This window comes from Entomohabitans teleogrylli (genome assembly GCF_001484765.1).
In the GTDB taxonomy this organism is placed as follows: domain Bacteria; phylum Pseudomonadota; class Gammaproteobacteria; order Enterobacterales; family Enterobacteriaceae; genus Entomohabitans; species Entomohabitans teleogrylli.
Genome location: NZ_LLXO01000014.1, coordinates 109,880 through 167,550 on the forward strand (window position 1 = coordinate 109,880; position 57,671 = coordinate 167,550).

General features: G+C 56.2%; 52 protein-coding genes and 2 pseudogenes (2 of these 54 running past the window's edge). 11 read left to right on the forward strand and 43 right to left on the reverse strand.

The window, feature by feature from the left end; genetic code table 11:
• Positions 1 to 292 carry the final stretch of a hexose-6-phosphate:phosphate antiporter gene (gene uhpT, locus AQ981_RS17070; RefSeq protein WP_058912946.1) on the forward strand. 1,115 nt of this gene lie to the left of the window's left edge, so the window shows 292 of its 1,407 coding nt (coding positions 1,116–1,407); the start codon falls outside the window, past its left edge; the stop codon is at positions 290 to 292.
• Between the two features lie 5 nt (positions 293 to 297).
• Here uhpT and AQ981_RS17075 read toward each other — a convergent pair whose 3' ends face one another.
• The 33 genes from AQ981_RS17075 to AQ981_RS17235 form a co-directional block, all read right to left on the reverse strand.
• Positions 298 to 1,683 carry an aminotransferase-like domain-containing protein gene (locus AQ981_RS17075; protein ID WP_058912947.1) on the reverse strand — a complete coding sequence of 462 codons (1,386 nt, stop codon included), beginning with the start codon at positions 1,681 to 1,683 and terminating at the stop codon, positions 298 to 300.
• 183 nt (positions 1,684 to 1,866) lie between these two features.
• Positions 1,867 to 2,637: an aminoglycoside adenylyltransferase family protein gene (locus AQ981_RS17080; RefSeq protein ID WP_058912948.1), complete on the reverse strand. Its 771-nt coding sequence runs from the start codon at positions 2,635 to 2,637 to the stop codon at positions 1,867 to 1,869.
• Positions 2,638 to 2,829: 192 nt separating this feature from the next.
• Complete coding sequence (locus AQ981_RS17085) at positions 2,830 to 3,894, reverse strand: tyrosine-protein phosphatase (RefSeq protein WP_058912949.1); 1,065 nt, start codon at positions 3,892 to 3,894, stop codon at positions 2,830 to 2,832.
• A 10-nt stretch (positions 3,895 to 3,904) separates the two neighbouring features.
• A complete protein-coding gene (locus AQ981_RS17090) occupies positions 3,905 to 4,756 on the reverse strand; it encodes a PTS system mannose/fructose/sorbose family transporter subunit IID (protein WP_058912950.1) in 852 nt (283 codons plus the stop codon).
• A complete protein-coding gene (locus AQ981_RS17095) occupies positions 4,753 to 5,547 on the reverse strand; it encodes a PTS mannose/fructose/sorbose/N-acetylgalactosamine transporter subunit IIC (protein WP_058912951.1) in 795 nt (264 codons plus the stop codon). The genes AQ981_RS17090 and AQ981_RS17095 overlap by 4 nt, the downstream gene beginning before the upstream one ends.
• Positions 5,548 to 5,576: 29 nt before the next feature.
• On the reverse strand, positions 5,577 to 6,047 hold the full coding sequence (locus AQ981_RS17100; protein WP_058912952.1) for a PTS sugar transporter subunit IIB: 471 nt from the start codon (positions 6,045 to 6,047) through the stop codon (positions 5,577 to 5,579).
• 12 nt (positions 6,048 to 6,059) lie between these two features.
• Positions 6,060 to 6,491 carry a PTS sugar transporter subunit IIA gene (locus AQ981_RS17105; RefSeq protein WP_058912953.1) on the reverse strand — a complete coding sequence of 144 codons (432 nt, stop codon included), beginning with the start codon at positions 6,489 to 6,491 and terminating at the stop codon, positions 6,060 to 6,062.
• A 253-nt stretch (positions 6,492 to 6,744) separates the two neighbouring features.
• On the reverse strand, positions 6,745 to 7,596 hold the full coding sequence (locus AQ981_RS17110) for a MurR/RpiR family transcriptional regulator (RefSeq protein ID WP_058912954.1): 852 nt from the start codon (positions 7,594 to 7,596) through the stop codon (positions 6,745 to 6,747).
• 50 nt (positions 7,597 to 7,646) lie between these two features.
• Positions 7,647 to 9,104, reverse strand: a complete 1,458-nt coding sequence (locus AQ981_RS17115) for a serine/threonine protein kinase (protein WP_058912955.1) — start codon at positions 9,102 to 9,104, stop codon at positions 7,647 to 7,649.
• Between the two features lie 109 nt (positions 9,105 to 9,213).
• Positions 9,214 to 11,832 carry a type VI secretion system ATPase TssH gene (gene tssH / locus AQ981_RS17120; RefSeq protein WP_058912956.1) on the reverse strand — a complete coding sequence of 873 codons (2,619 nt, stop codon included), beginning with the start codon at positions 11,830 to 11,832 and terminating at the stop codon, positions 9,214 to 9,216.
• 32 nt (positions 11,833 to 11,864) lie between these two features.
• The gene (gene tssG, locus AQ981_RS17125; protein ID WP_058912957.1) at positions 11,865 to 12,929 is read right to left on the reverse strand and encodes a type VI secretion system baseplate subunit TssG; all 1,065 of its coding nucleotides are present in this window, start codon (positions 12,927 to 12,929) and stop codon (positions 11,865 to 11,867) included.
• Complete coding sequence (gene tssF, locus AQ981_RS17130; RefSeq protein ID WP_058912958.1) at positions 12,926 to 14,812, reverse strand: type VI secretion system baseplate subunit TssF; 1,887 nt, start codon at positions 14,810 to 14,812, stop codon at positions 12,926 to 12,928. Before tssF ends, tssG begins: the two co-directional genes overlap by 4 nt.
• Positions 14,809 to 15,339: a type VI secretion system baseplate subunit TssE gene (gene tssE / locus AQ981_RS17135; RefSeq protein WP_058912959.1), complete on the reverse strand. Its 531-nt coding sequence runs from the start codon at positions 15,337 to 15,339 to the stop codon at positions 14,809 to 14,811. Before tssE ends, tssF begins: the two co-directional genes overlap by 4 nt.
• Entirely contained in the window at positions 15,336 to 16,163 is an 828-nt protein-coding gene (locus AQ981_RS17140; protein ID WP_071608929.1) for a type VI secretion system accessory protein TagJ, read from the reverse strand. Before AQ981_RS17140 ends, tssE begins: the two co-directional genes overlap by 4 nt.
• Positions 16,164 to 16,173: 10 nt before the next feature.
• Positions 16,174 to 17,127 (reverse strand): hypothetical protein, encoded by a 954-nt coding sequence (locus tag AQ981_RS17145; protein WP_058912960.1) that lies wholly within the window; start codon positions 17,125 to 17,127, stop codon positions 16,174 to 16,176.
• Complete coding sequence (locus AQ981_RS17150; protein ID WP_058912961.1) at positions 17,124 to 17,915, reverse strand: PP2C family protein-serine/threonine phosphatase; 792 nt, start codon at positions 17,913 to 17,915, stop codon at positions 17,124 to 17,126. Before AQ981_RS17150 ends, AQ981_RS17145 begins: the two co-directional genes overlap by 4 nt.
• Positions 17,912 to 19,504 (reverse strand): type VI secretion system-associated FHA domain protein TagH, encoded by a 1,593-nt coding sequence (tagH, locus tag AQ981_RS17155; protein ID WP_058912962.1) that lies wholly within the window; start codon positions 19,502 to 19,504, stop codon positions 17,912 to 17,914. The genes AQ981_RS17150 and tagH overlap by 4 nt, the downstream gene beginning before the upstream one ends.
• Before the next feature lie 122 nt (positions 19,505 to 19,626).
• A complete protein-coding gene (locus AQ981_RS17160) occupies positions 19,627 to 20,109 on the reverse strand; it encodes an Hcp family type VI secretion system effector (protein WP_058912963.1) in 483 nt (160 codons plus the stop codon).
• Positions 20,110 to 20,231: 122 nt separating this feature from the next.
• A complete protein-coding gene (gene tssC, locus AQ981_RS17165; RefSeq protein ID WP_058912964.1) occupies positions 20,232 to 21,731 on the reverse strand; it encodes a type VI secretion system contractile sheath large subunit in 1,500 nt (499 codons plus the stop codon).
• 3 nt (positions 21,732 to 21,734) lie between these two features.
• Complete coding sequence (tssB, locus tag AQ981_RS17170) at positions 21,735 to 22,271, reverse strand: type VI secretion system contractile sheath small subunit (protein ID WP_058912965.1); 537 nt, start codon at positions 22,269 to 22,271, stop codon at positions 21,735 to 21,737.
• A gap of 53 nt (positions 22,272 to 22,324) precedes the next feature.
• On the reverse strand, positions 22,325 to 23,341 hold the full coding sequence (gene tssA, locus AQ981_RS17175; protein WP_058912966.1) for a type VI secretion system protein TssA: 1,017 nt from the start codon (positions 23,339 to 23,341) through the stop codon (positions 22,325 to 22,327).
• Between the two features lie 9 nt (positions 23,342 to 23,350).
• Positions 23,351 to 24,061, reverse strand: a complete 711-nt coding sequence (gene tagF / locus AQ981_RS17180) for a type VI secretion system-associated protein TagF (RefSeq protein ID WP_058912967.1) — start codon at positions 24,059 to 24,061, stop codon at positions 23,351 to 23,353.
• Between the two features lie 12 nt (positions 24,062 to 24,073).
• Positions 24,074 to 27,688, reverse strand: coding sequence for a type VI secretion system membrane subunit TssM (tssM, locus tag AQ981_RS17185; RefSeq protein ID WP_058912968.1), 3,615 nt, complete (start codon positions 27,686 to 27,688; stop codon positions 24,074 to 24,076).
• Complete coding sequence (locus AQ981_RS17190; protein ID WP_058912969.1) at positions 27,685 to 28,893, reverse strand: DotU family type VI secretion system protein; 1,209 nt, start codon at positions 28,891 to 28,893, stop codon at positions 27,685 to 27,687. The genes tssM and AQ981_RS17190 overlap by 4 nt, the downstream gene beginning before the upstream one ends.
• Positions 28,890 to 30,233: a type VI secretion system baseplate subunit TssK gene (tssK, locus tag AQ981_RS17195; protein WP_058912970.1), complete on the reverse strand. Its 1,344-nt coding sequence runs from the start codon at positions 30,231 to 30,233 to the stop codon at positions 28,890 to 28,892. The genes AQ981_RS17190 and tssK overlap by 4 nt, the downstream gene beginning before the upstream one ends.
• A 38-nt stretch (positions 30,234 to 30,271) precedes the next feature.
• Positions 30,272 to 30,781 (reverse strand): type VI secretion system lipoprotein TssJ, encoded by a 510-nt coding sequence (gene tssJ / locus AQ981_RS17200; protein ID WP_058912971.1) that lies wholly within the window; start codon positions 30,779 to 30,781, stop codon positions 30,272 to 30,274.
• Between the two features lie 20 nt (positions 30,782 to 30,801).
• The gene (locus AQ981_RS17205) at positions 30,802 to 31,317 is read right to left on the reverse strand and encodes a hypothetical protein (protein WP_058912972.1); all 516 of its coding nucleotides are present in this window, start codon (positions 31,315 to 31,317) and stop codon (positions 30,802 to 30,804) included.
• A 29-nt stretch (positions 31,318 to 31,346) separates the two neighbouring features.
• Positions 31,347 to 31,739 (reverse strand): DUF4150 domain-containing protein, encoded by a 393-nt coding sequence (locus tag AQ981_RS17210; RefSeq protein WP_058912973.1) that lies wholly within the window; start codon positions 31,737 to 31,739, stop codon positions 31,347 to 31,349.
• 4 nt (positions 31,740 to 31,743) lie between these two features.
• Entirely contained in the window at positions 31,744 to 32,352 is a 609-nt protein-coding gene (locus AQ981_RS17215) for a DUF3540 domain-containing protein (RefSeq protein ID WP_058912974.1), read from the reverse strand.
• Positions 32,353 to 32,379: 27 nt separating this feature from the next.
• Positions 32,380 to 33,447 carry a pentapeptide repeat-containing protein gene (locus AQ981_RS17220; RefSeq protein ID WP_058912975.1) on the reverse strand — a complete coding sequence of 356 codons (1,068 nt, stop codon included), beginning with the start codon at positions 33,445 to 33,447 and terminating at the stop codon, positions 32,380 to 32,382.
• A complete protein-coding gene (locus AQ981_RS17225; protein ID WP_058912976.1) occupies positions 33,444 to 35,984 on the reverse strand; it encodes a DUF2169 family type VI secretion system accessory protein in 2,541 nt (846 codons plus the stop codon). The genes AQ981_RS17220 and AQ981_RS17225 overlap by 4 nt, the downstream gene beginning before the upstream one ends.
• Positions 35,985 to 36,037: 53 nt before the next feature.
• Positions 36,038 to 36,412, reverse strand: coding sequence for a DUF3592 domain-containing protein (locus tag AQ981_RS17230; RefSeq protein WP_058912977.1), 375 nt, complete (start codon positions 36,410 to 36,412; stop codon positions 36,038 to 36,040).
• A gap of 15 nt (positions 36,413 to 36,427) precedes the next feature.
• Positions 36,428 to 38,788: a type VI secretion system Vgr family protein gene (locus AQ981_RS17235; RefSeq protein WP_058912978.1), complete on the reverse strand. Its 2,361-nt coding sequence runs from the start codon at positions 38,786 to 38,788 to the stop codon at positions 36,428 to 36,430.
• Between the two features lie 601 nt (positions 38,789 to 39,389).
• Here AQ981_RS17235 and AQ981_RS17240 point away from each other — a divergent pair.
• Both AQ981_RS17240 and AQ981_RS17245 read left to right on the forward strand, forming a co-directional pair.
• Positions 39,390 to 39,509, forward strand: a pseudogene (locus AQ981_RS17240) (transcriptional regulator); the annotation flags it as partial.
• Positions 39,510 to 39,588: 79 nt separating this feature from the next.
• Entirely contained in the window at positions 39,589 to 39,912 is a 324-nt protein-coding gene (locus AQ981_RS17245; protein ID WP_420809769.1) for an arsenic metallochaperone ArsD family protein, read from the forward strand.
• Positions 39,913 to 40,078: 166 nt separating this feature from the next.
• Here AQ981_RS17245 and AQ981_RS17250 read toward each other — a convergent pair whose 3' ends face one another.
• Positions 40,079 to 40,549, reverse strand: coding sequence for a hypothetical protein (locus AQ981_RS17250; protein ID WP_058912979.1), 471 nt, complete (start codon positions 40,547 to 40,549; stop codon positions 40,079 to 40,081).
• Between the two features lie 6 nt (positions 40,550 to 40,555).
• On the reverse strand, positions 40,556 to 41,323 hold the full coding sequence (locus AQ981_RS17255; RefSeq protein WP_058912980.1) for a winged helix-turn-helix domain-containing protein: 768 nt from the start codon (positions 41,321 to 41,323) through the stop codon (positions 40,556 to 40,558).
• Between the two features lie 407 nt (positions 41,324 to 41,730).
• Between AQ981_RS17255 and AQ981_RS17260 the strand changes: the two genes are divergently transcribed.
• The 5 genes from AQ981_RS17260 to AQ981_RS17280 all read left to right on the forward strand — a co-directional run bounded on the left by AQ981_RS17260 (position 41,731) and on the right by AQ981_RS17280 (position 47,400).
• The gene (locus tag AQ981_RS17260) at positions 41,731 to 42,288 is read left to right on the forward strand and encodes a fimbrial protein (protein WP_058912981.1); all 558 of its coding nucleotides are present in this window, start codon (positions 41,731 to 41,733) and stop codon (positions 42,286 to 42,288) included.
• A 47-nt stretch (positions 42,289 to 42,335) separates the two neighbouring features.
• Positions 42,336 to 43,049 carry a fimbrial biogenesis chaperone gene (locus AQ981_RS17265; protein ID WP_058912982.1) on the forward strand — a complete coding sequence of 238 codons (714 nt, stop codon included), beginning with the start codon at positions 42,336 to 42,338 and terminating at the stop codon, positions 43,047 to 43,049.
• A gap of 62 nt (positions 43,050 to 43,111) precedes the next feature.
• Positions 43,112 to 45,646 carry a fimbria/pilus outer membrane usher protein gene (locus AQ981_RS17270; protein ID WP_058912983.1) on the forward strand — a complete coding sequence of 845 codons (2,535 nt, stop codon included), beginning with the start codon at positions 43,112 to 43,114 and terminating at the stop codon, positions 45,644 to 45,646.
• A gap of 3 nt (positions 45,647 to 45,649) precedes the next feature.
• Positions 45,650 to 46,681, forward strand: coding sequence for a fimbrial protein (locus tag AQ981_RS17275; RefSeq protein WP_058912984.1), 1,032 nt, complete (start codon positions 45,650 to 45,652; stop codon positions 46,679 to 46,681).
• A 365-nt stretch (positions 46,682 to 47,046) separates the two neighbouring features.
• Entirely contained in the window at positions 47,047 to 47,400 is a 354-nt protein-coding gene (locus tag AQ981_RS17280; RefSeq protein WP_058912985.1) for a nuclear transport factor 2 family protein, read from the forward strand.
• A 137-nt stretch (positions 47,401 to 47,537) separates the two neighbouring features.
• On the opposite strand, the gene AQ981_RS27705 is transcribed toward AQ981_RS17280, so the two are convergent.
• From AQ981_RS27705 to pth, 4 genes and pseudogenes are all read right to left on the reverse strand, one after another.
• Positions 47,538 to 47,798 carry a hypothetical protein gene (locus tag AQ981_RS27705; RefSeq protein ID WP_154675950.1) on the reverse strand — a complete coding sequence of 87 codons (261 nt, stop codon included), beginning with the start codon at positions 47,796 to 47,798 and terminating at the stop codon, positions 47,538 to 47,540.
• Between the two features lie 191 nt (positions 47,799 to 47,989).
• Positions 47,990 to 48,385, reverse strand: a pseudogene (locus AQ981_RS26235) (tyrosine-type recombinase/integrase); the annotation flags it as partial.
• A gap of 215 nt (positions 48,386 to 48,600) precedes the next feature.
• The gene (ychF, locus tag AQ981_RS17290) at positions 48,601 to 49,692 is read right to left on the reverse strand and encodes a redox-regulated ATPase YchF (RefSeq protein ID WP_058912987.1); all 1,092 of its coding nucleotides are present in this window, start codon (positions 49,690 to 49,692) and stop codon (positions 48,601 to 48,603) included.
• A gap of 122 nt (positions 49,693 to 49,814) precedes the next feature.
• Complete coding sequence (gene pth / locus AQ981_RS17295; protein WP_058912988.1) at positions 49,815 to 50,399, reverse strand: aminoacyl-tRNA hydrolase; 585 nt, start codon at positions 50,397 to 50,399, stop codon at positions 49,815 to 49,817.
• Between the two features lie 285 nt (positions 50,400 to 50,684).
• Between pth and ychH the strand changes: the two genes are divergently transcribed.
• Positions 50,685 to 50,963, forward strand: coding sequence for a stress-induced protein YchH (ychH, locus tag AQ981_RS17300; RefSeq protein ID WP_058912989.1), 279 nt, complete (start codon positions 50,685 to 50,687; stop codon positions 50,961 to 50,963).
• A gap of 70 nt (positions 50,964 to 51,033) precedes the next feature.
• Here the strand turns inward: ychH and dauA are convergent, their stop codons facing one another.
• The 4 genes from dauA to lolB form a co-directional block, all read right to left on the reverse strand.
• Complete coding sequence (gene dauA, locus AQ981_RS17305) at positions 51,034 to 52,713, reverse strand: C4-dicarboxylic acid transporter DauA (protein ID WP_275935311.1); 1,680 nt, start codon at positions 52,711 to 52,713, stop codon at positions 51,034 to 51,036.
• A 126-nt stretch (positions 52,714 to 52,839) separates the two neighbouring features.
• Positions 52,840 to 53,787 (reverse strand): ribose-phosphate diphosphokinase, encoded by a 948-nt coding sequence (gene prs, locus AQ981_RS17310; protein ID WP_058912991.1) that lies wholly within the window; start codon positions 53,785 to 53,787, stop codon positions 52,840 to 52,842.
• A 126-nt stretch (positions 53,788 to 53,913) separates the two neighbouring features.
• Positions 53,914 to 54,783: a 4-(cytidine 5'-diphospho)-2-C-methyl-D-erythritol kinase gene (gene ispE, locus AQ981_RS17315; protein WP_058912992.1), complete on the reverse strand. Its 870-nt coding sequence runs from the start codon at positions 54,781 to 54,783 to the stop codon at positions 53,914 to 53,916.
• Positions 54,783 to 55,406, reverse strand: a complete 624-nt coding sequence (lolB, locus tag AQ981_RS17320; protein WP_058913034.1) for a lipoprotein insertase outer membrane protein LolB — start codon at positions 55,404 to 55,406, stop codon at positions 54,783 to 54,785. Before lolB ends, ispE begins: the two co-directional genes overlap by 1 nt.
• A 200-nt stretch (positions 55,407 to 55,606) precedes the next feature.
• Here lolB and hemA point away from each other — a divergent pair, with 200 nt between their 5' ends.
• Positions 55,607 to 56,863: a glutamyl-tRNA reductase gene (hemA, locus tag AQ981_RS17325; protein ID WP_058912993.1), complete on the forward strand. Its 1,257-nt coding sequence runs from the start codon at positions 55,607 to 55,609 to the stop codon at positions 56,861 to 56,863.
• Between the two features lie 37 nt (positions 56,864 to 56,900).
• Positions 56,901 to 57,671 carry the 5' portion of a peptide chain release factor 1 gene (prfA, locus tag AQ981_RS17330; RefSeq protein ID WP_058912994.1) on the forward strand. It continues 312 nt past the right edge of the window, so the window shows 771 of its 1,083 coding nt (coding positions 1–771); it begins with the start codon at positions 56,901 to 56,903; its stop codon lies beyond the right edge, outside the window.

Sequence of the window (57,671 nt, forward strand, 5' to 3'; positions counted from 1 at the left end):
GGACTTCGTGCCGAAAAACGCCGTCAGTATGACCACCGGGCTGTCGGGCTTCTTCGCATACATGCTGGGGGATTCTATCGCCAAGGTGTATCTGGCGATGATTGCCGATCCCGCCAAACAGGGGGTGAGTTTTTTCAATACCACATTGCACGGTTGGCACGATGTCTTCGTTATCTTTTACTGGTGCGTGTTCTTCGGCATTGTGCTGCTGTCGATAGTGGCTTTTGCTGAGGAAAAACGTATCCGGGCGGCGAAACGCGCCCGGCAGAGCGAGGTCGCTATCGGGTCGTAACCGTTTTACCGCGTACAGAGTTGGCTCAGGCGGCGGATTAACGCTTCAGTATTGGGCAGGGAATCCGCCGCGCAGTACATATACAGCGAATTCGCATAGGTGCTGTCCAGCGCGCCGAGGGGCAGCAGACTGATCTGCCGCCCCTGCATCCGTATTACTGCACTGGCGTCGGGCGGGCAGTCCAGGGTAATCATCCGGCTGACGCCCGGCTGCCCTTGCCAGATGGCTTTGGCTCCCAGATGGCGGCGCAGCATCTCTTCAATCCCCTGATTGCGCGCCAGCACCCGATGTTGCAGGGTGTCCAGATAGCGATGGTAGGCGCCGGAGCGCAGGATCTCTTCGGCGTAAATCTGGATCAGATTACTGATGCGCGGCTCGACCTGGGATTTGACCTCCAGTAACCGTTTAACGGTGTTGCGCGGCGCGACAATCCACGCCAGGCGCATACTGTGGCCGATGGTGTTGGTAAAGGTGCCGATGTAGATAACACTGGATTCCGCCCCAGGGTAAGAACGCATCGGTAGCGGTGCGTCAAACAGGCCGCGCATAGCGTCGATTTCGATCACCGGAATATCATGGCGGCGGCACATGGCGTACTGGGCCTGTTTATTGGCCTCGCTGGTCATGTGGCAGGTAGGCCAGTGGTCCAGCGGCGTGGTGAGGAAAAACGCATGGCGATGGCGGGCGATATGGTTTTGCAGCACCTGCGGCGAGATACCGTCGGCGCCCATCGGAATGGGGATCGCCGGCGCCCCCTGGCTGGTGAGAATCGAAGTGTAATAACCAGGCGCTTCATACATCACCGGGGCGAAACGGCCAAAAAAGGCGCAGGCAATAATGTACAGCGCGTTAGAGATGCCGCTGGTAATCACGATGTCTTCCGGCGAACAGCTTATCGCCAGGCGGCTTTTCAGGTGTTGCGCCAGCAGTTCGCGTAATTGCAGGAAGCCGATATCGTCATAATTCATAAAATCCGCGCTGGCGATGCGCCGCGATACCGCCTCTGAGACCTCCATTAGCGGAGTCTGGGGAGAAAAATCCATACCCGGCCACATCAACAGACTTTTGCTGTAAGCGCTGCCGTGGGGCTCCGCCGCATCGTCCCGGGCCCGCGACTGACGCGCCTTATGGATAATCAGCGGCCAGTCGATGCCCGGAGCTTTCAGGCTTGAGACCGCGCGCGACTTTTCCCGGGTAGTGATGACGCCGTCATCCGCCAGCACGTTAAACGCTTCGACCACCGTCGTTTTGCTGACCTGCAGCAGGGTGGCGATATGGCGTTGAGAAGGGAGTTTATGGCCGGTAGGATGGCTTTCCAGGTATTTTTTAATACTGCAGGCCACCTGAAGATATAAAGGCATTTCCGCATCCGGATTGACGGGGATCAGCACGTTGCACTCCTTGCCGTAGACCGGCGGTATTTGCCGTTTCTGAATACCCCATACTAGCCGTTTCTCTGCGCCGTCGCGGTATTTGTTACCCGGAGTGTGAAGCGGCGCGGATCTGCATGACCATGCGGTATGTGAATGATTTTTATTACCTTAATCTGCCCGGGCGCGGACCCGTCGCACGGCTCAGAGCAGCGGCGTAATACGCGCCAGTAAATCGTCTGCCAGCCGCGGCGCCTCGCGATACTGTTCCGGCTGGCGGTCAGTGATTTCACCGCGGTAAGCGCGGCGGGCGATGTCCAGCAACGCACGCCGTTCGGCGGGGAGCCGGGCAAGGGCCCACGTTGCGGCGCTATCTTTGGCCAGCCACTCTCCGCTGCTGGCGGTATACCAGATTCTCGCCAGCGTCAGCAGCACATTACGTTCGTCACCGCGCAGATTTGCCATCAGTTCCGGCAGAAGATCGCGCAGCGCCCGGCGAATCTGCGCCGGCGCGATCTCCGGCAGCAGATGCTGTACGGGAGGGCCGAACAGGGGATGAGCCTGCTGGCGAGCCTGGGCCAGCACCAGGGTATATTCGGCGTCGCTGCAGGGCGCAGCGGCGGCGCCGGCTTCGAAAGCCTCGCGCAGCCATTCGCCATAAATAAAGTCGACGCGCGCCGGGAAAGGGGCTGGCTGTAAATCCGCCCTGAGAAACAGCATCACTTCCAGACAGCGCGGACCGCCCGGTTCAGCGGGGTAACGGGCGGAAATCTGTAAAAGTTCGGCGAGCAGGCGAGCGCGCTGGCTGGCTGTCAGCGAACGATCAATCACCGCCAGCAGGTCGATATCGCTGTGCGGCTTTAACCCGCCGGCGACCGCGGAGCCGTGCAGATAGACCGCCAGCAGCGCCTCTCCGGCAATCTTTTTTAGCGCCAGCAATAGCCAGTCCGTTTGCGGTGCAATATTGGCGGTCATAATGATTATCCGCGGCCGTGAAGTGTGGCGCTTATATTACCGGGATGACAGGCGATGACCAGAGACTTTTGGGTAGCGTTCCGTCGGTTTCGCTGCGGGGCAGGCTGGCGGAATGCAATAGCCGTCTTCGGACCGTGCAAAAAGCATTCCGCCAGGAAATTACCTGATATAACAAACGTTGACGGCGAGAAATTATGACGGCGTTGTAATTAAAAAATTCTCCTGCATTTTTCTGAAGTCGTTATCGGTAAAGCCCAGCTCATTCTTTATATAGTCGGCAACACTACCGGATATCTGTTTCATGGCATCGATGGCGGCGATAATAAAGGATTCGCGGGTATCAATCAGCGTATGCAAATAATCGAGGACATCCTGATTATCGGTAATTTGCTGGTAGGCGGCCATTTTCACCTGATTACGCGTCAGGCGGTTTGCCCCGGTGAGCATATAGTCATCAATGATGTCCTGTTCGGCAACCCCCAGCATAGCGAGAATCAATAATGCGCCATAGCCGGTGCGGTCCTTGCCGCCGCGGCAGTGCTGAATATTCGGCACATTACCGGCGTCGAGCAGTACCTGAATCATCGCTTTAAAGGCGCTTTTCGATTTCGCGCTGGTGACAAAATGACGATATTGCTCAATCACCTGGGCGCCCTGACCATTAATAAGCTCGGGCGCAATATCGCGCATCACGCTCTCTATCAGGGCGCGGTCTTCGTTACTCGGCTCGGCGGCGAACTGGGCGGCTAATTCCGCGGTCTGCGCCGTGGCGTCGAGGTGAAAGGTCTGGCGTTCACCAACCGGGCAATTAGGGCTTTTGGCGATTTCATTGGCGCTGCGGTAGTCGATAATCGTCTGAATATGCAGCCCTTCAATATAGACCCGGGCTTCGGGAGTCAGGTTATAGAGATGATTTGAGCGATACAGTATCCCCCATTGCACCGTTTTTCCCTCCGCGCCGCGATAGCCGCCAAGATCGCGAAAATTATTTATTCCGGGCACCGGCAGGGTACGTTCGGCAAACAGCCACGCTTTACCGTGCCGCTCAATAATAAAATAGATTCGCTGCCGGCCCTCCAGGGGATCGGTAAATTGCAGCGGACTGGTGGCGTGTTCGCTGATTAATTGCCGGTCAGCGCTGTTAATATCATTATCCCGGGTCCAGTAAAGGGCGGCATTATTCAGCGCCGGGGAAAAGATAATTTCAAGCTGCGTCCGGCTGCTGCGGGTTACTGAAAACTGCACTGTTTCATTCATACCTCATCCCTTAATTTAAAATACCGAGCATCGAAAAAATCACTCCCAGACACATCATGCCGACGATCAGCGCCACGGTATGCTTGCCTTTGAACTTCCTGACCAGGAAGAAGATGCCGAGTGAGAACAGCAGGGTGAGCAGGTTGGGAATCACCTTGTCGAACATCTCCTGCACTTTGATCGACTGCTCGCCAACCGCGATAACCAGCGGCGTGGATATTTTCACCGTGGTGGCGATAAGCGACCCCAGCACCATCACCCCGACCACGTTGGCAATATTGGAAATACGCTGAATGATGTTGGAATTCTTCGACTGCTCGATTAAATCCACGCCTTTGTTATAGCCATAGTGGATAAAGAAATATTTGGAACCGACGTTGACGATGTTAAATAACAGGAACATCAGGATTGGGCCGATAAGGTTGCCCTGCAGGGCGAAGGCGGCGCCAATACTGCCGCAAATCGGCAGCCAGGTGAATTTCAGCAGGCTGTCGCCGAGACCGGCGAACGGCCCCATCAGACCGGCTTTCACCGACACCACGGCCTCTTTTTCCTCTTCGCTGGTTTTTTCCTCCAGCGCTGCGGTAACCCCGAGGATCAGCGCGCCGGTATTGACCTGTGAATTATAGAATTCGAGGTGGCGCTTCATGGCTTTAATCCGGGTGGCTTGATCGGCGTTTTCATACAACCGCTCCAGCACCGGAATCATGCAGTGGGCAAAGCCAATGGTCTGCAACTTTTCATAGTTATAGGAAAAGGACATTGACTGGATATTCCAGAAAATGCGGTTGAGGTCTTTCTTCGTCAGCTTTTTATCCTGGGCTGAATGATCGGCCACGTTATAGGAGGCGATGTCGCTCATAAATCATATCCTTCTTCAGTCTCAGCGTCGGACTGTTGCTCTTTTGCTGGCGCGTTACTGGCGTTATTGTTGGCATTGCTGTAGGCCATGTCATAAAGCACAGCGAAGGCCAGGGCGATAAAGGTGATGGGAATAATCGGTAGCTTTAAATAGGTGGTGAGCATGAAACCGAGCAGGAAGAAAAACCACATCCGGCCTTTCAGCAGCATCAGCAGCAGAATACATACCCCGATCGCCGGGATCATTTTCGAGGCCACGCCCATACCGGTCAGGATACTCTCCGGTATCGACTCCAGAATGCGGCTCACCAGATCGCCGCCAAAATAGACCGCCAGGAAGCAGGGAACGGCGCGAATCAGGAACCACAGCGGGGTGGAGAAATAGTGGACCTTGAGCAGCCCGCGGTAATCGCCTTCCTGAATAGACTTCTCGGCCCAGACGTTGAGGAAGCTGGCGAAAGAGCGCCAGATAATCAGTAATTGCTGGCAGAGTATCGAGACCGGCACAGCGAGGGCGATCCCGGCGGCGATCCCGCCTTTGGAGGCGATACCCAGCGCGACGCCAATAATCGACCCGGCAATAATATCCGGGGCGGAATAGGCGCCAACGTTACCGATACCCATCCACATCAATTCCAGGGTGGCGCTGATCGCCAACCCCTGAACCATATCGCCCATAATAATCCCCGCCACGGTGCCGGTAAGCAGCGGCCGGCGCAGCATCTGCGGCCCAACGTCATCCATTGAGCAAATACCGGCCCAGATGGCGACTAAAATAGCTTCAATTAACATAGCTCTATCCCTGTTGATTAAGCGCAGCGCTAAATTAATGTCTGAAGATCGACAATGGGATCTTTCGGGACCATCTGTATTTCGACGGGAATATTTCTGGCGATCAGCGCTTTAAAGGCCTGCTCTTCCTGCGGCGTAACGGCTACAGCGCGCGATAAACTTTTTCTCCCTTCCTGCATTCTCATGCCGCCGACATTGAGCTTATCGATTTTTACGCCGCCCTCCACCAGGGTATTCACGTCAACGCTATTGGTAAACAGCAGCATGGTGCGGCGTTTAATTTCGGTCTTCTTGAGGATTTCAATAAAGTGCTGGACGCCGAAAACCTGTACTTTTAATTCCGGCGGCGCCGACATGGTCAATACCGACTGCTGAACTTTATCGCCGGCCACTTTATCGTTAATAATCAGCACCTGCTCAATGTCATGATTTTTTACCCAGGTAGTGATGACCTGCCCGTGGATCAGGCGGTCGTCGATTCTGGCAAGATTAATTGGCATAGTTATTTCCCCCTACAGATCCATTGAATGTGTTTGTTCAGCCTGTAACCGATCCCCGACGTTAAAGCAACTGCCCGGAAATACCTCTTCGATCACCTTGCCTATCTCCTGTAACGGCAGGTCACGATTACTGAGCACTTCAAGCAGTGTGGGAATGTTGAACCCGCAGAACAGCAGGATGTCGTCATGGGTCAGCAACAGTTCGCTGGCTAAATTGCACGGTGAACCGCCCATCATATCGACCAGAATCACCACCCCATCGCCCTGGTTGATGGCCTGGCAGGTGTCTGCCAGCAGGATGCGGGCATCATTGATATTGGTTTCCGGCTGTAGCGCGACCACCGCCACGTTGTGCTGTTTCCCGAGCAGCATTTCTGCGCAGGAGAGCGCACCCTGGGCAAAGGGGCCATGGCTGGCCAGAATGACTGGAATTTCAGTTGGCATATTGACTCCCGCTCCGCGGTTAGTGTGACAATGTTACTTAATGTTTTATTATTTTTAGTAATACTATTACTTTCAGGCGGGGGAATACAGCGTCAAAAAGCCCATTTATTGATTATGCGAGGGATGTCACTCTTCATGTATTGATAGTGTTAATGATGTTCGGCTGGCGCGCGGTATCACGCAGGTCACAGAGGAAAAGGCTTCGGGCCAGAGGGACAGGACAGAGAGAGGATAAGGGAAGTAAGGCAAGCCGCTATGACTTGTGATTCTGGTTGTAGAAGCGTTCGGCGCGATTCTGAATCTGTTTTAGCAGTCGCTCATCGTACTGCTGGATAAACAGGTTAGTCACCAGCATGTTGATCACTGAAAGCTGGGACATTTTCGAGCGGATGGGGATCAGGCGCGAGATGCTCTCGCTGGTGATGGTGTGCAAAAGCACGCTGGCCAGGGCGGAGATACGGCTTTGCCCCATTTTGGTGATGGCTATCGACGGCACGCCAAGCTGCTGCGCGACAGTCAGCAACTTCACGCCTTCGAGGTTTTCACCGGAGTGGGAGATAATGATCACCAGATCATTTTTATCGAGAGTATTGGCGATACTGTACTGAATGCTGTAGTCCGGGTGACAGCTGACATCTTTTTTAATTTTGATCAGCTGGTATTCAAGTTCTTTTCCCACCAGGCCGCTGCTGCCGGCGCCATAAATAATGATCTTATTGCTGTTTCTGATAAGCCGGGTGGCCTGCTCTAATTGTTCGACGTTAACGATGGCGTGCGTTTCATCAATCGACGACTTTTCGATTAAATGAATTTTACGGTTCACTGCCTCGATAGAGTCGTCAAGATTGATATCTTCCTGCAGGATATTATCGTGTTTGCGATTGCCCGCCGAGGTAATCAGGTCAATCTTAAGATCGCTGAATCCCTGATAACCCAGCTTATGGCAGAGACGCAAAATAGTGGTGGTGCTGACATTATTGGCTTTAGCAAGGGACTGAATACTCATACTCTTTAACGATGACTTATTCGCCAGAATATAGTCAGCGACAAAGCGCTCTTTGGCAGACAGGCTGTTATTCACTTCCCTTAACTTTAAGTCAAGCATTTGACACCTTGTATGACCTGAATCGGTTATTAGCCGATCATCATACAAGCTCATCTGGTGCCGAGCAAATAAGTACCGGGGGTGGTTATCGATAATGTATGGCGATAAGAACCCCCGTTATCGGTGACTTCCAGCAGATGATCGCCAGCGGCGAGGCGCAGTTTTGCCGTGCCGCTGTGGTCGCTGCTCACGTCGTGGCGCAGACCGTTAAGGGTGACCTGCTGGCCGGGGGAATAAGCGAAATAGACCACGGCGATCGGCGCGTTATCTGGCTGCGCCTGAGCCTGAGCCTGAGCCTGAGGCGTGGGAGGAGACTCAACGATGGGCGCCGTCGGCGGCGCAGCGGGGGCGACCTGCGCGGCGTTAACGGGGGCATCGCCAGGCGGTATTGTCGGTGAGGCGCCCGCGATCTGCGGGTCGGGAAGAGACGGCACCGGGTCGCCGGGGCGCATCAGCCACAGCGCAACGGCGGCAATAAGCGCCAGCGCCGCGCCAGCGCCGGCTATCAACGGCCAGCGGCGGCTAACCTCGCGCGGTGCTGCCGGGGATGGGCTGGTCGCTGGCGCCGGCGCGGTCGGCGCAGCAGCCGATGGCGCGGTGTCTGGGGTACCGGCGATCGGCAGACGCAACAGATCGGCCAGTTCACGGAGGCTCTGCGGCCGGTGCTGCGGTTTTAAGGCCAGCGACTGGTCAATGGCATACAGCAGTTCCGCGGAATAACCCGGCGGACGTAGCGTCATTAACGGCTGGTAGTTATCTTCGATGCTGCGCACCACGCTAACCGGCGGCGGCGCGCCGGCCACCAGGGTATGCAGCACCGCGCCCAGCGAATAGATATCAGTCCATGCGCCGCGATCGCCCTCGTCGCTGTCGGTATACAGTTCGAAGGGCGCGAAGCCCGGTTTGAGCATCATTTCGGTGGTATCCGACACATTCCCGATAGCTTTACGTGCCGACCCGAAATCCAGTAGCACCGGCATCTGGTTGTCCTGGATCTGAATGTTATCCAGCGAGATATCGCAGTGCAGATAGCCCTGATGGTGTAACGTCTCAATGGCGCTGAATAGCGGCGGCAGAATGCGGCGGATCCAGGTTTCGTTGATTTTACCGGGCTGTTGCTGGTGGCGTTTTTTCAGCGTAGTTCCGCTGTAATACTGCGTTCCCATATAAGCGGTACCGTTCTGTTCCCAGAAACGTAGCACCTGCACCAGCCCGGGATGGGAGAATCGCGCCAGCAGGCGCGCCTCCTGGATAAAGCTGCTCAGACCGGCATCGAATGCCCCTTTGAGGCGTTCACCGCGCAGGGCCAGGCTATGGTCTGCGCGGCGCAGCGCTAACTGGTCGGGCATATACTCTTTAATCGCGATGGTGCGCTCCAGTTGGTGATCGGTGGCGCGGTAGACGATACCGAATCCGCCTTCGCCGATCACATCGCGAATTTCGAACTCGCTGAACCGGTAGCCTGGCGGGAGATGACGGGCGTGTGGCCCGGTGGTCTGTTGCGACATATCAGGGACTCTCAAATGGCGAACAATAGCGAAAAAGGCATTTCAGGACTGCCAGGCACGGACGGCTTCGTCCTGCCTCCGGCCTGGCGTTACGGGTCTTTATATGCCGCTATTCCAGGAACTGGTGGATAAATTCATTGTCCTGCACAGAAAGATGCAGGGTTCGGTAGCGGCGTTCACCGGCCGCGGCGCTCAACAGTTCGTGGCTCAGGCGCGGCAGTAGGGTGCTGGTCAGGATGGCGTTCACCATGCGCCCACCGGATTCCACTTCACAGCAGCGGCTGATAATGCGCTCAACCAGCGCATCGTCCCAGTCGGTGGCGATGGCGTAATTATCTGCCAGGCGCTGGCGGATGCGTTCCAGTTGCAGGCGGATAATATTCCCGAGACTGGCGTCGCTGAGCGGATAGTAAGGGATCACCTGCAACCGCCCGAGCAGCGCCGCCGGGAAGACTGCGCGCAGCGGCTGGCGCAGGGCGGCGGTCAGCGCCTCCGGCTCCGGCAGGAGCTGGGGATCGCGGCACAGATCGGTGAGCAAATCGGCGCCGACGTTGGAGGTCAGGATGATAACGGTATTGCGGAAGTCGATATGGCGTCCTTCGCCATCCTCCATCCAGCCTTTATCGAACACCTGGAAAAAGATTTCATGCACGTCGGGATGGGCTTTCTCAATTTCATCCAGCAGCACCACACTGTACGGGCGGCGGCGTACCGCTTCGGTCAGCACGCCCCCTTCGCCATAGCCGACATAGCCCGGCGGCGCGCCTTTCAGGGTTGAGATCGAGTGCGGCTCCTGAAATTCGCTCATGTTGATGGTGATCAGATTTTGCTCGCCGCTGTACAGCGTATCCGCCAGCGCCAGCGCAGTTTCGGTTTTCCCCACGCCGGAGGGGCCGGCGAGCAGGAACACGCCGACCGGCTTATGGGGATCGTCAAGCCGCGCCCGGGAGGTTCTGACCTGGCGGGCGATCGCATCCAGCGCGTGGCGCTGCCCGGTCACCCGCTGGCTCAGGGTATCGGCCAGATTCAGCACCGCATCAATGTCGTTTTTCACCATTCTGCCCAGTGGAATACCGGTCCAGTCCGAGACCACCGCGCCGACCACCGCGCTATCGACGGCGGCGAATACCAGCGGCGTTTCGCCCTGAAGCGCTTTCAGCCGCGCCTGGTGCGTCGCCAGTTGCGCGCACAAATCCTCTTCCGGCGCCGGTGGCGGGGAAACCGCGGTCTGATGGAGAGCGGCGCGCAGTTCGATAATCTTTTCCGTCAGCGCTTTTTCCTGCTGCCAGCGTTCAGTGAGCTGCGCCAGGCTGTGGCGCAGGGTTGCGAGGTCGTCATCGATCTGCGCGCCGCGCAGCGGGTCGCCGGCGCCGATGCGCGCTTCGCGCAGGACAATTTCCCGTTCGGTTTCCAGGGCGTGGATCCGCTGGAGACAATCCTGGAGGCAGTCCGGCCGGGCGTGCTGGCTGACGGCGACGCGGGCGCAGGCGGTGTCCAGCAGGGCGATGGCTTTATCCGGCAACTGGCGCGCCGGGATATAACGGTGGGAGAGCCGGACCGCGGCCTCAATGGCTTCATCAAGCACCAGCACGCGGTGGTGGCGTTCCAGCGGCGTAACAATACTGCGCAGCATTTGCAGCGCTTTTTCCTGCTGTGGCTCCTGAACCTGAATCACCTGAAAACGGCGGGTCAGCGCCGGATCTTTCTCGATATATTTTTTGTATTCCGACCAGGTGGTGGCGCCGATCGTACGCAATTGTCCGCGCGCCAGCGCTGGTTTGAGCAGGTTGGCGGCATCCCCCGTACCCTGAGGGCCGCCGGCGCCAATCAGGGTGTGAATTTCATCAATAAACAGAATGATTGACGTCGGGCTGGATTGCACCTCGTGGATGATGGCGTTAAGCCGCTTTTCAAATTCCCCCTTTACGCCGGCGCCGGCCTGCAACAGACCGGTATCCAACAACCACAGTTCGACATCGCGCAGCGGCGGCGGCACTTCGCCGCTGACAATACGCTGGGCCAGCCCCTCGACTACCGCGGTTTTGCCGACGCCGGCCTCCCCGGTGAGCAGCGGGTTGTTCTGGCGCCGGCGCATCAAAATATCGATCATCTGGCGGATCTCTTCATCGCGGCCGGTGACCGGGTCTATCTCCTGGCGGCGGGCGCGGGCGGTCATGTCCTGAGCGTACTGCGCCAGCGCTCGCTCTCCGTCTCCGCTGGCGGGAGCCGCGGTCTGAGGTTCAGAAGGCTGCTCGCAGGAGTGAGCGGTAATCTGCGCCAACTGTTCGCTGAGTTGGTCGGCGCTGATACGCGCCAACTCGCCGCAGATACTGTGCAGTATGCGGCGCAGAGCGCGGGTTTCGAGGATCGCGGCCAGCAGGTGTCCGCTGCGAATCCGGCTGGCGGCGAACTGTAGCGAAGCGTAAATCCACGCCTGTTCCACAGCGCTGTCGATATGCTCGGAAAAGTCCGTCACGGCGCTGGCGCCGCGCGGCAGGCGGTCGAGGGCGCTGATAATATCCTGCGCCACGCGCTGATCGGCTATCTCATAGTGGCGCAGGATCAGCTGCAAATCGTTGTCCGGGGTCTGGATTATCTGATGTAGCCAGTGCGCCAGTTCAACGTAGGCGTTGCCGCGTAGTTTGCAGAATGCCGTGGCGCTTTCCAGCGCCGAAAAGAGTAGCGGATTGAGCTTTGCAAATAGTACCGAACGGTTTATTTCAGCCATGATGGTCCTCAGAAATGCGTTGCCGGCAACGGTTATCCGGCGGCAGAAAAGGCGTCGGGGCACGCCTCAGGGGTGAAAATCAGCGCGCCGGTGCTGTCCGGCGGCACCGGCGCGCCGAGCCAGGTGCTGAGCCCCAGAGGGTCGCCGTCGCCGAGGCGCGCCCCCTGACAGTGCTCTGGCTGGAGTATCAGCCGGACATCCCACTGGTATTCGATACCAAGATAGCGGCGCACCCAGTCGCGTAACTGGCGGCACAGCGCGCCGCCGGGCAGAAAACGGCGATAAGTGTCCCGGGACATCGGCCCCAGCTCAATGCGAAATTTGTGCTGCACATCGCGGGCGGCGATACCGAGAAAGGCGTTGGCCCCCAGGCGCGGCGCATCTTTACCAGCCTTCAGGCACGCCTGTTCGTCGGTCTCTATCGGTAGCCAGCAGGGCAGGTTTTCGATGATGCGCACCGGCAGCGCGAAGGCGTGGCGCAGAATGTTTTCCAGGCCTTGCGGGTCGCGACCATGACGAATCAGGTGACCGGTGAAAAACAGCGGCGCGTGGCGGTTGATACTGTCGGTTTGCCCGCTATGCTGCGCCGCGCCCTGCAGGCTGGCCAGATAGTGGTTAAATCGCTGGTTATCCGCCCGGTCGGGACTGACCGCCGGCTGCGCGTCGGCCCACGCCCGGTAGAACAGGGTTAACAGACGGTGGTGGAACAGATCGACGAACGCCAGTAGCGCCCGGTCCTGGTGATGAAAAACCCGCTCGCGCACATACTCTGTCAGGTGCAGCGGCAGCGGCCCGTTGGGGCCGAACAGGCCAAACCCGTACTGGGCGATGTCATAGAGCGGCGAACCGTCGCGGGGGGTGATGCCGGCGATATTCGACGGCGCAAAAGAGAGCGACGGCTGCTGGCCGAGGCGCACGCTTTCATGGCGCGGCAGACCTCCCCGGCCAAGGGGCCACGGGGAGCCGCCGCGTGCGTCGATATGGCGCAGTAGCTGAAACAGATCGTAGCGCCATGGCTGCGCCATCAGGTTCGCCCAGAACGCCGGCGTCAGGCCGCCCGGGGTGTCGTCGTGGTACGTTTCTGCGTCGGCGCTCATATCAGCATCCTGTTGCCCATTCGCGCCGGCCAGCGGGCGATTTCACCGCGCTGCTGGCTGATCAGCGTTACCCGGGTAAAGGCATTAATGGCCACCAGGCGGGCGAACAGCTGTTCCAGCACGCAGCCCAGTACATAGGGGGAACTGCCGGAAAACGCCTGCTCATCCAGCGTCAGCTCAATGGCGATGCCGCGCGCGAAGGCCACCGGGCCGGGAAGCGGCGCGCGCTGATACACCGGGCGCAGCCGGCAATGGCGCACGCCGTCGATCTGTCGGGCCACCGCCGGGTCGCAGAGATCGCCGTATAAACCTAACAGCTGGCGCAGACTGGCGGCGCCCTGTTGCGGATCGCGATCCATCAGGCTCAGGTAATTGAGCTGCAACTGACTGATTAATTGCCAGGTAATGCGATCTTCCGCCAGCGCTGGCCGCGGCTCGGTGGGGCCTTCGCGGAACACCACCTGGCGCAGGGGAATCGAATCCGGCACCACAAAGGCGCCAGGATCCTGCTGGCGCAGCAGCAGCGGCAGATCGCGGTTGGTACACAACACTTCCGCGCTCAGATAGTGAAGATCGCCGTGCCAGGGGGCATGGCGGCTATCGCTCAGCGAGAAGTAAACTTCGGAGCCAGCGTAACCGGTCCGTGCGCCGGACTGGCGTGCGCGCTCAGAAAGGGCGCGTGGTTCGCGGCGCAGTGAGAACCATGCGCTATGGTCGCCGGATTCCTGGCCGCCAGTGTGGTAAAAGGGCAGAAACGTCTGCTCATAGCGGGTGCCGCGTCCGCTGCCCAGCAGGCGCTGAACTGAAAACACTTCGTAATCCAGCGGGCGGATCCTGTCGACCACCAGGTGATATTCATGGCGGTGTTCGCTGAGGGAAAGGCGATCGGCGACTCGGGGGAACAGGTTAATCACCGGGGTGCAGTGCAGCGCCAGGTGGCTGGCGTCAATCAGGCGTTCCAGCGCCGGCTCCTGCTTGTCGAGCAGGATGATGATCTCGAATTCGCGCGGCGCTTTTTTATCCGCGGCGCAACGGCTGAACAGCGCCTGCAGGCCGTGAACGCTAAAAAAGCGGAATCGGGCCGGGAAGGCGAAATACTCCTGCAACAGACGGTAGCCCTCAAAGTTGCGCAGATCGCCGGGCAGCAGCGCCTGTTCGGGGGCGAATCCCTGCTGGCGCAGGGCATTTTCCGCCAGCAGTACCCGGCGCGGCGTGGGCTCCACGGTCTGGCATATCACGCCGGTGGCGTGCTGCATGACCAGCTCCAGCAACTGTAACGCCTCCCGCTCCGGCCCGGCGAGGTAAAACATTAATTCATCAAGTTGCAGTCCCTTCAGGGTGACGGTGTTAAAGCAACACAGGCGAATCCGCAGCGCGCTGACGCTGGTGGAGAGCGGATTACCCGGCGTGCTGAGGGTCAGGTTGGCTGGAATGCCGCCCAGCGCGGCGTCGCTGAGGCGCAGCGGATGGAGCGTCACTTCACTGGCGGTGGTATAGCAGCAGGAGATGCCTTTTTTCTTCAGGGCGAGGCTCTCCATCAGGGTGCCGCGCGGCACCACAAAGCCGGCGCTGATATCGCCTTTGGCGTCGTCCGGCTGCAGCTCGGCAATGGCCATCGATGGCGTCGGCGCCAGATACCCGGGGTAGATCATCTCCAGCAGATGGCGGGTAAAGCGCGGAAACTCGGCGTCCATCTTCAACTGAATGCGCGAGGTAAGAAACGCGAAGCCTTCCATCAGGCGTTCAATATACGGGTCGGTGACTTCGTTTTCGAGGATCCCCAGCCGCCCGGCGACTTTCGGGTACTGGCTGGCGAACTCGGCCCCCATCTCGCGCAGCCAGCTTAGCTCGCGATTATAGTATTCCAGCAGTTTGCGGTTCATGGGTTCCCCACATCCCGCAGTTCCACATGGCCGTTTTCGAGGTCCATTTCGCTGCGAAACAGAAAATCAATCGGAAAGGGTTCACACCAGAGCTGTCCCGCCAGTTCAATCGACAGAATGTTGTGCAATTCAAGAGAGCCGAGTTCTGACAGACAGCGCACCTGGAGCGTGCCAGGCAGGATCCGCGGTTCAAAGCGCTGGATAGCGTCCCCCAGCGACTGACGAATATCGCTCCATTCGATTTCCGACATGCGCTTACCGGCCAGTGAAATAATGCCGTAGTTGAGGGTTGAATGCTGTACCCGGGGCAGGTCGGCGAGGGAGTGGTCGGATTCGTAGCTGGCGCAGTTAAGCAGCCACTGCAAATCGCGCAGAACCTGCTGGCGCAGTTCGCTGTGGGAAAGTTGCGCCTGGCGGCGGGTCTCCTGGCGGTGCTGCGGTTGGTTATCGGTAAGCAGATCGAGTAGCACCGGACGTAGCGGATCGCGCAGCGCGCCCTGGCGGGTCGACCGGGATTTTCCGGTCATTGCGCGCCTCCGGGAGTAAAGCAGACCGCGCGCAGTTGTTGCAGCGGGAAGACGCCGGATTCGCTCAGCCAGGTTTTCTGGCCGATGCCGCGGTAGTGGGCGTCGTCATCGGTCGGCAGCCATTCAGTGCGCGCGGCGAGTAACAGCGACTCTTCGGCGTTGTCCGGCAGCGGATAGCGCGCCGGCAAATGCCCGGTCTGCTCGCGACCATCCGTGAAGCGGATTTGGACATGGCTCCAGATCAGATCGATAACCCCCTGCGGCGGCTGAAAGTCGATACGTTCGATCAGGGTAAACGGCAGCCAGTAGTAAATGCCGTTGAGAATCGCTTCGCACACCGGACCGAGCCGGCAGTCGCCGTCCATCAGCCACATAAAGCGCTGTTGCCGGGGCTCGTTCGCGTCGGCGAGCTGGACAGTACCGCTCTGCGCCGGGGCGGCATCCAGCGCCAGAGTGCGCGCCTGATGAGCCGCCTGCTGCGCGCCGCTGGCCTCAAGGCGCAGCGCTTTCGCCATCAGCGCCAGCCAGTCGGTGGGCGTGGCGCCGAACGCCGGGGCGCAAAGACCGTTGAAGGTATCGGCGCGGGCGCTTTCCGCCTCCAGTAGCTGGTGGAGCAGACGGGTGGTGGGCCGGGCGATGGGCGTCAGCCTTTCCCAGGCGGGGAGCTGGGCAATGGCCCGCTGCCAGCGGCCTGCCAGACAATACAACTGAGTCAGGGCGGCGCGCAGATCGGCGTCTGCCGGGGCGGATTTGACGCGGCTTTCCAGCGCGCTGATGGCGTCGTGCAGATTTCTGTCCTGTAACAACCGGGATAATGTATTCACAGTCTGCTCCTTATGGCTGTGGGGCGGCGTCCAGCGCCGCGGGCCGATAGTGCCCGGAGGCGGGATCCAGCAGGTCGGGGATAAGTTGTTCTACCCAGAGAAAGGTCAGGGGGATTGGGCTGGTCATCCGGGGCTGCCAGAAACGTCGCGCGGAATCAAGGCGTGCGGCGACCTGCCGCGCATCGCTGGCCTGCTGGCGGGGCATTTCAACGATCACGGTGCCGGTAAAGACCCAGGCGTTGTGCTGCGCGTCGAAAGGCAACAGTAAATAGCTGCCCGTGTCGGCCCCGGCGGCGCCGAGAAGTATGCGCTCGCGGCTGGCGCTGACCAACTGCGGCGGCGGCTCGGCGGCGGTCAGATGCATCAGCGGGTATCCGTGGATAAAGGTGACCGGCTGCGGCGGCTGGTTGCCAGCGGTCACGGTGGCGAATCCGAACGCCCGGCCCTCGCGGCACTCGAGTGTATCGGTAGCGGGAATAAACAGCGTATCGTCGCCACTGTGCCACCAGGCGTGGAAGCGGCAACCGTCGGGTAGCTCAAATGCCGGTATCGGCGTCGGGTCGCTAAGCGGCGGTGGGATCGGGACTTCGGTCACGACAGGCGGCGCTTCGGGGGCGAATTGCGGCTGCCAGCGTTCGGCGGCGCGGGCATCGCCTGCGGCCAGCTCAGCCCCCTGGGGGTTATGCAATACCCAGCGAATGGCCTCCACCGTTGGGCACTGCTTTTTCAGTAAGCCACCGACCAACGGCATAAAATCATTTAACTGCGCCTGCGGATTGTCCGGTTTTCCGGCCACCAGTCGCAGGTTAATGTGCGGCGAACACCAGCTTTTCACCTCGCTGTCCGCGACATTATCAATAAAAGCTTCTAACTGGCGGGACGGAGAGTAGGCCAGCCGGTAATCAATGGCCGATGCCGCCAGCGGCAACAGCAGCAACGTGAATAGCACGCAGCGGTATCTCATGGTGACTCCTGGCGCTGCCGGGGGGGGAGAAAATGCCGGGCGTCCGGCAGTGAGTGGCACCGGGTGGTCTCCTGTGGGGAGCCGATCCAGATGGCGATGGCGCTGTAATTATCGCTGGCGGCGTCAGCCCACGTCGGCTGGAGCAGATCGAACCACTCCTGGGGGGAGCCGGCCAGCAGCAGGGTCTGCTCCAGCGCCTGCGGGGTCACGTTGTGCCAGAACCCGTCGGTACACAGCAGGAAAATGTCGCCGTCTTCCAGTTGCAGAATATCGCTGTAGCTGGTGGCGTCCCGCTCACGCGGCACGCCGAGGGCGAAATAGAGCAGGTTATTATTGACCGGGCTGTCGTCGAGACCGGCGTCGAGCATCTGCTGCGCCATACTGTGGTCGGCGGTAACACTGTGTAATTTACCACGTCGGAACAGGTAAAGACGGCTGTCGCCGGCGTGGGCCCAGTAGGCCAACTGGAAGTCGCGATCGATAAACAGACTGACCAGCGTGGTGCCCATTTTACTGTAGGTTTTCAGGGACTTCTGGTTCTGCTGAATCACCGTATTGGCCTGGCGGATGCGCTCGCGCAGGCTCTGGGCGTCAAAGTGGCATTCGCCGTCAAAGTGCTCAAGAATCGTGTCGCAGGCCAGTTGGGCGGCAATTTCGCCGCCCGGAGTACCGGCAATGCCGTCGCAGACCACAAAACAGGCAGCGCGGGAGCCGACAATGGCGCCGGTCAGGTCCTGATTGCTGTCGCGGCTACCCTGATGGCTGATGGTGGCAGTGGTAATGTTCATGGCGTATCGGTCTGTGTCTGGGCGTCTTTATACTGGTTCACTTCGATGTCGTAAGCGTGCAGAAAGGCTTCGCCAAACAGGGTATGAAAATCGTCCTCAATTTCGCCGGCGGTTTGCTGGTAGCGGCGGACAAAGTAATCCCACAGCATGGCTTTACGGGTCGATGGCAGCGCCAGGCGCGGCGCGGCGCCGCTTTGCCGGGCCTCTTCTTCAAGTTGTTCCGGGTTTATGGATTGCAGCATCGCGGCGATAATGGCGCGAATACCGGCGATCATCCCCAACTGGTGAGCCTGTAAATCGATCAACGCATCGCGCACCGCCTGCTCCGGCGGCATAAACCCCGGCATTGCGCTGCCGAACATCTGCATCAGTACCGTTTTGCCGGAGGGCAACAGCTTAAACGGGTTATTGGCTTCATCGAGAATCATGGTCATCTCCGCCTTAACGCCGCGCTTGAGGATCGAACGCGACGACAGTAGCGCCACGGTGCCCTGGGAGAACAGACTCAGTAGCCGTCCCGCCTGGTGCAGGCGCCGGGTGTCGAACTGCGGCTGCGGCTGGATATCGTGCAACCCAAGCCCCTGTAACAGGGCCTCAAGTTGCGGGCCGTCCAGTCGCTGTGCGCCGCTGTCTTCGCTGTCGGTCGCGGGGATTGTCGGGGTGACGACCGGATCGATGGCCAGTCGGCGCGCCGCGGGGCGCGTAACGACGGGGGCCGCCTGGGGCCGGGCGGCGGCAGGGGGAATCTCAGGCGCAGGCGCCGCGGGCGGCGCCGGGCTTTGCGGCGGCGCGGCGGCGCTGTCCCCGGGGTTGGCCAGCGGCGCGGCGTCGGCCATCAGTAACGCCAGCGGATCGGCATCCGGCGCCGTGGCGGTCGGGTGGTCGCTAAACAGCGCCAGCGGATCCACCTCGCGGTCGCGTTGCGGCCCGTCAGACGGCGCGGCGTGCAGGGTTTCGTCGCTCAGCAGCGCGCTGGGCGAGGTATCGGCAAGAATATGTTGCCGGGCGAGAATGGTCTCGTCGCGGAATAATTGCTGAGGGTCGGTGGACTGCTCGCTGAGGTGGCGCAGCTCAAGGCCATCGGCAAAATGCGCCAGCGGGTCGGCGGGATTGCGCTGTTCGACTGCCGGGCGCTGGAGCGGATTGTCGCCCGGGTCGTCAGGGTCCGGCGGCGTATTTTCACTGGCGGCGGGCGGGGGAAATTCGCTCATCAGGCTGTCCCAGACATCGCCGGGTACCTGTGGCGTCGGCGTCGCCGGGGACGGTTGCTGCCCGGTGAGAGGGCTGATTTCGATGCGATAATCGCCGATTTCCAGAATATCATCGGGCTGGAGTTCGACTTCGCGGCCGCGCTCAAGCGGGATTTTATTTAATATAACGTGGGTAATATTGCCGCGGTTCGTCAGGCGGCACTCTCCGTCGCCCGACACATGGACGATGGCCTGGAGGCGCGAAATCGCCCGCTCCTCATCCGGCAGAACCAGATTATTATCCACGCTGCGGCCGATGGTTCCGCCCGGGGGCTGAAAATCGCAGTATTGCCGGGGAGGCGTATGACCATTTTTGGGGTGAACAATGGTGAAGCGCATAACAGCTCCTGCAAAAAAATCCGCGCGCCGCAAACGGCTGGAGGAAAACACTGGCGGATTGAGTCGAATAATCGCTTTACGGGTGGGCAAAACCTCCTCCGGCCGGGCCGGAGGAGGGGGGATCAGGCTTCGCGGTTCTCTTTGATATTCCAGCCGGCGCTGCTTTCCGCGCCTTTGCCGCCTTTATCTGTCTGCTCCCAGTACTGCTGTTTCACTTTGGCAGCCTGGAAGGCGTAAGCGATACCCACGGTATCTTCATCCCGGGCGCCGGTATATTGCACATTAGTGACCAGCACGTCCTCCAGGGTGATGCGTCCGTACTCCACCTGCTCGCCGCCGGCTTTGCAGATAGACAGCTCAATCTTCACCAGATGTTTGCCGCTGGCGCAGTGTTTCAGCAGCGCCGGAGTGGACTTGTCGATCAGCGCGCTGACGTGCAGATCATTAAAGCACACCTTGCCGGCGCCGCCGCCGCCGCCCACGCTCATGTTGCCTGGCTGGGAGGCACCCCATGAAAAAGAGCGAATATCGGTCCAGCCTTGATGATGGGCGTCTTTGGATTCACCGCTGGCGCCTTCCACTTTCATGAACATATCAATTGCCATATTTAAGGTCCTTTTTGTCATAGCGCGGCATACCTGTCGGCGCCGCAGGTGGTGTGACAGAAAATAACCGGCTCACACCAGTACCGGCTGGAAAGCCAGAGAAAACAGCCTCTGGCGCAATGTTATGCTTCGCTTTGTTTCAGCGACGGGAGACGCGATACCAGGCGCAGGGAGACCGTTAAGCCTTCCAGTTGATAGTGGGGACGCAGGAAGAATTTGGCGCTGTAATAGCCCGGCGCATCTTCAATCTCTTCCACCTGAACCTCCGCCGCCGCCAGCGGTTTGCGTGATTTGGTCTCCTGGGAGGAGTTGGCCGGATCTCCATCGACATAATTCATGATCCAGTCGTTGAGCCAGGCTTCCATATCATCGCGTTCGCGGAACGAACCTATTTTGTCGCGCACGATGCACTTCAGGTAATGGGCGAAGCGACAGCAGGCGAACAGATAGGGTAATCGAGCAGCCAGTTGGGCATTGGCCGCCGCATCCGGGTCGTGGTATTCCGCGGGTTTCTGCAGCGACTGGGCGCCTATAAAGGCGGCGAAGTCAGAGTTTTTGCGGTGTACCAGCGGAATAAAGCCGTTTTTCGCCAGCTCCGCTTCGCGCCGATCGCTGATGGCGATTTCCGTCGGACATTTCATGTCCACGCCGCCATCGTCGTCCGGGAAGGTATGGCAGGGGAGATTCTCTACCGCGCCGCCGGACTCCACGCCGCGGATCGCGGTACACCAGCCAAACTCGCGGAACGAACGATTAATGTTGACCGCCATGGCATAGGCGGCATTTGCCCAGGTGTAATGGCTGTGAGTGGCGCCGTCGGTATTCTCTTCAAAGTTGAATTCGTCGATGGGGTTGGTACGAATACCGTACGGCAGCCTGGACAGGAAGCGCGGCATCGCCATGCCGATGTAGCGGGCATCTTCGGAGTCCCGCAGGCTGCGCCAGGCGGCATATTCCGTGTTCTGGAAAATGCGCGTCAGATCGCGCGGGTTGGCCAGCTCCTGCCAGGATTCCATTTGCATCACCGCCGGGGCCGTTCCGGTGATAAACGGGCAGTGCGCGGCGGCGCCGACCTTCGCCATCTCGGCCAGCAGCTCGACGTCCGGCGGACTGTGATCAAAGTAGTAATCGCCGACCAGGCAGCCAAACGGCTCGCCGCCGAACTGCCCGTACTCTTCTTCATAAATTTTCTTGAAGATCGGACTCTGGTCCCAGCTAACCCCTTTATAGCGTTTCAGGGTGCGATGAAGCTCCTGTTTGGTCACGCTCATAAAGCGAATTTTCAGCATCTCATCGGTTTCGGTGCTGTTCACCAGATAGTGTAGCCCGCGCCAGGCGCCTTCCAGATTCTGGAACTGCGGGTGATGGATAATCTGGTTAATCTGCTCCGACAATTTTTCATCAATGCCGGCAATCAGCGCCTGAATAGTGCAATACGCGTCGGACGATATCGTTACGCTGTTTTCCAGCGCCTGCTGCGCCAGGGTTTTCACTGCGCCCTCCACGGCCTCTCTGGCCTGGTCGGTGGCGGGACGAAAGGCTTTGTTGAGCAGGGCGCTGAATTCGTCGTCAGTCCGGGTTTCCTGGCTGTGCCGGGTTTGCTGTTGGGGCGATTGGCTCATTGATTACTCCTCGCGCGCGTCGTGGCTGTCCGGCGCGTCCGGCCGCGGGGCGCTGGTCAGGGATTTCAACAGGGTGGGATCCTGTAACAGCCGCGAGACCAGCTCTTCGGCGCCGCTTTTGCCGTCCATATACGAGAGCAGGTTCGAAAGCTGGGTGCGCGCTTCGAGTAATTCGTTCAGCGGACCGACGTGACGAGCGATGGCCGCCGGGGAAAAATCGTCCATGCTTTCAAACGTGAGATCGATATTCAGATGACCTTCGTTGGTCAGTGAATTGGCGACCTGAAAGGCGACGCGCGGCTTCAGGGACTTCATGCGCTCGTCGAAATTTTCCGCGCTGATGTCGAGAAATTTACGCTCTTCCATACCGGGAAGCGGTTCGGCGGGTTGCCCTACCAGATCGGCCATGACGCCCATTACGAACGGCAGCTGGATTTTGCGTTCTGCGCCGTAAATTTCCACGTCGTATTCAATCTGCACGCGCGGCGCGCGATTACGGGCGATAAATTTCTGCCCGCTGCGTGATGTTGCACTTGTCATGGGTGACTTCCTCATGAGGGTTACTTGGCGTCCGCCGGCGGCGGCTCAGATAATCAGGCGCGCTCTTCGGAGTCCGGGCGGCCGAGTACATTTTCCAGTTGGTTCATCCCGTCCGGGGCGAGGTCGCGAACCAACTGCATAAAGTCCATTTCGATTAAGCGCTGTACCCGTTCCAGCAGCAGAGGCGCCGGATGGCTGGGTTCGTGGTGATGGAAATAGTCAATGACCAGACTGAGCATGCGCCTGGCGTCATCCCGGGTACGGATTTGCGCGCCGCGCCAGTCTACGGTCGCGTCGGGCGGCGGCGCGGGCGCGGCGCTTGCCGGCGGCGTATCAGGAAGCGGGGCGGCGCTATCGGCCGGCTCAGCGTCCGGGCGCAGGCTGAGCTGTGCGAAAAGCCTGATCACCCCGGTCATTTCCGGTAGCGCGCCGTCGCCGAGATGGCCGATAACGGTGGCGCGGATGGCGTTGAGATACTCTGCTGCCCGGACAAGCGCTTCGCGCACCGGCTGTTGCGGATGGTGTAACTCGTTTTTCAGCCGCCCCAGGCCGCCAGGCCAGCTCGGGCACTCCGCTTTACTGCCGTCGAGCAGGCTGATGGCGTCGCGTAATGTAATCTCTCCCGCCGGCCCCGACAGCAGCGTCAGATTGCGCACGCTGGCGGTCAGCGCGGAGTTATCTCCCAGCCACGCAAGGGCGCTGGCGCGATACAGCGCATCGGCTTCTCCGTCGATTTCCAGCTGTGGGTGCAGCGTCGGCCAGTAGCGCAACAGTGCCTGATGGATTAACGCCAGACCGTCGGCGTAGCCCGCCAGGCCACGCAGATGAACCCAGGCATGGGTCAGGTACATCATGATGCGCAGGTCTTTACTGCGCGCCAGCAGACCGCTGGCCAGCCGCTCCACCTGAATCCAGTCCGGGGGCTGGGCGGGAATGATGGTACTGCCGAACTGTTGTTCGGTTTTTCCGGTGCTGGCCTGCTCGGTGGCCAGAAAATCGGCGTCATATTCCAGATTTTCTCCACAGGGCGCCTGAGGGTCGACCGGGGTTAACAGCGTTTCAATAAGCATGGCGTTCCTTTAGTCAAACATCTTCGGGTATTGCCCGCCGCGGCCGCTTCGGGCCCAGCCGCCTGGATCGAACAGTTGCGAAAACAGCTGGACGGTCAGATTGCCGCTATGAACGTGGGTATAGAGCGGATAGCCGTCGCATTGATTGCTCCACCAGAAACTGGCGTAGCGGGTGGGGTCAAAACAGTCCGCCGCCTGCTGCCAGTTGACTCCGGCGGGCAACGCCTGCGGGGCGATAATCGCCAGAATGTCGCTATCGCCAGCCGCGGTAGCCAGCGGGATCTCCTGTAGCGCCTGATCGAGCCAGGCGGCGGAAACGCCGTGGCGCACGGCATAGAGCAACGTATAGCCGACCTGCCGGTACCAGTCGCCCGCCGCGCTGAGCTGGGTCGCCGGCCAGTCCTGCGGCGTAAACAGGCGCATGGCGCACAGCGGATAGCGGCGGCCTACGCTGTCCCGGGCCGGCAACATGCAGCCCATGCGGATATAGCGGCTGTTGAGGGTGGCGGGAATGATGAAATTCCACACCGGCGCGGCGCTGAATACCCGGGCGTCGTCATCGCCGAGGCGGCGGCGCAGTTCGGCCAGCCCGCTGTGGCACCATTGTGCCCAGTGATTAACCACCGCGGACGGCAGCCGACGGTGGAGAAAATCGCCGGTGGCCGGTAGCTTGCCGTACCAGCCGGTATCCTGAGATGAATAGGGCAGCGAATGCGTCACGGGCAGCCTCGTTTACGGACAGTGGAAAGCAGGGAGCTGGAACGGGTTGTGAATACTGTTGGCGGTAAATTCCAGCGTGACGCGGTGGCCGTCCAGGTTAAAGGTGGCCTGCTGGCGCAGCGCATCGCCCGGGCTGGCGCGCTGGGCCATATCGATCAGCCGGTTGAGCGCCCACGGACCGCTGGTCGACAGGCTGGCGCTGGCGCCGTTGGCCAGCGCCAGTTGTAAATGTACCTGATGGGTATTGCGGGTGCCGGGCCAACTGATTACCAGCGGCACATGGGGGCCGTGGCTGTATCTGAATAGCTGCCCGTCCACGTCAAGGGTCATGGCCAGGATGCTGTTGTCCATGCGTACCGGCCGTACTGTCAGGCGATACGAGGGGGTGGCGGTGCCGCTGGCGAAAAAGGCATTACGTATCCGCTGAGCCTGCTGGAAGGGACGCAGAATATTGTCGCCATCCGCCAGGGTTTTACCATCCACCCCGGGCGTGAAGCGCCAGCTGGCGCGGGTGGTATCGACTTTGCCCTGCAGATTGTCACGGAAAAAACTGTCCATCAGACCGCTGCCCGGGGCGAACATGCGCGCCAGATCGTCCGGGGTGATCTCCTGCTGCGCCCGCGCCGCCAGCGGGTAGCGGCCGGCGATCGCCTGGCGGCAGAAATTGCCGACTTCGAAGCCGATACGCTTTTTGATATTTTCCATCTCTTTGCGCCGGGCATCGCCGCTGGCGCCCACCGCCAGTTGCGACAGCATCTGGCGCAGCGGCGCCGGTAACCGGCCGGACTCCGCCTGCAGGCGCGGAATAATATCCCCGGGCGGCACCGGAATGCCGCTGTTGGCCGCCCCCTGAACCGCCATCAGATAGTGGTACAGCTCATCGACCTGTTTGAGGGTAGCGTCAAAGGGGATCGCCGCGTTGCTCTGGCCGGGATCCGCACTGCGGGCCAGCTCCAGCAGTGCGGCGAAATGGTTCATGACAACCTGTTCCGGCTGGGCGGAGAGATCGCCGTCGGCCTGCGGCGCGCGCGGGGCGAACAGCGCTTCGAGGGTGCGGCTGGCGCTCTGGTTAATCCGCTCGCTGGTCTGTTCAAACAGGGAACGGGCGTCGCGGCCCTGTGGGTCATACAGGGTGATGCCGGCGGCGCTGTTGACCACCAGATTGCGCAGCGGCGATGCGCTGCCGGACAGGAGTCGGGCGCTGGTGATGCGCTGCTCCAGACTGTCGATGCCGACCAGTTGTAGATCGTTTAACAACTCATCCCAGGCCTGGATAAAGTCTTCCATGTATAACTGGCGGATGGTCTTATCCAGTTCGCCATTCTGCTGCTCCACGGGCGGGTTGTTGAGCACCCACTGGTCTTCGTCACGCAGGGCGGCGCTGACCGGATGAATATTCTGATTAAACAGATTCCAGTAGCCATGGGCGGTAAACAGCGCCGGGATCCCTTCGGACAGCGGTTTACCGCTGCGGCGCGCGAAAGCCAGCCCCGCCTGGGGACCGGCCAGAGTGATGGTATTAACGGCCCGGGAATCCTGCTGGCTGGACAGCGTACGCTTCAGACGTCTATAAATGCGCTGCGCCGGGGCGGCACGGTTAATGATTTGCCGGGTGGCGGCGATCAGCGCGTCATCACGTCCCCACGGCGAGGTCTGGATTTGGTTATCCAGTAACTGGCTGAGGTGCTGCTCCAGATCTTGTAACTGCGCCCGCGATGTACCCGGCGGCAGTGCGCGCTGCACATTGAGCATCACCCAGGCGCGCAGGAATTTACCCTCGTAGTGCCTGGCCTGGTAAAGCATCAGATAGGCTTTCAGGGCTTCATAACTGAAATCTGCGTCGCTGTGGTTGTCATTGCGCAGGGTGTTCTCCACCAGTCGCGCCACCCCGGGAAGCAACAGCGCCTTCAGCGCGCTGTGATACAGCGCGACGCTGGCGTCGTTGATCTGGCTGCCGCGATACAGCCCCATACGCCAGGTCAGCGACGGCGACGACGGCGTAAACTGTTCGCTGTCGGTAATTTGCTGCAGGGTGGCGAGAAACGGCAGCAGCGCCAGGATGTCCCGCTGGTCGGTAACCGCTGGCGGCGGGCGTTCGATGGTCGCCAGGCGGTGGTGAATATCGTCGAGCCAGGCGCGGTTGTTGCCATAGCTGACCAGCCACAGCCCGGAGAGCGCCGCGAATGCCGTCGCCAGCGCGAGGTAACCGGCAATATGCAGCGCCCGGTGACGGTACTCCCACCAGCGGTTGCTGCCAGCCAGCCCGGCCTCTTTAAAAATCACCCCCTCCAGCGGTTCGCGCAGGAAAAAGCTTTTCCCACGGCCATCGGCCAGTAGCGGTTCACGGCCCGTTTCCGGCGCCGTGTGCGGGACGGGTTCGATTTGCAGGTAGCGGCGCAGCTCGCCCATCACCTGATCAAAGGGCAACCCCTCCTGGGTGGCGCTGGTGAAGTAGACTCCCCGGGGAATTATCCGGGTATCAAAACGCGAGGCGCTGAACACGGTTTTAAGGTAGTCGCCAAGTCGCGGACGCAGTGCCGCGAACTGCTGAGGGAACAGATAGCATTCCGCCCGCTGGCGCGCATCGTGCTCGTTTAATAGCCGCTCCGGCAGTTGGTCGTTCAGACGTTGCGCCAGCAGAGAATATTCCCGGGCAAAGGCCTGTTCAGGCTGAAAGTCGGCCTCAAGGGTTTGCTGGTGGGCAAATGTAAAGCCCCAGACCTGCTCGCGCCCGGCTTTATCGAGACGGGCGAAGTAATCCATAAATCCGGTCAGTCGGTCGAGTTTAGTGACCAGCACATAGACCGGGAAGGAGATGCCAAGCTGTTCGTTGAGTTCGCCGAGCCGTTTGCGCAGCGCAGTGGCCTGGCTGGCAAGCTGCGCGTCGTCGTCGCTGAGCAGATCGCTGGCGCTGATGGTAATAATCACCCCATTCAGCGGCTGGCGGGCGCGGTACTTTTTGAGTAAGGCGATGAAATGCCGCCATTCGTCGGCATCCTGCTGGCGCTGGCTCTCCTGCGTGGTATAGCGCCCGGCGGTATCCAGCAGTACTGCGTCGCTGGTGAACCACCAGTCACAGTCGCGGGTACCGCCGACGCCGCGCAGCGCCGCGTTACCGAAGTGGTCCGCCAGCGGAAACTGCAGCCCGGAGTTCGCCAGCGCGGTGGTTTTACCGGCTCCCGGCGCGCCGATAATGGCGTACCATGGCAACTGGTAGAGATACTGGCTATTGAAGCGAGCCGCCCAGCGTCCGGGGGCTTTCTGTCCCGGCGTGAAACGGGCCTTTTTCAGCAGTTGCGCGGCGTCGTGAAAACGTTGGGTTAATTGCTGATCCTGCGGCGCCAGGTCGGGGCTTGCGCTGTCTGGCAGCGGCGGCGCGGCGCGCAACTGGCTTAATAACCGGCTGTTGAACCAGGCGCTGTACAGGCGCGGCACCAGCCGGAACAGTATCCAGATCAGCAGAATGATGGCGATGGCGATCATCCGCTGCGACTCCTGTTCCAGCGGACGATAGTCTCCCACGGCGAGCAACGGGCCAATGTGCCAGACAATAAACGCCAGCGCCAGAATGCCGAGGAATCCCCACAGCAGACGATGGGTTATTAAGGAAAAGAGTCGCCCGATCATGGCGGTGTATTCCCGGTCAGGTGGTCGCCGGGCATCGTTCGCACGCCATCGGGAACCGCCAGTAGGGTGATTTCCACCCGGCGATTAAGGGCGCGGTTTTCCCGGGTATCATTAGGCGCCAGCGGGTTGCTTTCACCACGGCCCGCAGTCGTGACTCTCTGCGGATCGTTCAGCCGCTGGCGCAGCCGGACGGCGACTGACTCCGCGCGCGCCAGCGACAGCTCCCAGTTGGAGCCAAAACGCGCGCTGCGGACTGGAACATTGTCGGTGTAGCCGCTGACCAGAATATTACCGTTGACGCTGTTCATGGCATGGGCGATTCGGTCAATGACCGGCAGCCAGTCGGCGCGCAGATGAGTGGCGCCGGACTCAAACAGGCCGTCGCCGCGCAGGGTCACCACGCTCTGATGCGCCTCGTCGCGTACGGCCACCAGACCTTCGGCGATCTCCTGGCCGAGAAAACGCCGCAGATTCAGCACCGGAGCCTGTGCCGCAGGCGGGCTGGCGGTTACGCCAGGAAATGTGGTCTGATACATCGCCGCCAGTACCGGCGCGGCAGCGTCGCTTAACCGCCAGTTCAGGGCGATGAACAGCAGCGATGCCAGAAAACCGGCCAGCGCCGCGCCGCTCCACAGCGGGATCAGCGGTTTCCAGCGCGGCGCCTGTACCGGCAGATCCCGGGCGTGGGGCGACAGTACCGGGTCGGCAGCGCCGCGTACTCCGCGAATTAGCTGGAGCAGGCGCTGTTTGAGGGTTTCCAGTTGTGAGCGGCCATTGTCGATCACCCGGTAGCGCCCTTCGAATCCCAGCAGCAGGCAGTAATGGATCAATTCCAGCAACTGAATATGGTTGCCCGGTTCCCGGGACAGACGGGCCAACAGCTGAAAAAATTTCTCGCCGCCCCAGGTTTCGTGGTGAAAGGTTACCAGCAGGCCACTGGCCGACCAGACACTCTGGCTGCCCCAGGGGGTCAGGGCGGCAGCTTCATCCAGCGCGGTGCACAGGCAGTAGCGGGCGCCGATAATGGTTTCATAGGGTAAACCGGCGCGCTGACTGGTTAATTCGAACTGGCGCACTTCATCGATTAACTGCTGGCGCAGTTGACCGGGATCGGCATGGGTGGCGGAGAGCTGCAGCATCGAGATGGCGTTGAGCAGGGGGTTAGCGGCGGCGACCAACGCGTTGTCAGGTATCGCGGCGGTCATGATGGGTGGCTCCGAATCGCCCACAGCGTCATTTCCAGCCCCGGGAAATCCCCCGCCAGATGCAGGGCGAAGGCGCCGGAAGTTTCCATTTCACGCCACAGTTCGCCGTTTTTTTCCAGTTCAAAATAGCTGTGACCGGCATGCCAGGGGATGTGGCGCGGCGCGCTGGTCATGGCGCGCAAACTGATGCCGGGCAACTGCAACTGTACCAGATCGCGAATCCGCGTTACCGGCCCTATCTTCATCCGCGCCGGGAAGTGGCTGAGCAGGGATTCGGCGCTGACGTCGGCGCGCACTGCCAGCACAAAACCAAAGTCGTGCATCATGCGTCCGTCGGCGATGGTCGCCACGTTAAGCCCGTGGGCCCGCTCCACCAGCGGCAGATGGATGGCGTTCTCTTCAAAGACCACCGCCAGCCCCTGGTGTATCAGACGCGTTAGCTTATCGAAGCACAGCGCCGGGTTATCGTGCTGGTAGACGGGCAGAGGGAGATCGGGGGTTCGGGCGCTGCTGAAGGTCGCCAGCTCAGCGGCGAACTGCAGCCAGTCGGCAAACAGCCGCTCGGGATGTAACTGGTTAAGTTGCCGCAGGTGGCTGGCATGGCCGAGGTAGCGATTGACCAACTGTAGCAGCATAAAGTCGGCCATATCCGAACCGGAACCGCGTTCGGGCTGTAGCAGGCGCTGGCTCATCTGCTGACTACGCTGTTGCAGCAGCCCGGCAAGATCTTCGATACAGGCTTTCAACTGCGGGCTGCCGTAACAGTTCAGCATCGGCGGGATCCGCGCCGGGTCAAGGCGCAGGGCGCTATCGCTGCGCTTTTCCATCACCCGCGCCACCGGCAGGGCGCACCACTGGGCGGTGAGATCGCTTTCCGCCATTAGCCGTAGACGCAGATGCCCGAACTGGATAACCGCGCTGCCAACCGCCACGGCATTCAGATCGTCCACTTCCTGTTCCCGGGCCTGATAGCGCGCCAGCGCCTCGGGCCGCTCGTCAAACAGCACATCTTCGCTGCCGGCCCGGCGTACCGGCAGCACCAGGACGATGTTCTCGCCGCTGGTATTGTCGGCGATCGCCAGCGGCTGCGGGGCTTCCCGGGCGCTATCGAAGGAGAACGGCGTACCGTCCGGCATAATGCCGCGGGCCGCCGTCAGCGCGAATTTTCCCTGCTGTAGCAGTGCGCTGTCGATATCCAGATCGAGGAACCCCCAGTGATAACCGCACAGGGCCTGGCCCCAGCGGCGGGTATAACCTTCGAGATACTGTTCTGACTGCTGAAAATGGTGTGGACGCAAAAACATCCCTTCCGTCCAGACAACTTTATGCGCGTCTTTCATGGTGATTCCTGGGTGTCCCTGTAGCGCAATGCGTGAAATTAGCGGGCAATCTCCAGACCCTGCGCGCCGACAAGGAGTCGCGCTTCGAGGGTGTCGGGGGAGAATTGCCAGACTTTATAAAAATTGGTTTCCAGCGGCGCCGGCAGCGGTAGCGACAGGCGCCAGACTTTGCCGCCGAGCTGCTGGTATTCGGCGATAATGCCGATGTAGCGGATCTCCAGCGTGCTTTGCCCTTCCAGACGTTTATTTTGTTGACCGGGGGTCAGAAAGAACTGGTCGCTGTCGATCAGGCTATTGCCAAGCGCCTGGCGGGCATCGTTTTGCAGACTAAAAAAATCCTGCGCCATGAATTCGGCATCGCTGCGCAGCAGTAAAACGCGTACTTTTACCGGCAGCGCGTCATTGGCCTGGGGCGCGGCGTCGAAAGCGAGCCGATAGCGCGCCGGGATCTGCTGCGCCGTCGACATGCAGCCGCTCAGCGTCAGGAGCGCCAGGCACAACAGGAACCAGTAACCGTGGCGCGGGAGCCGGTGCGCGGCAGTAAGCATGATGTTTCCTTCGGAGTTAATTAGTCGAGGATCCAGGTGGCGGAACCGCCGTCCTGGCAGGCTTTACTGTCGGCGACGTCAATACAGCCAGAGGCTGGTTTGGCAGGGGCGGCGCTTCTGGCGCGTGCGCGCAGTACGGCGCGATCTTTTAACACCGCGGCGCGGTGCTGGTCTTTGGGGATCCCGGCATTGCCGACAATGTAGCCAGTCAGATTGCCGCCCCAGGCGCGCGAGATAGCCAGCCAGCTACCTTCAACTCTGCCCAGCGCGTAGAAAGGGGCGGCATTCTCCAGTTGGGTGACCACGCTGCCGCCGTAGCCGGGGGAATCCATCACGCTGACGCTGTACAGGGTGAGGTACTCTTCATTAATCGGGGTGAATACCTCCGGGGGCTTAATGGCGAAGCGGTGGTGTAATACCACGCCGTCCACTTTGCTGGTGACGATGGCGTCTTTGTCTGGCGCCGGCGGTGCCGGCGATCGGCAGGCGCAGAGCGATAAAGTGGCCAACAGTAACAGGCCAGTGCGTTTGTTCACCGTTATCCTCGCTGAAAAAGTCGCTAAATTTATGGCGCCAGCATCAACACTTTGAGCTGGCTGGGAACCACCCGCATACCGGGCGCGTTGGTGGAGTTCTGCAGGCTGATGCTGGTGAGTCGGGTGGCGGGCATCCCTTTGAGCAGAACGGTAAACGCGCCGGTGATATGCCGGGAAGGGCCCATCACCGTTGCGGAGGCGACGCCGAGGGCGATACCGGCGTTATCGCCGTTGGTCAGCGGCGTGACGGTCGCCATGTTGTGGGCGGGCATGCCCATAAAAAGAATGTTAAACGCCACCGGGATCGCTGTTGGCCCCAGCGCCAGATTGGGGTAGGGGATCGGCGTTGGCGTCGGGGTTGGGGTCAGGCAGACATCGGGAAAACCGGTGTCCAGCCCCATTAACTGGCAGTTGGCAAACATGGTGTTACCCCATATGGATTTGTTCGGAATCGACTTTGGTGATGGCGTCGGCGGTAATAAAATTGTTCTGCGCGTGCAGGCGCAGGTAATCGTTGGCCTGCACGTCAAGCTGGCCGGCGCGCACCTGTTCGAGGGTTTCGGTGCGCCGCAGCAGTCGGTGACTGATTTGGGTGACGGTCTGCCACACGGATTCGCACTGGCGACCGACAAAGCGCGTGACGCCCAGCCATGCGCTGACGGAATCGCCGCTGTATTTCAGATCCTCAATATGGCAGTCCCCCTCCCGGGCCGTGATATTCAGCGTCTGGCTGCTCAGCGCCAGGTCGCCGCCGGCGGCAATATGCAGATCGCCCGCGACCTGCAGCGTGGCGGGTTGCGCGCTCTCCGCCCGCTCCAGGACCGCCAGCAGCCAAAGCTGACCGCCTGCGGTGGCGATCAGTACCCTGTCCTGGTATTCAGGGGCTATCAGGCAACTGGCGGCGCGGCGGCAGTGCCAGCCGCGCCCTGCAAATTCGACAATTGCGCTGGCGTCGTCCGGTAGATCAACGACACAGCCAACGGCCTGCTGTGGTGAATTCACGGGTAACGCGTGAGAGGCGGTCGCTGAGTTCATAAACGTTCCTTTTGATGATATCTGCGGTTACAGGCGATTCTGGCGGCGGGCATTCCATATTTCGGCGGCGAGCAATTCCGGGTCGTTTTCCAGCACCCCCTGGCGATCGGAGAAATGAGCGCCGTGCTGGTGACTGCGATGCAGCCGGGTGCGCATAAAATGCGCCTGGCGGAAATCGGCGTGGCTGATATCCGCCTGGGTGAAATCGCTGTACGCCAGTTCGCAGCCCTGGAAAACGGCGCTGCTGGCGCGCGCCTGCTGTAAAATCGCCTGTGACAGGTTGCTGTGGGAAAAGTCAGCGCCGTCAAGCCGGGCGGCGACAAACACCGCCTGGTCGAAACGCCCGTGGCGGCAGGCGGACCGGGATAAATCAGCGCCGATAAATAGCGCCTGACGGGCGTCTGCGCTATCAAACACGGCGCGCTGCAGCGATGCGCCTTTAAAGTTGCACTGAGTTAACCGCGCGCGGCTGAAATCCGTGTCGTCGAGCGGGTTGTCAGTAAACTGGCAACCGTGCAGGTGCTGGCCGGCGTAGCGTTTGCCGCGCTGATCGCATTCGAAGAACGTCGTCCTGTCGAAACTGGCGTCGCTGAAGTCCACCTGGCGCAGATCGAGGCGAAAAAAGGTGGTTAACCGCTGGGTTGTCGCCGCCATTTGCGCGGCGTTAAGCGTCAGGCTGACAAAGATGACGTGATGGAGCTCGCTATGGTTGAACAGAGCGTCATCCAGCGTTCCCTGCATAAACTGCACTTTGTCATGCTGAGCGTGGCTGAAATCGGCGCGCGTCAGGTCACACTGGTTGAAAGTACAGGAGGCCAGCGGGGTGCCGGGAAAGCGGCATTCGCGCATGTCGCAGAGGTTGAACGACGTTTGTCTGAGAGTGGCGTCGGCAAAGCGGGCGCCGGGTAACAGGCATTCATTGAATACCGCGCTGTGCAGATTAGCGGCGCTGAAGTCGGTAGCGCTGAAATCAATGTGGCTGAAAATAGCCCCGGAGAGGTCCAGCCCGGCCAGCGTCATGCCGGCGGCAGAGAAGTTTTGCAGCGTTTCGCCGCGCTTGATTTTTTGCTGTATTTCCTGCGCGCTGAGGTTCATATCCGCTGCTTATCCCTTTTCGGCAGTACTTTGCTGCGCGTGGTCCATGCGCCATCCAGCCTGGTCGTGGCGTCGATCAGCGATTGCGACAGATCGGTGCGAAACAGATTGGCGTGACGCAAATCCGCGCCGCTCAGGCGGCATTTCTGTAACAGGGCGCCAATCAGATTACTGTCATTCAACTGTGCGCCGCATAGATTGGTTCGGATAAACAGGCTGCCGGCGCCGTTCATCTTGCGCATATCGGCGCGCTGGCAGTCCGCTTCGCTCAAATCGCTGTTATCAAGCCTGGCCATCATAAAACAGGCGCCGGACAGCGCGACCTGGCGCAGATTGCAGTGGGTCAGGGTGGCGTGGCTGAAATCCGTCTTTTCCATGCAGGCGGGAACGGTGAAGGCACAGGCGTTGAGTTCGGCATGCTGAAAACCGGCCTCGGGCAACTGACTTTCCACCCATGAACAGCTTTCCAGTCGGCTATGGGCAAATCGCGCCCTGGTAAACCGGCAGCGGATAAAAGCGGCTTTACTCATCGCCGCATGGGTGAAGTCTGGTTCCGGCAACGTCAGCTCAAAAAACAGCGTATTAGTGATGCGCGCGTGGTGAAAACGACAGCGAATGATATCGGTGCGATACAGCATGAGCTCCTCCCAGCGTGACTGGTCGAAAATGCATTGCTCAAAGCGCGCCTCCTGCATTTGGGTTTTATGAAACACCGCGCCGGTGAAATCGCTGCCATGGCAGTTAGCCTGGGTCAGGCAGGCCTGTTCCAGGATGGCGTTATGCAGTGAGCTATCGACAACGTCGCATCTGGCCAGCATGGCGCGGGTAAAATCGGCGCCGTCCAACTGGCAGCCGCTCAGGTCGGCGCTTTCCAGCATGGCGGCGCAGAAATTGGCGTGGCGTAAATCAAGGCCCGACAAGTCGGCGCCGGTCAGATCGAGGCCGCTGAAATCTTTGTCGCTTTCCATGGTAGCCTGGACGCGGCGGCGAATGATTTGCGCCGTGTCCCCGGTCAGTTTCAGGGCTGGAGACTGGGTTTGCACTGACATCAGGTAGGTGTCATGAAGCGCGTTTTCTACCTGGGTTATCTGCTGTGCGGAAAGGCCGTGTGTCGCATGGGTGTGTAACATATCGCGCATGCGCTGGAAATTTTCCGGGCCACGAGGGGCCGGATGATCGCCGCCCGGATTGTCCGGATCGAGCCCCTGACTGCGCAGGCGCTCATGGGACTGCTGGCGAATCTGTTCCGCCTGCTGTTCCATACGCTCGACGAATTCCGGCAGTTCATCCAGCGACGGGACTTTATGCTGCATGGTGCCGGAAAAGGCGCTGCTGATATCCTGTTCCTCCGTGTGCTCAGGGCGATATTCATCGCGCAACTGTTGGGCGCGGGCTTTCAGGTTAGCGCTCAGCGGGTTCTCCTGAGCGACTACTTCCGTATCCAGCCAGGGTCCGATGGCGTTTTCCGGCAGCAGATCTTTTTCACGAAAAGCAAACAGCGCGCCGCGGCTTTTATCCAGACGCTGCTGCAGCACTTTACGATAGTGACTGGTCGAGCGTTGCGCGCCGGCTTGCTCCAGGGCGGGCAGAATATGCACTACATCGGCGCCGTCATCTTCATTGATGCGGGTAGCGCCGTGCCAGATCAGCAACATTTGTTCCCGGTGCGGGAAAAACCATACCGTCGTCAGCCGCAGGGGGATCTCTTCAAACAGCGTATCGTCGGCGCGCAGGCGGTTAATGAAACAGCGGGCGCGCCACGGCGGTAATATGCCGGACTGTACTGGAATAGTCGGGTGCATATTCCAGATGCGCCACGGCGCGCGCTCAGGCAGGGCATCAAGATTTTCCCACCACTGATCCTGAGGGGCGGCGTTGAACAGACGCCAGTCGATATCGTTGGCAAAACCGGGGAATTCATACTCCAGCCAGTGGCGATCGTATTTTTTGCCGATGCGCGTAAAGCGGGCAGGCCAGGTGAAATCCAGTGCTCCGAAGCCGGCCGGCGCCGGCTTTTGCTGTGGTCGGGTGATTTGCCCGGACAGCGGTTCGATATTCGGCAGCCGGTGAATGAGGATTCCGTCAATCAGTTCTGGCGCAGCGCCAGTGCCGTGGGGGTTGTCGGCATACTCAGGCCCGCCAAATGCCCGGCTCCAGTTTAGCGGCATCTGTTCGAAAGGCAGCGGTTGCGATGGCACATTATTAACCCAGTGGCGTTCACCAAATGCCAGCAGGGTTTTCTCTTTTTCCGCGACCTGAATTTTTACCGCACAGGCGGTTTTTTGCTGCTGATGGGCGGTATAGGCGAATCCGCTGGCGAGAAATTCCGCGCAGGCTTTGGGGATCGCCAGATCGACAACGCTATTACCGGGCTGTAGTTCCGATTCCACCAGTTGCCAGAGTTCGGTTTCCGGACGCAGGCGCGGCGCGCTGCTCATATCCGCCAGCCCCATCACGGCAACGCCAAGATGATTTTTTTGCTGCCAGCGCCAGGGGCGCTGCAGCAGGCTAAGACGCAGAGGCTTAATGATTTTCATCAGTTGTCCGGTTTAATAATTTATTTTTTCAGAAGAGATGACGGAACCCTGCATCATTTCTTTTTCTGGAGTGGAGAGGGAATGTCTATAATGATTTTTTGCGGATTATCGCTGAGATATTTTATTGGTACTGATTCACCGGGCTGATATTTAGCGGTATCCAGAACGGATATGACCGTTGGCGCTTTAGCAATAATTTTTTTTTGATCCTGAGTAACAAACCTGGCAGTTATTATCACATTGATAAAGGCACTGTTACCACCGGATTGGGCTGTGATATCGACAATAGTGGCAGTTTGCCGGGTACCTTTCTTTTTAATTTCTCCCGCATCTGTTTTCATCGTTTTGATAATCAAAAAAGTGAACAGAGAAAAGCCAAGAATCGCCATGGTGTATGCGAAATAGCGTGAAAAAGTGAATATCTCCATTATTATCTCTGCTATCTACAAAAACGCCCATAATGCTGCTGCATGAATACCCATCGCCAGATTGTCCCATTGAACGCCTGCAACTTTTATTTTCACACCGTTATCGAAGTGGAATTCGACAGGGTTGTTACTTATTTTAAAGCCAGTGATGCCAAGAGAAAAAGGGGTTACTGACATGCCCAGTGTATTATAACTAAACGACTCAATATACGTAAAGGTATTACTAAGCGGTCTGAAAGTGAAAGAATTACTCTTACTTTGATTAGTGAGATTCGGCGCTTCCATCATAATCGCCACATCACTCTTTATCGTGATTGCACTATCAGATGATATGGAAATATTACCCGTAGCATCCTGTGTCCATGAGCCAGTTACTGACTCCGTCAACTCCCCCACGATTTCTTCTGTCTTATTACCGGTAATATCTTCGGTAACATCACCGGTTATCGCAAGCGTTACGTCACCAGTCGTATTATTTATAACATCACCGGTAATCGTTTCCTCTATGTGACCGACGATTGTTCTGGTTATGTCACCATCATTATGCTGGGCTGTATTACCGGTAACGGTTTGAACGATATCCCCGATGGTTTCTTCGGTGATATTACCATTAAATGTACGGGAAATATCGTCGGTAATGTTTACTTCATCACCGCCGCTGGTAATGGTGAACTGCCGTCCGTCGGTAATTTCGACTTCCTGACGGCTGTTGAAGGTGTTTTTCTCCAGTCCGTCAACGGTGACCTCCCGCGACCCTTTGAAGTGAAACGACGCATCGCCATAGACGGTATCATGTTGCTCACCGCCAATCACCGTGGTGCGGGTACCGTCGATAGAGACGTTTTTATCACCCTCGACGGAGATATTCATCTGCTTTTCCGCGTGCATATCAAAGGATTCCTGACCCGGCGAATCCTCAAAGAACAGATAGCTGGCATTGTCCTGACTGCCGTTGGTGCTGCGTGACATAAATCCCATGCGGGTGGCGTCATTAGGTAGATCCCAGGGCGGCATGTTGTTCTCGTTATACACGCGGCCAGTCACCAGCGGGCGGTCCGGATCGCCGTTAATAAAATCTACCACCACTTCCTCGCCGACGCGTGGGATTTGCACACCGCCATATTTCCAGCCGGCCCACGAACTGGATACGCGTACCCAGCAGGAACTGGCGTCGCTGTCGCTGCTGTGGCGATCCCAGCGGAATTTGAGTTTTACCCGGCCATATTTATCGGTCCAGATCGGGTTACCTGGCGGCCCAACGACCTCTGCGGTTTGCGGACCGTGGGTTTTTGGCCACGGAGTCTGACGGCCAGGCCGCCACTGGACATCGCGCGGTATGACGGAAAAGCGCGTACGCTGTTCGGCGCGGTTGCTGTCGCCGCTGGCGTAATGGCCTTCGTAAAATTGGTAACTGGCGCTAACCGTCAGATATTCCCGGCAGTCGGCGATGCGCGGCGCTCTGGTCAGGAGAAAGCTGTGTCCTGGCGCCAGTCCCAGCGCGGAAGCCTCTCCCTGCATAGTTTCATGTTGCGACTCAAATTCCTGCTGGCGGACCTGAACATAAAACTGGCTATGTTCGCGATCGGTAAAACGTCCGGGCCAGTCAAAGATCTCGGCTTTATCGGCAGCGCAGGAGAGCGGATTATGGCGGGTTTCCAGCAAATGGGCGCGCGGCTTACGGAAATCGTAGTCGTCGAGGCTGTACATCGCGGGCGTGATAGCGTCCGAGACGCTCCAGTCGTGAATACTTTCGGTGTTCTGATGGTTGCCGGACTCCGCGGTCTTCCAGGGGATTGTCTCATACCCGGCGAGGGGCTCATGCGAATCCGGGGAATCAGCCAGAATCAGAGTGTGGCTACCCATTTCATGATGGAAATAGTAGTAAATCCCCTCATGTTCCATAAGGCGGCTGATAAAGTCGAAATCGCTCTCCTGATATTGTACGCAGTAACCCCATTCGCGATATTTACTGATTAACCGATTTTCAAACTTTATTTGATAACCTGCCAGCACGCTGGCGATAATATCGGGAACTGACTTTTCCTGCCAGATACGGAAATCCCGATTCTGGGTTAAATACCATAACCCGGGTCGCACGCAGGCACGATAAAGGTAATAGCGCTCACTATTTATTTCCCGACCAGCCAGCGTCATGCGGGTGATATAGCCGTTGAGATATCTGGCGATATGCGGTTGCGGCCGTAATTCGACGGTGAGCGGCTTGCCTAATAACTCGCGCAGATTGATGTCATTACGTGTGCTGAGCAACTCAATATGAAATTCAAATAGCCCGGAAAGGGTTTCATTACCCGTCAGGGATTTGAATAGCAGCGTATCCAAATCCAGCGGGGTATGTGCCACAATCACTCTGTCCATTGAACGTCCTTATATTCAGACATAGCTACCGCACGGCCCTGACATCAGTGCCAGCTCCAACGATTTACATTTTTCGGCAACATACAAGGATTTGTTTTTTATGACAATACTGCTATTGAATCGATAAGGGAAAGAGATCTCGCGACATTATATTTTGTCGATGCGTGGAATGTTTTGGTGATGGTTCTGTATTTTTTAATATTCCAGATAATCGGACTTTTCAACGGCGTGAATATAAAGTCTTATTGACCAGGATAATTCCCTGGTAAATTACAATATTAAGATTTATCCCGCTGTGATATTGGCTATTTAGCACGAAATAACCAGTTTTGAGTGCGGATGGTGTAATTGAAGGGCCCTGTTTTTGTGAAGTTGATCGGACCTGACACCTGCAGGAATAAGGACTAATGTTGACCAGGCGGTAATTAGTTACGCCATATTTTCACCTGGTAGTGGCGGTGTGTAAAATAGTGTTCCGCATTAAGCTTAAGTGTCATCTGGTTGCGCTATCTTGCGTCGTAATAAATATGTTTTTTCGAATGCGTGATCGATTTTATTGCGATGCGGCGTGCCCATGTTGCACATGGACTCAGGATAAATTATGCCGCTGACTTGCCTGCAACGCTTCAAATATCTGTCCGATGAAACTCGTCCGGGTATCATTCTGCTGTTCAGGGAGATGGGGGTGCTGTGCGTTTGCGATCTGTGTAGTGCGCTGGAATAATCGTAGCCGAGGATTTCCTGCTATCACATATGAAATCTCATATATAAAGTGTTGAGGATATGAACATTAACGGTGTTTGACCCGGCGCTGTGGTTCTGATGTCGATCAGGCGCTGGTGGATTTCGCGGCGGACGTACAACAGTGGCTGAAGCAACGGGGTGTTCAGGTTGAGTGTTTTAATCTGCTCCGGCAGCTAATAAATTTTGCCTGTAACGAGAAAGCCAAAACGTTTCCTGAGGTGTCCGGGGTCGACGGATTGCATTTACTGCTGTTGGACGGTGAAACGGTGATGGCAGGACGTTATCCGAAACGCGCAGAGCTGGCGTGCTGGTTCGCTATCCCCCCGCTGGAGAACGTCGGGCTGGCTACGATGTTCTGCCACTCTGTAATGAGATACTGATATGAGCAACATGACCATTTATCACATCCGGCCTGCGGTACGTCGCGCAATACGCTGGTCAACCATCAAATCCATATCGATTGATGTTATGAGTTCCCCCGGAGTTCCCGGGGGAACGCGCCGGGACGTTTAGCTATCTGCCAGAGTACAACATATTTTGCGGCATTTACTCTGAGCAAATGAAAAGTGGTTTTGATCCCATGGACACCAGTAGATCTTCAGATGGCAGCTGGGAAATTTTGATGGTTTCATCAAGTTCAGTATTTAATAAAATATAAGGTAAGGCGAGATTGTTAAAAGTGTTATCATCCCATGCTCTCCGGGTGCCGAGAACATGTAAGGTGAGATCTGTATCCCGGTAGTGCGTGGCGTCATATTTAAAGAGTACTATTCTGTTCAGAATGGAGCGATCGTTTTTTATAATGACTTCGCCATTTATTTTTACATATCCACGACCATGACCATCCAGTAAAATAGTATAGTTGGCGAAGGTGTAGGGCGTGTCCTGATTATTACTGGGGCTGATTATAGTGGCGTTGCAAACAAATCTAAGATACTTTCCTGTACCGGAATACACAACGAAGGTTGTCGCCAGCATTAACAGGGAAGTTAGTGTAATAATCATGATTTTATTCATCTGATATCACCATTGATTAAATTGATAAGATTTGCAGTTGTTTTGGTATTGACCATTTTCGATACACCGTGAGAGCATGGCGTTTATCGGTGTATTACCTGTTTTGCTGTAATTAAAAGCAATGTAAATACTTACATCTTTAGTACAGGAAATGTTTTCGTTATTAATTATTTTCTTCGCTATTTGAGTGTTGTTTGCAATATCTTTCTGATCTTCACTGGAGGAAAGGTAATAAACGGGGCAGCTATTATATGTAAAAAGAGGCGTAATATGTTGAGGTGTGATAATACTTTCATCGTTTAATCTATCTGCTACGATAAACAGGGTGATGAGTACTGTAATAGCAAAAGTTAATATGATAATTGATTTTTTATAATGCATTGTTGTTGACGGACGTCTTTTTTTCTGAGTAAAGGTTTTAATTGTATCCTCCTGGTCAATGGAGGATACAGTAACATCGCTTGATAAGGTATAACCTGTGCGAGGTACAGTGGTAATAATCATCATGTCAGGTAAATAGTGATTGAGAATTTTTCTCAGGTGACTCATATACTGAACAAGAGTATTTGTTGAGCCCTCCATCCCGTTGGCCTCCCAGACCAACGCGATGAATCCTTCTTTAGTTATAATCTCACCCTGTTGCTCAATAAGTACCCGAAATATTCTGTTGACGATGGGGGTCAACAGCATTCCATGGTTATCATCTTCAGAGACATGTCGAACCAGGCCATCTGTAGTTCGATAGTATAATGTTTCATTTAGTATGTAGATCATTGATACCTCCTGATTCAATCTTCAATCGAGTGCTATACAAATAGCATCGAAAAACTCATTGAAATATATATATTTATATCATCTGACAATTTTAAGTATTATACATCCTGTGGTGTAAAATAATTTAAATTTATATTTGCTCAGCATAAAATCCTATAATTATAAATTTGATGATATATGATTGAGTTTTCATGGTTTTTTTTGTGGAATGTTCACTCTGCATGAAGCCCCTGTAAAGGGTGGCTAATACCCTGTGTAAAATAAGGGGGATGCAGTTGAAATGCAAATGAATATTTATTTACGAAATGATTTTCTTACGTTCCCGGGTACGTAAGAAAGTGGCATTGAGTATTTTTACCAGTTGAAATGCTGGTGGTTTAATCTATTTAAATTAAATGGAGCTTGTTATGAATGTCAGTAAGCGTGTTTTTTTATCGGCTATGCTTTCATCACTATTAGTGTCAGGGAGTGTGTTGGCCGTTGACTCAGGAGTTATCAGCTTTAGTGGTACTATTACCGATACAACCTGTGAGGTGAATATTGGCGGTACTGGTACCGATGCAGCTGTGGTATTACCCGCCGTTTCTGCGGAATCCTTAAAAGGGGCGACAAAAACCAATGGTAAGACTCGTTTTACGCTGTCGCTGAGTGGCTGCTCAACAGGGTTAAGTAGTGCAAAAGCCTTTTTCGCAGCCGGGACTTCTGTTGATGACGCGACCGGCCGTCTGAAGAATATGGATACCACGGATTCCGGCGCTGGAAATATCAGCCTGCAACTGCGTGATGGTCAGAATGACAGTGTTATTGTCGCAGGCGATCAATCACAAATTAACTCTACTGCAGGATATGTAGATGTAACCTCCGCAAGCGCCACTCTTCCTTATTTTGTTGAATATTATTCTGAGGGCGTGGTCACTCCAGGTACGGTGACATCTCAGGTTACTTATAACCTTATTTATAAATAAAAATAACTGGGGAGAGATATACTCCCCCTTTATCTCAGAAGGGCCGTATGAGTAACAGATATATCACGACAAGTTTTGGCTTTTTCGCTTTTATCATTACTGTATTAATATCTTTTCCTTCTCTGGCGAGTGTTGTGATTAATGGCACTCGGGTGGTTTACTCTTCTGATGCCAGTGAAGTGACAGTACAGGTAACGAATAATGGAAAGCGAGCCGTATTATTACAAAGTTGGCTGGACACCGGTGATGAAAAAGCGACACCGGATAAGATTGTCGTTCCTTTTGTTTTGATTCCGCCCGTTAATCGCGTTGACGCAGGTAAAACGCAGACGCTGAGAATTAGTGCCAAAAGCACGTCAGGGCTGCGTCAGGACCGCGAATCTCTGTTCTGGCTGAATGTGCTGGAAATTCCCGGCCGTCCGGATAAAGCCGCCATGCCAGATAACTACCTACAACTGGCGATTCGTTCCCGGATTAAGTTCTTTTATCGTCCGATAATCCTGAAAGGAGCTGCCAGCCAGGCACCTGAGCAGGCGGTTTGGTCTGACAGCGGGAGTGGTTTGAAAGTCGTTAATTCCACACCTTATTACCTCTCTTTGACGACAGTGACATTCAATGGAAAAACCATGGATATCGACATGGTACCACCTGAGGACAGTCGTACTTTTAATCATATCAAAGTAACGCGTGGCAAAAATATAAAAGTGGCATGGATTGACGATTATGGCGCAATCCGCACACAGGATTTTACAGTGAAATAAAAATATTTCAGATATTCATTCCATCTGTATATACCCGGTCATACTGAAGAGTAGAGGATTACATGCAGGGAATCACCTTACCAGGAAAGCTTGCGCGACTGTGCTGCCGCTTGATTATGTCGGCATTGACTTTTACTGTCCAGGCGGAAGAGGCTTCTGTTATCGAATTTGATCCCTCATTTCTGATATTAGGTAAGGATGCTGTATCCGATTTGGCACGCTTTTCTCACGGCGGGAGTGCAACTCCGGGCATCCATCGTACCCGGTTGTTTTTCAATAATCAGTTATATCTGAACCAGGAAATTGCGTTTGTTACTCAGACGGATAAAAGCGTGGTGCCTTGCCTGACCCCTTCTTTGTTGATTCAACTGCCTATTGACCACACGAGACTTGCGGAGGATACCTTTGCCAGGCAAGCCAATCATTGTATCGATCTTCCTGCTGTTATTCCCGGCGCCTCGGTGACGTTTGATAGTAACGGACAGGTCCTGAATATTGAAGTTCCTCAGATTTATGAGAGCCGGACTGCGCGTGCTTCGGTACCTCCATCTCTTTGGGATGACGGAATTCCTGCCGCATTGTTGGGTTACAATTTGAATGCTTATAGCAGTGAAAGCCGTGATGATAATTACAGCAATATGTATGCCGGAATTAATGGCGGTATCAACCTCGGTCGCTGGTATCTGCGCCATAATGGCACCTGGAACTGGAATAATCGATCCGGTGGTCGCTACCAGACGCTGAATACCTACGCCCAGCATGATATCCCGGTTATTAAAGGGCGAGTTTCTATTGGGCAAGTTAATACCTCCGGTCAGTTATTCGATACGTTGCCGTTTAACGGGATAAAACTGGAAAGCGACGAACGTATGGAACCATTGTCGCGACGCGGATATGCGCCGGAAATTCACGGAATTGCCCGAACTAATGCCCGGGTTACTGTATATCAAAAAGGCAATTTGATTTATGACACTGTGGTTAGCCCTGGCGCTTTTGTTATTGACGATCTCTACCCAACAGGGTATGGCGGCGATCTTGAGGTTATGGTGCATGAGGCGGATGGTAGCGAACAATATTTTCAGGTGCCTTATGCATCGGTAACGCCTCTGGTACGGCCAGGAATGGCGCGTTACGAGTTTTCGGTAGGCAAGCTCAATAATCGCTATTTGCACAATAACCCACTGCTGTGGCAGGGCTCCAGACAGTACGGCGTCAATAATTTGCTTACGATATATGGTGGTGTGCAGGGCGGAGATAATTATTATGCGGGTCAGGGGGGCGGGGCGGTAGCCATGCCGTTTGGCGCAGTCAGTGCGGATATCACGCATGCCCGTTCTAATCTGGGTAATATTGATACTGGGGAAGATAAGCGAAGGGGTGAAAGTTATCGCATCAGTTATAGCAAATATATTGCTGAAACACGCAGTCAATTCGCTCTTGCAGCCTACCGGTTTTCAACCAATGGATACATGGATTATCTGACCGTTATGCAGACCCGGGATCGGGTTTATAAAGGCTATGACCGGGATATTATCCGGCGTAACAAAAGCCGTTATACATTAACGGTGACTCAGGGATTACCCGACAATTGGGGACAGTTTTATCTGAGTTCTTCAATTCAGAATTACTGGAATGCCAGCGGGAATGACAAACAGTACCAGGTGGGTTACAGCAATAGCTGGAAACGTCTTAGTTATGGGGTGAATGGCGGCAGGACCTGGAACGCTTATGGACATTCGCAGGATACTGTTTCTCTGAACTTTAGCCTTCCGTTGGGAGCATCCTATAACTCACCGATCGGGCAGTTCAGCTACGACAGGAGCAGCAATGGGCGTCATAACCAGCGGGCAGGTTTGAGTGGCTCAGCAGGGGAAGATAGCTCGTTCAACTACGGCCTCTCGGCGACAACTGACAATCAGGGAGCGGCTAACAGCGGCGCAGTTAATGCGCAGTATCGTTCACCGGTAACCTCAGTAAATGCGGCATACAGCACCGGGCGTCACTACCGGAGCGTTTCCGGAGGTGTGAGCGGGACTGTGATTGGCCACAGCGCTGGCGTGACACTTTCGCCGTGGCAGGGGGAAACCTTTGCTCTGGTAGAGGCCAAAGGCGCGGAAGGGGCAAAAGTGAGTGGCTATAGTGGTGTGTATATTGATAGCCAGGGTTATGCGCTGGTGCCTTATCTCAATCCCTATCAGTTGAATGACATCCGGATAGATTTGAAAGGCACTGCTGGTGGTGTGGAACTGGACACGACCTCGCAAAAGGTTGCGCCACTCGATGGCGCGGTAGTGAAAGTAAATTATATCACCCGTCATGGATGGCCGGCACTGATCACCATTACGGGGAGAGAAACGCCACTACCGTTTGGAGCTGAAGTTCGTAACACAGAAGGGCAAGTGGTGGGTTATGTCGGACAAGGAGGGCAAATTTATGCCCGGCTTGAACGTGATAGCGGCACACTAATCGTTAATAATGGTGCTGATCCGCAACAAACATGTCAATTTAATTATCGACTGAAAAATGAACATTTAAACAAAACAGCTTTACTGGAAGAGATTATTACTGGTTGTAATCCTCCAGTGGTAAGAGGATAAATAATGTTTAAAATAACCCAAAATAATTTGTCTGGATTACTCTTATTGGGTTTTATTTTATTAATCAGAGCGCCGTTTTCTTATGCTGCCTGCCAGACGATGAGTGTTGCTCCGAATAGTACATATCCGATTCCATTCAACTCTATATCACCTAATATGGAGACGGGTAATGTATTGATGACCGTAGGGTTTTATGCGCCATCAGCGCGCTTTACATGTGATTCGGCACCGGGATATCTTGTGTTGAAGGTTAAAAGTACGTTAGGGAAAACAGGAACCTATTTAGGCAAGAGTCCGATATATAAAACATCGATAGATGGACTTGGTGCTTATTTTTCACAAATGCTTGATGGTATCCGTATATCCGAAAATGATACCGCGGCGGCAGTTGTCTCACTGGTTCAACTTAATATAGTGAAAATGAAAAGTGATACAATAAGTGGGGTGCTTGATGCATCAACTCTGCCAACGATTGATATTTATGGTACCGAATCAAGTAGTGGCACATCTAATAGCGGCTCTGTTACGCTGGGGTCAGTGGCTTTTACGGGTAATGTTTCCTATGTTGTTCCCACGTGTATGGCGGAAGAAAAAAAAGTTTGGCTGGGTGAACATAATGTGAATTATTTTACTGATTCAGAGACAACTGACTGGGAGGATGCGAGTATTACGATGATTTGCGATCGTGCATTCTCCAATGCTTATAACTATAGCTTTACCAGTTTTAGTGGGATATTAAGCCAAACGATAAGGCCTGAAAACTACTATTCAGTTACTCTGCAGGCAGTAAATGATTTCATCAATAGTTCCCGTGGGATTATGGCTATAGATAGCAATGGTGCTACAGGTATCGGTATCCAGATATCCAGAACGCGGTCTGAACAAAAATGGACATCATTTACCTGGACTGATCTGAATGTTGAGGGGGCTAATACAATTAAAATACCACTTTATGCTCGCTATATTAAAACGGCCGATAAAGTGACGATGGGGCAGGCTAATAGCAAACTTATTTATACTGTTCAATATAAATAATTTATTAGCAATATGGCGTGTCCCTGAACCCGTAGACAAATCTGCCCTACAATTAGAGTATAGAAAGAGATATCCGCCACCTCTTTTGCCAGAACAATCCAGCCAATATGGGTTAAACAAGTACGGTATCAGATATTGTGGGCAGAGGAGAGGCTTGCTGAATATCGCGTGAATGCTGGCTACCCGGTAGGGCGAGAGGACAATAAAAAAATCCACGCAATAGCGTGGATTTTAGTGTTGCTTACCATCATGGCATCCGGATGACCCTGACCCAAAATCCTATGCTTTAAATAAATTTTGAGCTTGATAAGTTTTTGATGTTATGCTATAGCAAGGAGATATTTATAGGTCTGGAGGTAATTTATATGAAGCCAAAAGAAATACTTTGCCAATGGGTTGACGCATTTAATAATGCAGATGTGGAAATTATTTCAGAATTATATGATGATAATGCAATAAACCATCAGGTAGCCAATGAGCCAGTTATTGGGAAAGAGGCTATAAAGAAAATGTTTGAACAGGATTTTACTATTCCAGAAATGGTTTGTATCGTTGAAAACATTTTCGAAGATGGACAATGGGCAATTTTAGAGTGGCGTTCCCCATTAGGTTTGAGAGGTTGCGGTTTTTTTCAAATAGTAAATAATAAAATTATATTTCAAAGAGGCTATTGGGATAAGCTATCTTTCTTAAAACAGCACAATTTGCCTATTGAATAAAATGCATATATCATTATATGAATAGGTTGCAAATTTCTTAAAGTGTGCATTAAGGGAAGCATAATAACTTCCCTTAAAAATTATTTATAATATCAGTGCTGTATTAAAATATAGCCTATTCAATTAGAAGTTAAGTGTTAAATACTTTTGAAATATTGTTCTGAATGCTTTTTATATAAATTAATCACTGAGTTAGTATCCGCACCATTTTTATTAGTTCTAATGTTAAGGCAATTAGTACGGATATCTTTAACGATGATAACCTCATGGCTTTGTAGGGTATTGTCACGAGGAGCAAGATCCATGGTACCGAAACCAATCTGTGGAATCTTTACACCATCGTTTAATTTGATTTCTGGAATGTCTGATAACTGTGCAAGGCAAGTGGGAGGCGTCACCGGTGTCGCCGTTTTTGGTTTTATCCTGAGCACGGGGGGCGATGACATGACTCAGGATTTTGGGTCAGGGTCACTATAAGTGCGGGCGATTACTTAAACCCATACTGATGTTGAATAAATAGTCTGGAGGTCCGTTTTTCGCTCATAGCTGCCGGTCTATTTATCAGTGTTCGGTTGGTTAGCCGCTAAATTCCGATAGCGGGGAAGACTACGCGCTCCAGCATATTGAGACGTACTTTGGTTATTTCAGCCCAATCCTTCATCTGTAGCCACTTTCTTGCGATGACCTCAAAAGTATTGGCGGCTTCATTAGTTTTGCGAATCTTATCGAGCTGACGTGCCTGAGCTGGGTTGATGCCTTCACTGACTAGCTTGCGAGGCTGCTTACATTTCTCACGCGCTTCAACCCGTTTCACAAGCGGATACTCACCCGGAGCAAACATGCTGGACTTGCCATTGATTTTGAAACGATAGCGCCACGCTTTCTTGCCGTTGGGCTTAACTTCCAGATAAAGGCCGTCAGTATCATTGAGTCGATAAAGCTTTTCTTTAGGTTTTGCTGTACGGCACTGGGTGTCTGTGAGTATAACGTTGTCCCTGTATAATTATTATAACGTTATTGTACTCACCCTGAGATAAGACAAAAGTATTTTATACTCACTCCTGTACTCATTTTTGACTGAGCTGTAGGGAGATAAATTGAGGCGTCATGAAAATAAAAATCCATGCAATTGCATGGATTTTATGGGGTTTTGTGATTCTCGCGAGATCTAATGAAACCTCATGAGGCAACAGATTTTATTTAGACGTTGAACAGGAAGTTCATTACATCACCGTCTTTAACGATGTAATCTTTCCCTTCGGCGCGCATTTTACCGGCCTCTTTGGCGCCTTGCTCGCCCTTATAAGTGATAAAATCCTCATAGGCGATGGTCTGGGCGCGGATAAAGCCTTTCTCAAAGTCGGTATGAATTTTGCCGGCTGCCTGCGGGGCAGTGGCGCCGACCGGAATGGTCCAGGCGCGCACTTCTTTTACACCCGCAGTGAAGTAGGTTTGCAGGTTCAGCAGTTCGTAACCTGCGCGGATCACGCGGTTCAGACCCGGCTCTTCCAGCCCCAGCTCCTGCATAAACTCGTCGCGCTCTTCGTCGTCCAGTTCGGCGATATCAGATTCCACGGAGGCGCACACCGGCACCACGACGGAACCTTCACTGGCGGCGATTTCACGCACCTGATCCAGATACGGGTTATTTTCAAAACCGTCTTCATTAACGTTGGCGATATACATGGTCGGCTTCAGGGTCAGGAAGCTCAGGTATTTCACCAGATCTTTCTCTTCTTTGCTCAGGTCCAGCGCACGCAGCATACCGGCATTTTCCAGTTGCGGCAGGCACTTCTCCAGCACCGCCAGCTCGGCTTTAGCGTCTTTATCGCCGCCTTTGGCTTTTTTCTGCACCCGGTGAATGGCGCGCTCGCAGGTATCAAGGTCCGCCAGTGCCAGCTCGGTATTGATCACGTCAATATCTTCCGCCGGATTCACTTTACCCGCTACGTGGATGATATTGTCGTTTTCAAAGCAGCGCACCACGTGGCCAATGGCCTCCGTCTCACGAATATTCATCAGGAACTGGTTGCCCAGACCTTCACCTTTGGAAGCGCCTTTCACCAGTCCGGCGATATCGACAAACTCCATGGTAGTCGGCAGAATGCGCTGCGGCTTAACAATCTCGGCAAGTTTATCGAGACGCGGATCCGGCATCGGGACGACCCCGGTATTCGGCTCAATGGTACAGAATGGGAAGTTCGCCGCCTCAATCCCCGCTTTGGTCAGCGCATTGAACAGAGTGGATTTACCGACGTTCGGCAAGCCGACGATACCGCATTTGAATCCCATGGTTTAAATCACCTTAATTACTTGATAATCATTGGGTTACATTGCAACCCGTGATGAAAAGAGACAATAACCGGCATTATACACGCAAATGGCTGGTTCCGGATGGTTAATTCAGCCGCGGGCTACTGCGCTTTGAAGGCATGCAGCCGATTGGTGGCCCTGGTTAATCCTTCTTTCAGCCATACTTCGGTACAGCGGGCGGCCTCATCAATAGCCTCGTCAATCAGCTTTTGCTCGCTGGCAGGAGGGCGGCCAAGGACAAAGCCAACCACCTTATTTTTGTCCCCGGGATGGCCAATACCGACCCGCAGACGATGAAATCCCGGGTTATTGCCCAGTTTATTGATGATGTCTTTCAGGCCATTGTGGCCGCCGTGGCCGCCGCCGAGTTTAAACTTTGCTACTCCCGGGGGCAGATCCAACTCATCGTGGGCTACCAGAATCTCTTGCGGCTCAATACGGTAAAAGGTCGCCAGCGCGCTAACAGCTTTACCGCTGAGATTCATAAACGTAGTGGGAACCAACAGGCGAACATCTTCACCGCCCAGGGTAATTCGCGAAGTATAGCCGAAGAATTTTGCTTCCTCTTTTAGTGGCTGACGGGCGCGTTCGGCCAGTAAATCCACATACCAGGCTCCGGCGTTATGGCGCGTGGCGGCATATTCTGCGCCCGGGTTCGCCAGGCCGACAATGAGTTTAATGGTCACGGGACTATCCTGAATACTGATAACGGAAAACGATAAATGCAGCGTAGTGTACTGTGCTCAACAGGGGATGACAAAGTGCAACACTTTGGCCGCACAAATTGCACAATTGTTACGTAGCGTTATCATTCATTTTTCATGTTGTTCAGTCACTTATTTGTAAAGTTTTGTTGATGAAATATTCATATCTGTGATCGTCACCCCACAATCTGGTCATGCCTGTTGTCTATACTTTGCTCATAGGGAATGAGGATTCTCCTTACCCAGCCAGATATCCGGAGGTGACATATGAAACGCAAAAACGCTTCGTTACTCGGTAATGTTCTGATGGGGATGGGCCTGGTTGTGATGGTAGGCGGCGTAGGATACGCCCTCTTAAATCAACTCCCGCAGCTTAATCTGCCACAATATTTTGAACACGGTGCGTTACTGAGTATCTTCGTCGGCGCCATTTTGTGGTTAACCGGTGCGCGTATTGGTGGGCATGAGCAGATCTCCGATCGCTACTGGTGGGTGCGTCACTTCGACAAACGCTGTCGTCGTAACGGCCAGCATAAGCCAGGCTGATGTTTTGATTGCATTACCGAAAGCAAAAAGCCAGTCATCGTGACTGGCTTTTGTACTTTAGCGCCGTTTATTACAGCCCGGCTAACGCGTCATTGCGGTCCGGGAAGAACACCAGTCGCCCCGGTATCGGTTTGATACCGGCCCGGGCGAGGGTTTTCAGCGGTTGAAATTCCAGATTAGTAATCCGCAGTTCACAGCCCTCAGGCAGTTTATCGACAAAACGCTGCAGGGCGTCAAGCCCGCCGGCGTCGAGCACCGCAACCGCATCCCACTGCAGAATAACGATCCTTTTCCCGTCGATACGCGTCAACAGATCGTTGAAAATCCCTTCGGCGGCGGCAAAGAACAGCGGTCCGGTCACCCGAAAGGCGAGTACGCCGTTCGGCAGCGCCACATTGATCGCCGCCAGTTTGGTCATGCGCGCGATACGGCGCATAAACAGCAGCGAGGCCAGCACGATCCCGACGCTGATGGCGATCACCATGTCGAACAACACTGTCAGCGACATGCAGATCAGCATTACGATGATGTCGTCTTTTGGCGCCCGGCGCAGCAGGTTCAGCACTTTGTGCGCCTCGCTCATGTTCCACGCCACCATCAGCAGCAGCGCCGCCATGGCGGAAAGGGGCAGCCAGGAGAGCAGCGGCGCCAGTACCAGCAGCGCCAGAATAACCAGCAGTGAGTGAATGATTGCCGCCACCGGAGAGGTGGCGCCGGCCCGGACGTTAGCTGCCGAGCGGGCGATCGCGCCGGTGGCGGTAATGCCGCCGAAGAATGGGGCTATCAGGTTGCCCAGCCCCTGCCCGAGCAGTTCGCTGTTGGCGTTGTGTTTAGTGCCGGTCATGCCGTCCAGTACCACCGCGCACAGCAGGGATTCGATAGCGCCGAGCATGGCCATTGAAAATGCGGCGGGCAGCAGCAGGCGGATAGACTCCCAGCTCAGGGTAAAACTGGATTCCGGGATATTCCACGGCAGGGTCAATTGCGGCAGAACCTGCGGGATGCCGTTGCCCATCGAGCCGTCGGCCAGTAGGTAGTGGAAGCGGGAACCGATAGTGGCGATATCCGATCCCAGCAGGTGGGCGATGCCCATCACGGCGCAGCCTGCCAGCAGCGCCGGCAAGTGACCGGGCAGGCGAATACCCAGCCGCGGCCACAGAATCAGTGTACCCAGCGTGACAATCCCCACTGCCGCGTCTCCCCAGTTGATAGTCGGCAACGCCATGGCCAGCGCGGCCACTTTGCTGAGGTAATCTTCCGGCACGTGGGTTATCGCCAGCCCGAAGAAATCTTTCAGTTGCATGGTGGCAATGGTGATCCCGATACCGGAGGTAAAGCCCAGCGTGACCGACAGGGGGATGTATTCAATCAGGCGCCCTAAACGCCCGATGGCGAACAGCACCAGAAACAGGCCGGACATCAGGGTGGCGATCAGCAATCCCGCCAGCCCGAACTGTTGGGACACCGGGTAGAGGATCACCACAAACGCCGCCGTGGGGCCGGATACGCTGAAGCGCGAACCGCCGCACAGCGCAATCACAATACCCGCCACCGCCGAGGTGTACAGACCATACTGCGGCGCGACGCCGCTGCCGATAGCCAGCGCCATGGCGAGGGGAATGGCGATAATGCCAACCGTCAGCCCGGCGATCAGATCGCGCATAAAGCGTGAAGAGGTGTACTTCTCGCGCCAGCAGGCGTCGATCATAGCCCGAAATGGAACAACCTGAGTTAAGAAAGATGTTTTCACTGTCATCGTCCGTGAGCGAGATAACAGGCATTTATCAGCTAAATGCCGGGTACTGCTGCATTAGTCATACAAATAAATAACAATCATAAAAAAACCCGCCGCAGCGGGTTTTCTGACACTCTCCGATTAATGTTCAAACATCGCGGAGATAGATTCCTCGTTGCTGATACGGCGAATTGCTTCCGCCAGCATACCAGAAAGGGTCAGGGTACGAACTTTATCCAGCGCTTTAATTTCCGGGGTCAACGGAATGGTATCGCAAACGATAAATTCGTCGATCACTGAGTTCTTAATGTTTTCCAGCGCATTGCCGGAGAAAATCGGGTGCGTGGCATAGGCGAACACCCGTTTGGCGCCGCGTTCTTTCAGCGCTTCAGCCGCTTTGCACAGGGTACCGCCGGTGTCGATCATATCGTCGACCATAACGCAGTCGCGATCCGCGACGTCGCCGATGATGTGCATGACCTGGGAAACGTTAGCGCGCGGACGACGCTTATCGATAATCGCCATATCGGTGTCGTTGAGCAGCTTGGCGATGGCGCGGGCGCGCACGACGCCGCCGATATCCGGAGACACGACGATAGGATTATCAAGATTCTTCTGCAGCATATCTTCCAGCAGAATCGGGCTGCCGAAAACGTTGTCTACCGGGACGTCGAAGAATCCCTGAATTTGTTCCGCATGCAAATCCACGGTGAGCACGCGGTCGACGCCGACGCTGGACAGGAAGTCCGCTACGACTTTCGCCGTAATCGGCACGCGGGCGGAGCGCACGCGGCGGTCCTGGCGGGCATAGCCGAAGTAGGGGATAACCGCGGTAATACGGCCTGCGGAAGCGCGGCGCAGGGCGTCAACCATTACAACCAATTCCATCAGGTTGTCATTTGTTGGGGCGCAGGTGGACTGGATGATGAAAATATCACCACCGCGTACGTTTTCATTGATTTGTACGCTGACTTCGCCATCGCTAAAGCGGCCGACAGCGGCGTCGCCAAGTGAAGTGTACAGGCGGTTGGCAATACGTTGTGCTAGTTCCGGGGTGGCGTTACCAGCAAAAAGCTTCATATCAGGCACGAGAAGAACCTCAGGCATGCGTCCAGTGGTGGAGGGTGGCTGCCCATAATTTGCGGGAGGGGCAGAGCACCGACCAGGCGGTGTATTTAAAGAGCGCGATGCAACGTCTGAAACGAGGTGACGCTGTCACCAACGCTCGTTTGCCCCTGAAATGGCTCGGTGTAGCGGAGAAATGTTGACGCCGCACGCCACAAAACCCTGTAGCCACTCCGGGGCTTGTTCCAGCACCTGCCGGGCAGCGGACTCGGTGTCAAATTCAGCAAACACACAGGCCCCTGTGCCAGTCAGGCGCGACGGCGCGTATTCTAACAGCCAGGAAAGCAGTGCATCAACCTCACGAAAACGTTTTCTCGCGATAACCTCACAATCGTTATTAAATTCACATTTTAATAACGTTTCGATTGACCTGACCGGTGAGTTGCGCGGCAGGTCGGGATCTTTAAAAATCACCGGTGTCGGAATGCTGATTCCGGGATGCGCGACCAGGTACCATTTTTCCGGCGGTGAAACCGGAGTGAGCCGCTCGCCGACGCCTTCGGCAAACGCGGCGTGACCGTGGACGAACACCGGCACATCGGCGCCCAGCCGTAGCCCGAGCGCCGCCAGCTCATCAAGGGAAAAGCCGGTACGCCACAGGTGATTCAACGCCACCAGCACGGTGGCGGCGTTTGAGGAACCGCCGCCCAGCCCGCCGCCCATTGGCAGCTTTTTATCGACCCCGAGGTCGGCGCCAGCGCCGTCCGCCAGGGTACCAGCCTGGCGGGCGGCATCCCTCAACAACCGGGCGGCGCGCACGATCAGATTATCGTCATCCGCCACGCCGGGAACCGGGGTGATGAGACGCAATTTGCCGTCGTCGCGCAGCGTGATGGCAATCGTGTCGCCATAGTCCAGGAACTGGAACAGCGTCTGGAGATGGTGATATCCGTCGGGCCGCCGGCCGGTAATGTACAAAAACAGATTCAGTTTCGCCGGGGAGGGCCACAGGGTTACCATCAATTCACCGTCCAGCTATTCATTTTTAGCTTAATACGCAGATCGCCTTCGCGCAGCTCCATGTTGGCAGGCAGCGGCGGCTGGGTACTACTGTCATAATCGCTATACACCACTTTCCAGGTCTTGCCGTCCTGCTGGTAGCTCAGTTCGCGCAGGCGATACTGGTCATCGAGCTGGTAGTCGCTGGCGTCGCCGGGTAGGCCGAGCATCCACTGGCGCAGGCTGTTAATCGGAATCGGCATCCCGGTCAGGCGGGCGATCATCTCTTCGGCATCCTGGGCGACGTAGCGCTTGCCTTTGTTATCCACCAGTTGCACCACGCCTGGCTGGGCGTTGAGTTCCATTTCGGTGCTGCCCAGCGGGTTGGTCAGCAACAGACGATAGCGGTCCGGGCCGGTCTGCTGCCAGAAGAAGCGGGCGTAGACTTTCTGGCGGTCCGACAGAAAGGCGAAGGAGCCGCGAGTCTGGTACTGAGTGATGGCGGCGATCTGTTGCTGGCGCTGTTGCCACTGCGGGGAGTCGGGACTTTTTCCCGGCCCCTGCGGTTTGTTGATGGCGCAGGCGCTGAGCAGTAGCGCGGCCAGCGGCAACAAACGCAGGGGGCGAAGACGTGACGTAATCATCATAATAGAGATGAATCCTTGAAGTTCCTGGTAATAAGCGGTAATGCTAGCGTCAGGTGACAAGGGCGTCTATGGGCAGTTTGTGATAAATCATCAAATTATCTATTACTCTGAAAGAGGGCGTTCCCTTTTATTGACCTGCCGCATCCTGTATGATGCGTGCAGAAGTCCATATCAACACCGGTACTACTCCCGCTCACATGACCCTGTTAGCTTTAGGCATTAACCACAAAACGGCCCCGGTATCGCTGCGAGAGCGTGTCACGTTTTCGCCGGATACGCTTGACCAGGCCCTGGACAGCCTGCTGGCACAGCCGCTGGTGCAGGGGGGGGTGGTATTGTCGACTTGTAATCGTACCGAACTCTATCTGAGCGTTGAACAGCAGGATAATCTGCACGAACAACTGATTCGCTGGCTGTGCGATTATCACCACCTTGATGAAGAAGAACTGCGCAACAGTATTTACTGGCACCACAATAACGATGCCGTTAGTCATCTGATGCGCGTGGCCAGCGGGCTGGATTCGTTGATTCTCGGCGAACCGCAGATCCTCGGCCAGGTGAAAAAAGCCTTTGCCGATTCTCAACGCGGCCATTCGCGCTCCAGCGAACTGGAGCGGATGTTCCAGAAGTCCTTCTCGGTGGCGAAACGGGTGCGCACTGAAACCGAAATCGGCGCCAGCGCCGTGTCGGTCGCTTTCGCCGCCTGTACCCTGGCGCGGCAAATTTTCGAATCGCTGTCCGAGGTGACCGTCCTGTTGGTCGGCGCCGGGGAGACTATCGAACTGGCGGCCCGCCATCTGCGTGAACACCACGTACGACATATGATCATCGCTAACCGCACCCGCGAGCGCGCCCAGCGTCTGGCGGATGAGGTCGGCGCCGAAGTTATCGGCCTGAGCGATATTGATACCCGGTTGCAGGAAGCCGATATCGTTATCAGTTCCACTGCCAGCCCGCTGCCAATCATCGGTAAGGGGATGGTCGAGCGCGCCCTGAAAGCGCGCCGTAACCAGCCGATGCTGCTGGTGGATATCGCGGTGCCGCGCGATGTGGAGCCGGAGGTCGGTAAACTCGCCAACGCCTACCTGTATGGCGTCGACGATTTACAGGCCATCATTCAGCACAATATGGCTCAGCGCCAGGCGGCGGCCGTGCAGGCGGAATCCATCGTCGCCCAGGAAACCAGCGAGTTTATGGCCTGGCTGCGCGCCCAGGGCGCCAGTGATACCATCCGCGAGTATCGCAGCCAGGCGGAACTGATCCGCGACGAGCTGAGCGAAAAAGCGCTGGCGGCGCTGCAGCAGGGCGCTGATGCTGAAGCGGTGCTGCAGGATCTGGCCCGCAAGCTCACCAACCGTCTGATTCATGCTCCAACCAAATCTCTCCAGCAGGCCGCCCGTAATGGGGATGAAGAGCGCCTGCATATTTTGCGTAACAGCCTTGGGCTGGATTAGCACAACCCTCCGTCACGAATAAGGTGAATAACCACCCATGAAGCCTTCTATTGTTGCCAAACTGGAAGCCCTGCGGGAGCGCCATGAAGAAGTTCAGGCCCTGCTGGGGGACGCTGCGACGATTGCCGATCAGGAGCGTTTTCGCGCGCTCTCCCGGGAATATGCCCAGCTTAGCGATGTATCTGGCTGTTTTCTCCAGTGGCAGCAGGTTCAGGAAGATATCGCCACGGCGGAAAGCCTGCTTGACGATCCGGAAATGAAAGATATGGCGCAGGAAGAGCTGCGCGATGCGAAACAACACAGCGAAACCCTGGAACAGCAGTTACAGGTGCTATTGCTGCCGAAGGACCCGGACGATGAGCGTAATGCGTTTCTCGAAGTGCGCGCCGGCACCGGCGGCGATGAAGCGGCCCTATTTGCCGGCGATCTATTCCGCATGTACTCCCGCTATGCTGAATCGCGCCGCTGGCGGGTGGAAATCATGAGCGCCAACGACGGGGAACACGGCGGCTATAAAGAGGTCATCGCCAAAATCAGCGGCGACGGGGTCTATGGCCGCCTGAAGTTTGAATCCGGCGGCCACCGGGTACAGCGGGTTCCGGCTACGGAATCCCAGGGGCGTATTCACACCTCTGCCTGTACGGTGGCGGTGATGCCGGAGCTGCCGGAAGCCGAGCTGCCGGATATTAACCCGGCGGATCTGCGCATCGATACCTTCCGTTCCTCCGGCGCCGGCGGGCAGCACGTTAACACCACCGATTCGGCAATCCGTATTACCCACCTGCCGACCGGGATTGTGGTGGAGTGC

Bases quoted from the DNA above. Each gene is read 5' to 3' on its own strand.
- AQ981_RS17080 (WP_058912948.1), bottom strand. From the start codon at position 2,637: ATGACCGCCAATATTGCACCGCAAACGGACTGGCTATTGCTGGCGCTA.
- AQ981_RS17085 (WP_058912949.1), bottom strand. From the start codon at position 3,894: ATGAATGAAACAGTGCAGTTTTCAGTAACCCGCAGCAGCCGGACGCAG.
- AQ981_RS17090 (WP_058912950.1), bottom strand. From the start codon at position 4,756: ATGAGCGACATCGCCTCCTATAACGTGGCCGATCATTCAGCCCAGGAT.
- AQ981_RS17095 (WP_058912951.1), bottom strand. From the start codon at position 5,547: ATGTTAATTGAAGCTATTTTAGTCGCCATCTGGGCCGGTATTTGCTCA.
- AQ981_RS17100 (WP_058912952.1), bottom strand. From the start codon at position 6,047: ATGCCAATTAATCTTGCCAGAATCGACGACCGCCTGATCCACGGGCAG.
- AQ981_RS17105 (WP_058912953.1), bottom strand. From the start codon at position 6,491: ATGCCAACTGAAATTCCAGTCATTCTGGCCAGCCATGGCCCCTTTGCC.
- AQ981_RS17110 (WP_058912954.1), bottom strand. From the start codon at position 7,596: ATGCTTGACTTAAAGTTAAGGGAAGTGAATAACAGCCTGTCTGCCAAA.
- AQ981_RS17115 (WP_058912955.1), bottom strand. From the start codon at position 9,104: ATGTCGCAACAGACCACCGGGCCACACGCCCGTCATCTCCCGCCAGGC.
- tssH (WP_058912956.1), bottom strand. From the start codon at position 11,832: ATGGCTGAAATAAACCGTTCGGTACTATTTGCAAAGCTCAATCCGCTA.
- tssG (WP_058912957.1), bottom strand. From the start codon at position 12,929: ATGAGCGCCGACGCAGAAACGTACCACGACGACACCCCGGGCGGCCTG.
- tssF (WP_058912958.1), bottom strand. From the start codon at position 14,812: ATGAACCGCAAACTGCTGGAATACTATAATCGCGAGCTAAGCTGGCTG.
- tssE (WP_058912959.1), bottom strand. From the start codon at position 15,339: ATGACCGGAAAATCCCGGTCGACCCGCCAGGGCGCGCTGCGCGATCCG.
- AQ981_RS17145 (WP_058912960.1), bottom strand. From the start codon at position 17,127: ATGAGATACCGCTGCGTGCTATTCACGTTGCTGCTGTTGCCGCTGGCG.
- AQ981_RS17150 (WP_058912961.1), bottom strand. From the start codon at position 17,915: ATGAACATTACCACTGCCACCATCAGCCATCAGGGTAGCCGCGACAGC.
- tagH (WP_058912962.1), bottom strand. From the start codon at position 19,504: ATGCGCTTCACCATTGTTCACCCCAAAAATGGTCATACGCCTCCCCGG.
- AQ981_RS17160 (WP_058912963.1), bottom strand. From the start codon at position 20,109: ATGGCAATTGATATGTTCATGAAAGTGGAAGGCGCCAGCGGTGAATCC.
- tssC (WP_058912964.1), bottom strand. From the start codon at position 21,731: ATGAGCCAATCGCCCCAACAGCAAACCCGGCACAGCCAGGAAACCCGG.
- tssB (WP_058912965.1), bottom strand. From the start codon at position 22,271: ATGACAAGTGCAACATCACGCAGCGGGCAGAAATTTATCGCCCGTAAT.
- tssA (WP_058912966.1), bottom strand. From the start codon at position 23,341: ATGCTTATTGAAACGCTGTTAACCCCGGTCGACCCTCAGGCGCCCTGT.
- tssM (WP_058912968.1), bottom strand. From the start codon at position 27,688: ATGATCGGGCGACTCTTTTCCTTAATAACCCATCGTCTGCTGTGGGGA.
- AQ981_RS17190 (WP_058912969.1), bottom strand. From the start codon at position 28,893: ATGACCGCCGCGATACCTGACAACGCGTTGGTCGCCGCCGCTAACCCC.
- tssK (WP_058912970.1), bottom strand. From the start codon at position 30,233: ATGAAAGACGCGCATAAAGTTGTCTGGACGGAAGGGATGTTTTTGCGT.
- tssJ (WP_058912971.1), bottom strand. From the start codon at position 30,781: ATGCTTACTGCCGCGCACCGGCTCCCGCGCCACGGTTACTGGTTCCTG.
- AQ981_RS17210 (WP_058912973.1), bottom strand. From the start codon at position 31,739: ATGTTTGCCAACTGCCAGTTAATGGGGCTGGACACCGGTTTTCCCGAT.
- AQ981_RS17215 (WP_058912974.1), bottom strand. From the start codon at position 32,352: ATGAACTCAGCGACCGCCTCTCACGCGTTACCCGTGAATTCACCACAG.
- AQ981_RS17220 (WP_058912975.1), bottom strand. From the start codon at position 33,447: ATGAACCTCAGCGCGCAGGAAATACAGCAAAAAATCAAGCGCGGCGAA.
- AQ981_RS17225 (WP_058912976.1), bottom strand. From the start codon at position 35,984: ATGAAAATCATTAAGCCTCTGCGTCTTAGCCTGCTGCAGCGCCCCTGG.
- AQ981_RS17230 (WP_058912977.1), bottom strand. From the start codon at position 36,412: ATGGAGATATTCACTTTTTCACGCTATTTCGCATACACCATGGCGATT.
- AQ981_RS17235 (WP_058912978.1), bottom strand. From the start codon at position 38,788: ATGGACAGAGTGATTGTGGCACATACCCCGCTGGATTTGGATACGCTG.
- AQ981_RS17250 (WP_058912979.1), bottom strand. From the start codon at position 40,549: ATGAATAAAATCATGATTATTACACTAACTTCCCTGTTAATGCTGGCG.
- AQ981_RS17255 (WP_058912980.1), bottom strand. From the start codon at position 41,323: ATGATCTACATACTAAATGAAACATTATACTATCGAACTACAGATGGC.
- AQ981_RS17260 (WP_058912981.1), top strand. From the start codon at position 41,731: ATGAATGTCAGTAAGCGTGTTTTTTTATCGGCTATGCTTTCATCACTA.
- AQ981_RS17265 (WP_058912982.1), top strand. From the start codon at position 42,336: ATGAGTAACAGATATATCACGACAAGTTTTGGCTTTTTCGCTTTTATC.
- AQ981_RS17270 (WP_058912983.1), top strand. From the start codon at position 43,112: ATGCAGGGAATCACCTTACCAGGAAAGCTTGCGCGACTGTGCTGCCGC.
- AQ981_RS17275 (WP_058912984.1), top strand. From the start codon at position 45,650: ATGTTTAAAATAACCCAAAATAATTTGTCTGGATTACTCTTATTGGGT.
- AQ981_RS17280 (WP_058912985.1), top strand. From the start codon at position 47,047: ATGAAGCCAAAAGAAATACTTTGCCAATGGGTTGACGCATTTAATAAT.
- ychF (WP_058912987.1), bottom strand. From the start codon at position 49,692: ATGGGATTCAAATGCGGTATCGTCGGCTTGCCGAACGTCGGTAAATCC.
- ychH (WP_058912989.1), top strand. From the start codon at position 50,685: ATGAAACGCAAAAACGCTTCGTTACTCGGTAATGTTCTGATGGGGATG.
- ispE (WP_058912992.1), bottom strand. From the start codon at position 54,783: ATGGTAACCCTGTGGCCCTCCCCGGCGAAACTGAATCTGTTTTTGTAC.
- lolB (WP_058913034.1), bottom strand. From the start codon at position 55,406: ATGATTACGTCACGTCTTCGCCCCCTGCGTTTGTTGCCGCTGGCCGCG.
- hemA (WP_058912993.1), top strand. From the start codon at position 55,607: ATGACCCTGTTAGCTTTAGGCATTAACCACAAAACGGCCCCGGTATCG.